Source organism: Chryseobacterium sp. T20, from assembly GCF_047345655.1.
Taxonomy (GTDB): domain Bacteria; phylum Bacteroidota; class Bacteroidia; order Flavobacteriales; family Weeksellaceae; genus Chryseobacterium.
This window is the reverse complement of the sequence record NZ_JBLFDU010000002.1, coordinates 115343-173013: the sequence shown is the minus strand read 5'-3', so window position 1 is coordinate 173013 and position 57671 is coordinate 115343. Positions and strand designations below refer to the sequence as shown.

Annotated in this window: 60 protein-coding genes (1 of these 60 cut by a window edge); 28 read left to right on the top strand and 32 right to left on the bottom strand. The window is 36.2% G+C overall.

The genetic code is table 11. The features are described 5' to 3' along the window. The first annotated feature begins 5 nt into the window (after window positions 1–5). The 9 genes from ACMA47_RS06140 (at window position 6) to ACMA47_RS06100 (ending at window position 5156) form a co-directional block, all read left to right on the top strand. Complete coding sequence (locus ACMA47_RS06140; protein ID WP_413929091.1) at window positions 6–419, top strand: hypothetical protein; 414 nt, start codon at window positions 6–8, stop codon at window positions 417–419. A 93-nt stretch (window positions 420–512) separates the two neighbouring features. Beyond that, complete coding sequence (locus ACMA47_RS06135) at window positions 513–932, top strand: DUF1801 domain-containing protein (RefSeq protein ID WP_413929090.1); 420 nt, start codon at window positions 513–515, stop codon at window positions 930–932. A gap of 51 nt (window positions 933–983) precedes the next feature. After that, window positions 984–1367 (top strand): tetratricopeptide repeat protein, encoded by a 384-nt coding sequence (locus ACMA47_RS06130; protein WP_413929089.1) that lies wholly within the window; start codon window positions 984–986, stop codon window positions 1365–1367. A gap of 27 nt (window positions 1368–1394) precedes the next feature. After that, complete coding sequence (locus tag ACMA47_RS06125) at window positions 1395–1595, top strand: YqaE/Pmp3 family membrane protein (RefSeq protein ID WP_202967943.1); 201 nt, start codon at window positions 1395–1397, stop codon at window positions 1593–1595. A 162-nt stretch (window positions 1596–1757) separates the two neighbouring features. Beyond that, window positions 1758–2078: an ArsR/SmtB family transcription factor gene (locus ACMA47_RS06120; RefSeq protein ID WP_047378845.1), complete on the top strand. Its 321-nt coding sequence runs from the start codon at window positions 1758–1760 to the stop codon at window positions 2076–2078. A 36-nt stretch (window positions 2079–2114) separates the two neighbouring features. Further along, the gene (locus ACMA47_RS06115; protein ID WP_413929088.1) at window positions 2115–2618 is read left to right on the top strand and encodes an SRPBCC family protein; all 504 of its coding nucleotides are present in this window, start codon (window positions 2115–2117) and stop codon (window positions 2616–2618) included. A gap of 3 nt (window positions 2619–2621) precedes the next feature. Further along, window positions 2622–3035 (top strand): SRPBCC family protein, encoded by a 414-nt coding sequence (locus ACMA47_RS06110; RefSeq protein ID WP_306595022.1) that lies wholly within the window; start codon window positions 2622–2624, stop codon window positions 3033–3035. Window positions 3036–3218: 183 nt separating this feature from the next. Further along, complete coding sequence (locus tag ACMA47_RS06105; protein WP_413929087.1) at window positions 3219–3950, top strand: class I SAM-dependent methyltransferase; 732 nt, start codon at window positions 3219–3221, stop codon at window positions 3948–3950. 108 nt (window positions 3951–4058) lie between these two features. Continuing rightward, entirely contained in the window at window positions 4059–5156 is a 1098-nt protein-coding gene (locus ACMA47_RS06100) for a serine hydrolase domain-containing protein (protein ID WP_413929086.1), read from the top strand. A gap of 20 nt (window positions 5157–5176) precedes the next feature. Here ACMA47_RS06100 and ACMA47_RS06095 read toward each other — a convergent pair whose 3' ends face one another. Continuing rightward, window positions 5177–6568, bottom strand: a complete 1392-nt coding sequence (locus ACMA47_RS06095; protein ID WP_413929085.1) for an MFS transporter — start codon at window positions 6566–6568, stop codon at window positions 5177–5179. 54 nt (window positions 6569–6622) lie between these two features. Further along, a complete protein-coding gene (locus ACMA47_RS06090) occupies window positions 6623–7186 on the bottom strand; it encodes a TetR/AcrR family transcriptional regulator (protein ID WP_413929084.1) in 564 nt (187 codons plus the stop codon). A 203-nt stretch (window positions 7187–7389) separates the two neighbouring features. Between ACMA47_RS06090 and ACMA47_RS06085 the strand changes: the two genes are divergently transcribed. Beyond that, entirely contained in the window at window positions 7390–7770 is a 381-nt protein-coding gene (locus ACMA47_RS06085) for a VOC family protein (RefSeq protein ID WP_413929083.1), read from the top strand. Between the two features lie 94 nt (window positions 7771–7864). Beyond that, entirely contained in the window at window positions 7865–8488 is a 624-nt protein-coding gene (locus tag ACMA47_RS06080) for a hypothetical protein (protein ID WP_413929082.1), read from the top strand. Window positions 8489–8653: 165 nt separating this feature from the next. Here ACMA47_RS06080 and ACMA47_RS06075 read toward each other — a convergent pair whose 3' ends face one another. Further along, window positions 8654–9010, bottom strand: coding sequence for a hypothetical protein (locus ACMA47_RS06075; RefSeq protein WP_413929081.1), 357 nt, complete (start codon window positions 9008–9010; stop codon window positions 8654–8656). Window positions 9011–9243: 233 nt separating this feature from the next. Here ACMA47_RS06075 and ACMA47_RS06070 point away from each other — a divergent pair, with 233 nt between their 5' ends. From ACMA47_RS06070 to ACMA47_RS06040, 7 genes are all read left to right on the top strand, one after another. Beyond that, complete coding sequence (locus ACMA47_RS06070; protein ID WP_413929080.1) at window positions 9244–9864, top strand: TetR/AcrR family transcriptional regulator; 621 nt, start codon at window positions 9244–9246, stop codon at window positions 9862–9864. Further along, window positions 9842–10336: a GNAT family N-acetyltransferase gene (locus ACMA47_RS06065; RefSeq protein ID WP_413929079.1), complete on the top strand. Its 495-nt coding sequence runs from the start codon at window positions 9842–9844 to the stop codon at window positions 10334–10336. The genes ACMA47_RS06070 and ACMA47_RS06065 overlap by 23 nt, the downstream gene beginning before the upstream one ends. 11 nt (window positions 10337–10347) lie before the next feature. Then, a complete protein-coding gene (locus ACMA47_RS06060; RefSeq protein WP_413929078.1) occupies window positions 10348–11166 on the top strand; it encodes a helix-turn-helix domain-containing protein in 819 nt (272 codons plus the stop codon). A 75-nt stretch (window positions 11167–11241) separates the two neighbouring features. After that, window positions 11242–11832, top strand: a complete 591-nt coding sequence (locus ACMA47_RS06055; RefSeq protein ID WP_413929077.1) for an NAD(P)H-dependent oxidoreductase — start codon at window positions 11242–11244, stop codon at window positions 11830–11832. A 480-nt stretch (window positions 11833–12312) separates the two neighbouring features. After that, window positions 12313–13512, top strand: coding sequence for a tyrosine--tRNA ligase (gene tyrS / locus ACMA47_RS06050; protein ID WP_413929076.1), 1200 nt, complete (start codon window positions 12313–12315; stop codon window positions 13510–13512). 388 nt (window positions 13513–13900) lie between these two features. Next, window positions 13901–14236, top strand: coding sequence for a hypothetical protein (locus tag ACMA47_RS06045; RefSeq protein WP_413929075.1), 336 nt, complete (start codon window positions 13901–13903; stop codon window positions 14234–14236). Window positions 14237–14254: 18 nt separating this feature from the next. Then, complete coding sequence (locus tag ACMA47_RS06040; RefSeq protein ID WP_413929074.1) at window positions 14255–14695, top strand: GNAT family N-acetyltransferase; 441 nt, start codon at window positions 14255–14257, stop codon at window positions 14693–14695. Between the two features lie 144 nt (window positions 14696–14839). Here the strand turns inward: ACMA47_RS06040 and ACMA47_RS06035 are convergent, their stop codons facing one another. The 8 genes from ACMA47_RS06035 to panD all read right to left on the bottom strand — a co-directional run bounded on the left by ACMA47_RS06035 (window position 14840) and on the right by panD (window position 22261). Continuing rightward, window positions 14840–16351 carry a helix-hairpin-helix domain-containing protein gene (locus ACMA47_RS06035; RefSeq protein WP_413929073.1) on the bottom strand — a complete coding sequence of 504 codons (1512 nt, stop codon included), beginning with the start codon at window positions 16349–16351 and terminating at the stop codon, window positions 14840–14842. 4 nt (window positions 16352–16355) lie between these two features. Further along, the gene (locus tag ACMA47_RS06030; RefSeq protein WP_413929072.1) at window positions 16356–17633 is read right to left on the bottom strand and encodes a PP2C family serine/threonine-protein phosphatase; all 1278 of its coding nucleotides are present in this window, start codon (window positions 17631–17633) and stop codon (window positions 16356–16358) included. Next, a complete protein-coding gene (locus ACMA47_RS06025; protein WP_413929071.1) occupies window positions 17633–18676 on the bottom strand; it encodes a TerY-C metal binding domain-containing protein in 1044 nt (347 codons plus the stop codon). Before ACMA47_RS06025 ends, ACMA47_RS06030 begins: the two co-directional genes overlap by 1 nt. Before the next feature lie 17 nt (window positions 18677–18693). After that, a complete protein-coding gene (locus tag ACMA47_RS06020; protein WP_306595040.1) occupies window positions 18694–19332 on the bottom strand; it encodes a vWA domain-containing protein in 639 nt (212 codons plus the stop codon). Between the two features lie 86 nt (window positions 19333–19418). After that, complete coding sequence (locus tag ACMA47_RS06015; RefSeq protein ID WP_034698935.1) at window positions 19419–20096, bottom strand: TerD family protein; 678 nt, start codon at window positions 20094–20096, stop codon at window positions 19419–19421. Window positions 20097–20123: 27 nt separating this feature from the next. Further along, complete coding sequence (locus tag ACMA47_RS06010; protein ID WP_034698933.1) at window positions 20124–20699, bottom strand: TerD family protein; 576 nt, start codon at window positions 20697–20699, stop codon at window positions 20124–20126. A gap of 179 nt (window positions 20700–20878) precedes the next feature. After that, window positions 20879–21907, bottom strand: a complete 1029-nt coding sequence (locus ACMA47_RS06005; RefSeq protein ID WP_413929069.1) for a lysylphosphatidylglycerol synthase transmembrane domain-containing protein — start codon at window positions 21905–21907, stop codon at window positions 20879–20881. Between the two features lie 3 nt (window positions 21908–21910). Then, the gene (gene panD / locus ACMA47_RS06000) at window positions 21911–22261 is read right to left on the bottom strand and encodes an aspartate 1-decarboxylase (protein ID WP_002976902.1); all 351 of its coding nucleotides are present in this window, start codon (window positions 22259–22261) and stop codon (window positions 21911–21913) included. A gap of 399 nt (window positions 22262–22660) precedes the next feature. Here panD and ACMA47_RS05995 point away from each other — a divergent pair, with 399 nt between their 5' ends. After that, window positions 22661–22951 (top strand): HU family DNA-binding protein, encoded by a 291-nt coding sequence (locus ACMA47_RS05995; RefSeq protein WP_002976900.1) that lies wholly within the window; start codon window positions 22661–22663, stop codon window positions 22949–22951. 249 nt (window positions 22952–23200) lie between these two features. On the opposite strand, the gene pdxH is transcribed toward ACMA47_RS05995, so the two are convergent. Next, window positions 23201–23842 carry a pyridoxamine 5'-phosphate oxidase gene (gene pdxH, locus ACMA47_RS05990; RefSeq protein ID WP_034696874.1) on the bottom strand — a complete coding sequence of 214 codons (642 nt, stop codon included), beginning with the start codon at window positions 23840–23842 and terminating at the stop codon, window positions 23201–23203. A gap of 24 nt (window positions 23843–23866) precedes the next feature. Here pdxH and ACMA47_RS05985 point away from each other — a divergent pair, with 24 nt between their 5' ends. Both ACMA47_RS05985 and ACMA47_RS05980 read left to right on the top strand, forming a co-directional pair. After that, window positions 23867–24415, top strand: a complete 549-nt coding sequence (locus ACMA47_RS05985) for a YqgE/AlgH family protein (RefSeq protein ID WP_034696873.1) — start codon at window positions 23867–23869, stop codon at window positions 24413–24415. A gap of 103 nt (window positions 24416–24518) precedes the next feature. Further along, entirely contained in the window at window positions 24519–25100 is a 582-nt protein-coding gene (locus ACMA47_RS05980) for an N-acetylmuramoyl-L-alanine amidase family protein (protein ID WP_413929068.1), read from the top strand. Between the two features lie 86 nt (window positions 25101–25186). On the opposite strand, the gene ACMA47_RS05975 is transcribed toward ACMA47_RS05980, so the two are convergent. The 9 genes from ACMA47_RS05975 to ACMA47_RS05935 form a co-directional block, all read right to left on the bottom strand. Continuing rightward, window positions 25187–26002, bottom strand: a complete 816-nt coding sequence (locus ACMA47_RS05975; RefSeq protein ID WP_413929067.1) for an aminotransferase class IV — start codon at window positions 26000–26002, stop codon at window positions 25187–25189. A gap of 78 nt (window positions 26003–26080) precedes the next feature. Beyond that, window positions 26081–26467, bottom strand: coding sequence for an START-like domain-containing protein (locus ACMA47_RS05970; protein WP_034696870.1), 387 nt, complete (start codon window positions 26465–26467; stop codon window positions 26081–26083). Window positions 26468–26655: 188 nt separating this feature from the next. Then, the gene (locus ACMA47_RS05965) at window positions 26656–27831 is read right to left on the bottom strand and encodes an aspartate aminotransferase family protein (protein WP_413929455.1); all 1176 of its coding nucleotides are present in this window, start codon (window positions 27829–27831) and stop codon (window positions 26656–26658) included. 98 nt (window positions 27832–27929) lie between these two features. Continuing rightward, complete coding sequence (locus ACMA47_RS05960; RefSeq protein WP_413929066.1) at window positions 27930–29669, bottom strand: OstA-like protein; 1740 nt, start codon at window positions 29667–29669, stop codon at window positions 27930–27932. A 3-nt stretch (window positions 29670–29672) separates the two neighbouring features. After that, window positions 29673–30146, bottom strand: a complete 474-nt coding sequence (locus tag ACMA47_RS05955) for a Fur family transcriptional regulator (RefSeq protein WP_002976876.1) — start codon at window positions 30144–30146, stop codon at window positions 29673–29675. 65 nt (window positions 30147–30211) lie between these two features. Continuing rightward, window positions 30212–32206, bottom strand: a complete 1995-nt coding sequence (locus ACMA47_RS05950) for a KUP/HAK/KT family potassium transporter (protein ID WP_413929065.1) — start codon at window positions 32204–32206, stop codon at window positions 30212–30214. Between the two features lie 125 nt (window positions 32207–32331). After that, window positions 32332–33312, bottom strand: a complete 981-nt coding sequence (locus ACMA47_RS05945) for a pyruvate dehydrogenase complex E1 component subunit beta (protein ID WP_034696867.1) — start codon at window positions 33310–33312, stop codon at window positions 32332–32334. A gap of 236 nt (window positions 33313–33548) precedes the next feature. Continuing rightward, entirely contained in the window at window positions 33549–33968 is a 420-nt protein-coding gene (locus ACMA47_RS05940) for a DUF2147 domain-containing protein (RefSeq protein ID WP_079242999.1), read from the bottom strand. A gap of 149 nt (window positions 33969–34117) precedes the next feature. Continuing rightward, complete coding sequence (locus ACMA47_RS05935; RefSeq protein WP_413929064.1) at window positions 34118–36046, bottom strand: LTA synthase family protein; 1929 nt, start codon at window positions 36044–36046, stop codon at window positions 34118–34120. Window positions 36047–36135: 89 nt separating this feature from the next. Between ACMA47_RS05935 and ACMA47_RS05930 the strand changes: the two genes are divergently transcribed. The 5 genes from ACMA47_RS05930 (at window position 36136) to ACMA47_RS05910 (ending at window position 39226) form a co-directional block, all read left to right on the top strand. Beyond that, a complete protein-coding gene (locus tag ACMA47_RS05930; protein WP_413929063.1) occupies window positions 36136–36849 on the top strand; it encodes a CDP-alcohol phosphatidyltransferase family protein in 714 nt (237 codons plus the stop codon). Window positions 36850–36890: 41 nt separating this feature from the next. Next, complete coding sequence (locus ACMA47_RS05925; RefSeq protein WP_413929062.1) at window positions 36891–37655, top strand: exonuclease domain-containing protein; 765 nt, start codon at window positions 36891–36893, stop codon at window positions 37653–37655. 2 nt (window positions 37656–37657) lie between these two features. Then, window positions 37658–38056: a DUF2007 domain-containing protein gene (locus tag ACMA47_RS05920; RefSeq protein WP_413929061.1), complete on the top strand. Its 399-nt coding sequence runs from the start codon at window positions 37658–37660 to the stop codon at window positions 38054–38056. 67 nt (window positions 38057–38123) lie between these two features. Beyond that, on the top strand, window positions 38124–38729 hold the full coding sequence (locus ACMA47_RS05915; RefSeq protein WP_413929060.1) for a fumarylacetoacetate hydrolase family protein: 606 nt from the start codon (window positions 38124–38126) through the stop codon (window positions 38727–38729). A gap of 59 nt (window positions 38730–38788) precedes the next feature. Beyond that, entirely contained in the window at window positions 38789–39226 is a 438-nt protein-coding gene (locus ACMA47_RS05910; protein ID WP_034696860.1) for a universal stress protein, read from the top strand. 83 nt (window positions 39227–39309) lie between these two features. Here ACMA47_RS05910 and ACMA47_RS05905 read toward each other — a convergent pair whose 3' ends face one another. Further along, window positions 39310–39543: a DUF6341 family protein gene (locus tag ACMA47_RS05905; protein WP_034696859.1), complete on the bottom strand. Its 234-nt coding sequence runs from the start codon at window positions 39541–39543 to the stop codon at window positions 39310–39312. A 42-nt stretch (window positions 39544–39585) separates the two neighbouring features. On the opposite strand from ACMA47_RS05905, the gene ACMA47_RS05900 reads away from it, so the two are divergent. Further along, entirely contained in the window at window positions 39586–40491 is a 906-nt protein-coding gene (locus ACMA47_RS05900; RefSeq protein ID WP_034696858.1) for a DUF6427 family protein, read from the top strand. Window positions 40492–40497: 6 nt separating this feature from the next. Beyond that, window positions 40498–41082 carry a DUF3109 family protein gene (locus ACMA47_RS05895; RefSeq protein WP_034696856.1) on the top strand — a complete coding sequence of 195 codons (585 nt, stop codon included), beginning with the start codon at window positions 40498–40500 and terminating at the stop codon, window positions 41080–41082. An 81-nt stretch (window positions 41083–41163) separates the two neighbouring features. Here ACMA47_RS05895 and ACMA47_RS05890 read toward each other — a convergent pair whose 3' ends face one another. From ACMA47_RS05890 to ACMA47_RS05845, 10 genes are all read right to left on the bottom strand, one after another. Further along, a complete protein-coding gene (locus ACMA47_RS05890; protein WP_413929059.1) occupies window positions 41164–44007 on the bottom strand; it encodes a M16 family metallopeptidase in 2844 nt (947 codons plus the stop codon). A gap of 302 nt (window positions 44008–44309) precedes the next feature. Beyond that, complete coding sequence (locus ACMA47_RS05885) at window positions 44310–47174, bottom strand: M16 family metallopeptidase (RefSeq protein ID WP_413929058.1); 2865 nt, start codon at window positions 47172–47174, stop codon at window positions 44310–44312. A gap of 153 nt (window positions 47175–47327) precedes the next feature. Continuing rightward, the gene (locus tag ACMA47_RS05880; RefSeq protein ID WP_413929057.1) at window positions 47328–48014 is read right to left on the bottom strand and encodes a hypothetical protein; all 687 of its coding nucleotides are present in this window, start codon (window positions 48012–48014) and stop codon (window positions 47328–47330) included. A gap of 204 nt (window positions 48015–48218) precedes the next feature. Next, on the bottom strand, window positions 48219–49553 hold the full coding sequence (locus tag ACMA47_RS05875) for a trigger factor (RefSeq protein ID WP_413929056.1): 1335 nt from the start codon (window positions 49551–49553) through the stop codon (window positions 48219–48221). Between the two features lie 138 nt (window positions 49554–49691). Further along, window positions 49692–50279, bottom strand: a complete 588-nt coding sequence (locus ACMA47_RS05870) for a hypothetical protein (RefSeq protein WP_413929055.1) — start codon at window positions 50277–50279, stop codon at window positions 49692–49694. 18 nt (window positions 50280–50297) lie between these two features. Further along, complete coding sequence (locus tag ACMA47_RS05865) at window positions 50298–52691, bottom strand: TonB-dependent receptor (protein WP_413929054.1); 2394 nt, start codon at window positions 52689–52691, stop codon at window positions 50298–50300. A gap of 263 nt (window positions 52692–52954) precedes the next feature. Next, window positions 52955–53311 (bottom strand): hypothetical protein, encoded by a 357-nt coding sequence (locus ACMA47_RS05860; protein ID WP_413929053.1) that lies wholly within the window; start codon window positions 53309–53311, stop codon window positions 52955–52957. A gap of 149 nt (window positions 53312–53460) precedes the next feature. Continuing rightward, window positions 53461–55389: an ABC-F family ATP-binding cassette domain-containing protein gene (locus ACMA47_RS05855; protein WP_413929052.1), complete on the bottom strand. Its 1929-nt coding sequence runs from the start codon at window positions 55387–55389 to the stop codon at window positions 53461–53463. 140 nt (window positions 55390–55529) lie between these two features. Continuing rightward, window positions 55530–56267: a hypothetical protein gene (locus tag ACMA47_RS05850; protein WP_413929051.1), complete on the bottom strand. Its 738-nt coding sequence runs from the start codon at window positions 56265–56267 to the stop codon at window positions 55530–55532. Window positions 56268–56520: 253 nt separating this feature from the next. Beyond that, window positions 56521–57671 carry the 3' portion of a T6SS phospholipase effector Tle1-like catalytic domain-containing protein gene (locus tag ACMA47_RS05845; protein ID WP_413929050.1) on the bottom strand. The gene runs 205 nt beyond the window's last position, so only the last 1151 of its 1356 coding nucleotides appear in the window; its start codon lies off the right edge, out of view — the gene reads right to left on this strand; its stop codon occupies window positions 56521–56523.

Genomic DNA, 57671 nt, shown 5'->3' with positions numbered 1-57671 from the left:
AGATAATGACAGAAAAAATTAACATGCTGGAAGCAGTTTTTAATCAATCTTTAAAAACTGCTCTTGACCATATTACTTCAGAAAAGATTGATGAAATTCTTGACAACAGAGATTCTGCAGAGTTTTCAGATGAATGGATGAAAGCATATCAGATGATTGAAGAAATGCCTTTTGATGAAGAAACAGAAGACAGAATAAGTGATATCCGAAAGGAGATTTTTGTTTCCACATTCAGAAGTACCGGTTCTTCAGATCTTCCGGCTTATATTTCGGATGATTTTGGTCTGATCTGCTCTTACTACATTCATCAGATTGAAAACAGCTGGGTCACCCATTTGCTTTTCACTTATCTTCATCATCAGATTCCACAAGGTGAACTGATGAAAACAGAGAAAACAATGAAAGAACTGATTCAATAAATCAGGAAAAATATAATAAAAAAGAACAGTAATCGCTGTTCTTTTTTGTTTTAAATTAGTTGCCCAATAATCTCAAAAATCAATTTCTGATCTATGACCACCCAAGAACAAATTCAGGACTACATCAACAGCCAGCCGGAACTGAAGCGTAATGATATGCAGGAACTTCACAACATTATTCTCGAACTCATGCCTGATTGCCAGCTGTGGTTTCTGGATGGTAAAAACAGTGAAAACAAAACCATTTCCAATCCCAATATCGGATATGGATCGTATGCCATGAAATATGCCGGCGGAAAAACAAGAGATTTTTATCAGATTGGAATGAGCGCTAATACCACCGGCATCTCCGTTTATATCATGAATATCGGTGATAAAACATATTTATCTAAAACCTATGGAGAAAAAATAGGGAAAGCTAGCGTCACTGGATATTGTATTAAATTCAAAACATTGAAAGATATCAACATTGAAATCCTGAAAGCTGCCATACTGGATGGACTTAAAGAGTAAAAAGCTAAATTTGCACCTTATAAGTAAACATCCATTCTGTAATTCTAAATAATGAGTACGATAACAACAAGATTAGAAAACGTAAAAAAACTTCAGGCTAAAAGATGGGAAAATGAAGACCATTGGGATACTTTAAATGATCTGTTGGTTAAAGAATTAGATGAAGTTTTATTGATTGAGCCTGAAAATACTTCAGCTTTAATCAATATTGGTGCTATTTACTCTGATATGGGAGAAAATGAGAAGGCATTGGAGTATTTAAAAACGGCATTAAATTTGGGTTCTAAAGACAAAAATCTTTTTGTAAACCTCGCCATTGTGCTTGTTTATATGGAGAAACATCAGGAAGAGTATTTGGAATATCTTGAAGAAGCGGAGGATAAAATGGAAGATCCTCTCACTTTTAAAGCGTATTTCGATCCTCAGTCGCGTTAAAATTAATTCAACTAAAAACGAAAAATCATGTTATTAGCCATCTTACTTCCTTTCTTATCTTTCATGGTCCGTGGAAAAGTCTTCACGGGAATTATCTGCCTTATTTTACAGATCACTCTGATTGGATGGCTTCCTGCGGCAATCTGGGCTGTACTCTCTTTAAATAATGAAAGAGCAGACAAAAGAAATGACCGTTTGATCAAAGCCATGCGGGAAAACAAAAGATAAAACTTACCCAAACCTACCACAAACAACTGATTTAAAATCAATTAATAAACATCATCTATTATTTTTCAGTTTCTGATTTATAAATTTCATCAAAAAAAATTGCGAAACCGAAAAGTTGCGTATATATTTGCAACCATATGGTTTCATTTAAAATCATCATCTATGAGAAGAGATATTTTTCAGGCTATAGCAGATCCTACACGAAGAGCAATTATTGCACTTATCGCAGTACAGGCGATGACACCCAATGCCATAGCAGAGCATTTTGATACCACCAGACAGGCCGTTTCAAAACATCTGAAAATTCTGACTGAGTGTGAACTGGTGACTCAAAATCATCAGGGAAGAGAAATTTATTACTTTTTAGAAATTGATAAAATGAAAGAAATAGATCATTGGCTGGAACAGTTCAGAAAGATATGGGAAAGCCGTTTCGAACAGCTTGATACGTTACTGGCAACCCTGAAAAGCCAGCAGAAATAAAGTTTAATACAACAACCAAACTATAAAAATATTAATATGAAACATCTTCTTCAGTTCGATTTCCTTGCGGATAAGGAAAAGAACACTTTAACGATCAGACGTGAATTTATGGCCAACCGACAATTGGTCTGGGATTGCTACACGAAAAGTGAACTTCTTGATCGTTGGTTCGCTCCAAAACCATTCACTACCAAAACACAATCCATGGAATTCAGTGAAGGCGGACACTGGCATTATGCAATGGTAGAACCTAGCGGTAAAGAATACTGGAGCTGGGTTGGGTATCACAAGATCAATCCTATTGATTCTTATATTTCCAGCGATGCATTCTGCAATGAAAAGGGAGAAATCAACACAGATCTTCCCCAGGCAGAATGGGTAGTATCTTTCACGGATAAAAATGAGAATACCCTTGTAGAAACTATTGTAACCTATGAATCCTTAGCGGATCTGGAAACCATTATCGAAATGGGAATGGAACAGGGAATGATGGCAACTCTTGAAAAACTTGACGAATTACTATTAACATTAAAACCATAAAAAATGAGCCACAAAATCACAGTTTCTGCTACCATCAATGCAGAGGCAAAAAAAGTATGGAATTATTACACCCATCCTGAACACATAACTCAATGGAACTTTGCTGATCCTTCATGGCAATGCCCATCTGCTTCCAATGATATGAAAGTAGGTGGAAAATATGCTGCAAGAATGGAAGCTAAAGACGGAAGTTTCGGTTTCGACTTTGAAGCTGTTTACAATGAAATAAAAGATGGGGAAAACTTTACGTATACCATGCCGGACGGAAGACAGGTACGCGTTGACTTTAAAGAAAATAATGGCTACACCAATGTAGATGTTGCTTTCGATCCGGAAAGTGAGAACCCTGAAGACATGCAGAGAGGTGGCTGGCAGGCTATCCTTGATAATTTCAAAAAGTATGCGGAAGCTAATTAAAAATATTTCAATAAAGAATTGATATAAGGCTGGATGTTTTACATTCAGCTTTTATTTTTCAGGGATCAAAAATCTCTGAACTCTGATATTATTGTAAATTTACATTTCATGAACTGAAAAATCTGATCTGAGTTTAAAACCTTGACAAGGATAGATCATTAAGAACCTTAATTTTTTGAAGCTATGAAAGAAAATAAATACGACCATCCTTCATTTTTTGACCAATATGAAAAAATGCTTCGTTCTCAGATTGGTTTGGAAGGAGCCGGAGAATGGCATACTTTGAAAAATATGCTGCCGGATTTTCATGGGAAAAACATTCTGGATCTTGGCTGTGGCTTTGGTTGGCATTGTCGCTTTGCTATAGAAAACGGAGCAGAATCAGTGATAGGAATTGATCTTTCCGAAAGAATGCTGGCAAAAGCTATGGAAATCAATAATCTGCCTGGAATTCAATATGAAAGAAAAGCTCTGGAAGAAGTGGATTATCCTGCTGAAAAATTTGATGTCATACTCAGTTCTCTCACATTACATTATGTAGAATCATTCGATAGCATTGCTCAAAATATTTATAAATGGCTTACGCCGGACGGATCTTTTGTATTTTCAGTAGAACATCCTGTATTCACTGCAGAAGGTGGTCAGGACTGGGTATATGATAAAAATGGTGAAAAAATCTGCTGGCCGGTAGACCGTTATTTTATAGAAGGAAAAAGGAATACGACTTTTCTGGGGGAAAATGTCATTAAATACCATCGCACTTTAACTTCTTATTTAAATACATTATTAAAACACGGCTTCACCCTCAAAGAAGTTATTGAACCTGAGCCAAGCCAGGAAATGCTGAAAGAAATCCCGGAGATGAAAGAAGAACTCCGCAGACCAATGATGTTACTCATCTCTGTATTGAAATAATTTTTAGAAAATCAATTTTATTGTGTTAAAAAATAAAATGCATCTTACTATATTGTATAACATAGTAATTAAAATAAATCATATCTTTGTATAACAAAATACATAGATATGATTATTAAAAAACTGATAACCCCACTTGTTCTGCTTTCATTTTTAAGCAATACAACCCATGCTCAGACACTATCAAAAGGATATGAAAAGAAGATTGACAGTATTATCCAGACTGAATTCGGGAATAAAAATGAGCCTGGCGGTGTTTTTCTCATTAGTCAGAACGGAAAAAATCTTTATCGGAAGGCATTTGGGAAAGCCAATCTTGAACTTAACGTTAATATGACACCGGATAATGTCTTTCAAATTGGTTCAATGACCAAACAGTTTACCGCCGTGGCTATTCTGCTGCTTGAGCAACAGGGAAAACTGAATGTCAATGATCCCGTTTCCCAATATATCAAAGATTATCCCAACGGAGATAAGATCACCATTCATCATCTTCTGACGCATACTTCAGGCATTAAAGATTTTACCAAAATGAAGTCTATCTCTTCCATTGCTCAAAAAGAAATGAAACCGGAAGAAATGGTGAATTTTTTCAAAAATGAACCTGTTGATTTCGCTCCCGGAGAAAAGTTTGATTATAACAATTCCGGCTATGTGGTATTGGGATATATCATTGAGCTTGTTTCCGGAACTTCTTATGAAGATTTTATTAAGAAAAATATCTTTGAGAAAGCAGGAATGAACCACTCTTATTATGCTTCTGACAGAAAAGTTATTCCTCAAAGAGCTTACGGATATCACAAAAAAGAACAGGGATTTGTGAATAAAACAGTCATCAGTTTCAGTGTTCCATTCTCTTCCGGATCACTGATGTCCACAGTAGATGATATGCTGAAATGGCAGCAGGCTTTGAATCAAAATTTAATATTGGATTTAAGAGAAACTCAAAAGGCTCTTCATAAATATAAACTGAATAATGGTGAAGAATTTACTTATGGCTACGGTTGGCATTTGAAAGACATCAATGGAATTCCTGACCGTGAGCATGGAGGAAGTGTCTTCGGATTTAAAAGTATGGGAGTTTACATTCCTGCAGAAGATGTTTATGTCATTGGGCTCAGCAACTGTGACTGCCACTCGCCTACTGAAGTGATCAAAAATATAGCAAAAGCAACTTTACATGAAATGAAAACCTCATCAAAATAACCTTAAAAACAAGATCTGTTCTATTTCTTAGTCTTCACCTCAGGAAGAACATGATCCGGAACTTTAAAAATACAGATCATTACAAAAATCAGACAGAAAATATTAATCAGCAAAGCAACAGAGAAGGCCTGGTGATAATGTTGTACATCAGGCTTTTCTCCAAGAAAATAGTAGAAAACACTTCCCACAGCAACAATTCCTACAATAGCAGCAATCTGCTGAAAGGTATTATAAACACCGGATGCATTTCCTATCAGCTTTTCAGACATGCCCGACATCGCTATATTAGCCAAGGAAGGAATGATAGAGCCAATTCCCAAGCCATGTAAAAACAACAGCAGACAAAAAGCAGGAAAACCTATCTGTGTCCTAAACAAAAAGAATTGGAGTATAAGGATAAGAATAATAAAGCCAAGTCCTGCCATCAGGGCTTTTTTTCCATATCTTAAAATCAGTTTTACTGAAAGAACGGAAGCCAGAATAAAACCCAATCCCTGAAAAACAATAATCTCACCTGCTTTTAATGGACTGATCTTTAAACCATCCTGAAAAAAAAGTGACAGAATATAAAAATAGGAATCCAGCATAATAAAAAAGAAGGAAACGGCAATGATTCCGAGATTGAAATTTTTATAACGGAATAACTCAAAATCAATCAGATACGCATTCTCCTTTTGGATTCTTTTCTTTTGATTTTTAATAAAAGTGAATAAAATTCCACCAGAAATAATCATTAATGAAACATTTTTGAAATCAAATCCTTCATGTTCAGAGAGGGTTAAAGCATAAGTAGCACAGAACAATCCTGCAGAAAGAATTAAAACTCCACTCCAATCAAAAGACTGTTTCACATCCATTTTGGATTCGTTTACTAATCTTAAACTAAGGAAAATGGCTGGTAAACATATGGGAATATTCATCAGAAAAATGAGCCTCCAGGATTCTTCTATAATCATCAGAGATGAAAAATAACCTCCGAGAAACTGCCCCAAAACAGTTCCTATTCCGATGGTAATTCCGTACCAGCCCATCGCTTGGGTACGTTCCTGATGATCAGGAAACAGAATCTGTATCATAGAAAGTACCTGAGGAGCCATTATAGCAGCACTTATTCCCTGCACAAATCTTGCCATAACCAACTGATATGCTCCTGCAGAAAATCCACATGCAACAGAACTTATCATAAAAGCTAATAACCCAATTACGTACATCTTTTTTCTTCCGTACAAATCACCCAATCGCCCTCCTGTAATGAGCAAAGAAGCAAAACCAATAAGATAAGCAGCAATCATAAACTGCATTTCCCCGTTAGATGCATGAAGATCACGCTGTATGGAAGGTATGGACACATTAATGATAAAAATATCCATAATCGTCAACAACTGACCCAACAATATCACTAATAATTTCAAATACTTACACTTCATTTTTATATAGATATATCTATTTTCTAAATACTAAAAAAATTAGGGTAATAAACCCTGTACCATTTTTTTTACCTGATCAAAAGAATCATTTTGTCTGTTGATAGTAGAGGTAACAACTGCTCCTTCTATTAAAAGGAAAATATTTTCTGGTATTAAATCGGGATCAGCTATTTGACCTTTTGCAGCACATTCATTGACAAGAGTCTTGATTAAATCTTTTTGCTTTTCTTTATGCTGTTTGGCAAAACCGGAAACAGAAGGATTGCCCTCTCCTATTTCGGAAACAATTTTAATGAAGTGACATCCTGCAAACTTTGAAGTCTGCTGCAGCTTTTTTCTGTAATCAATAAGCGCCAGAATCTTTTCTTTCGGGTTTGAAATTTTGGATGTACTGTTTTCAAATCCTTCGAACCAATCCAATTCTTCTTTGATAAGATAAGACTGAAGAAGATCATTTTTAGATGAAAAGTGATTGTACAAAGAACCAATCGCAATATCAGCCTCAGCAATAATCTGATTGATTCCCGTAGAATTATATCCTTGCTTATAAAACAAATCTGAAGCAACCCTGATAATTCTTTCGCGTACTTTTTCCTTTTTCATCGTGAAAATTTTTACAAATGTAAATAAAAAATAGAGAAGTCTATCTATTTTTAAATTAAGATAAAAAACTATATTTTAGATTCAGGAAATCATTCCCTCGTTTAAACTCTCAAATCATGAAACTGTTATCCTGTTTTTTGACCTTTTTATTGCTAATAGGTGTATCTTGCAGTCAGTCCCGGAAAATCAATCCTGTAAAAAATATGAAATCTACCAATCCTGTTGTCTACTTTGAAATTCCTGTGAATGATCTTGAACGTGCTGAAAAGTTTTATTCTGCAGTCTTCAACTTTAGTTTTGAAAAAGAAATTATAGACAGCTACGAAATGGCTTTATTTCCTTTTGAAGAAAAAAACATTGGTATTACGGGAGCTTTGGCTAAGGGTGATGTCTACAAACCTTCTAAAAATGGAGTCATTATCTATTTTAAAACAGAAAATATTGACAGAACATTGGAAAAAGCTGTTCAAAATGGAGGTTCGGTTCTTTATTCCAAAAGAATTGATGAAAAATACGGATTTGCCGTAGCAGAGTTGGAAGACTCGGAAGGAAACAGAATTGCCATTCATGAAACAGTAAAATAGCCATGCCATTCATTGCATATTATTTTTTTTTATAGATTTAGTGCATATTTTGTATATTTAAACAACCATTTGAAATCTAATTGGGTAAAGAACTATGGCGGAAGAACTTTATTTCATCAAGACCAATCCAACTGTTGCCAAAATTAATTTGTACAATAAGTTGAGCCGTGAAGAAGAAAATATTCTGAAATTTCTTCAGCCTGAAGCAAAAAATACCCTTGAAACGATTAAAGAAAAAATCAAGGATTCCGTTGAAGAACTTACACAGGAAGAACTTTTGCTTATTTTTCAATGGTTTCATAAAGTCTATTCTTCAGATCATGAGGAGACCAAAACACAGCTTTTCATCAACGGTATTGATCTTTTTTATGAAATCCCAACAAACGTTCATGCCGAAAATTTCCTTCAGATTCTTTCAGATTATGAAAAGCTTCTGAAACAGGATATGAATTATATTGTGGATTCCAAAAATTTCAATCAGTTTCTGATCTACGGAATATTTCTTACAGAGATGATCAACAGACAACAGCATCCGGATAATATCCTTTGTGAATATCTGAAACCGGATAACCAGTCTTTGTACCTCCTGGCAGAAGACCAATGTGGTTTGAAAGATTTTGATCCCAGCATCATTCCCGATCTTCAGCATTATTTTACCGATCTCTATGATCTGACCAGGTTTTACAAAGGTTCTATCATCAAGCTTGAGCAGGAATAAAAAAATTTACGTTCCATGTAACATCTTGCATTCAATAATTGTCTTTTATACATAACCGAAAGAAAACTGCTGCACAAAATGCAGCAGGAATAATTATTGAACCAGGATAAAAACTATAACACAGCCAGCAGTCACCTTTTACGATGTGGAACTGCTGGCTTTTTATTATTTTACCAGCGAACACCTGACAGCAAGAAAATAATACACCATTCCTCCTGCAAAATAAGCCAGCACATCAAAAAAATCTGCAGTAAAATGGTTAGAAAGTTTCGGACAGATCACGTCAAACAAAAAAGAGAGATACAGCACTGAGGTCAATACAAACTTCAAATCAGGTTTCCATTGATATCCCAGAATCCCATTCATGATATATTCTATCAGATAACAATACATGGGAATTGTAATACAATCTGTAAAATGGTCATTGATAATGGGAATAATAATTCCGTTTCTTCTCAGCAGAATAATAATTCCCCATATTGCCAGTCCCAGCATGAACCAAAAGGAAATTCTTTTTTTCATCACATATGCAAAACAGCCATTATTACTCCGAGAATGATCTGCAGTATTTTTGATATAACCTCCTGAGGATCTGTTTTATTTTCTTGATCAGTATTTTCAGCTGATTCATAATTGAATTTCTGTTTACCTTCCATTGTCATAAGATTTGATACTGCAAAGATATTAAATTAGAACAATTGTTCTAATTTTAAAAATATGATTTATATCCACTCTGATATTCTTATCTTTGGGTTATGAAGACCAAGGATAAAATTCTGTCTAAAGCACTGGAATTATTTAATGATAAAGGGTACAACAATATTACCACAAGGCATATTGCGGCTGAACTTCATATCAGTGCGGGAAACCTGCATTATCATTTCAAGCACTCTGAAGATATCATTACAATCCTTTTCTCAGAGCTTACCCTGGAAATGGATGAGCTGCTGAACCAGATGAAAAAAAAGGAAAATAAAAGCCTGGAAGATCTTTATCAATTTACCTATTCTACCTGTGAAATTTTTTATTCTTACCGTTTTATATTCATCAATTTTATAGATATTCTGAACCGGAATCCTGACATCAAAGCCAATTATGAAGGGATTAATTTCAGCAGAAAAGAGGAATTTCAAATGATCTTTTCAGATCTTCAGAAGAACGATATATTTCTGAAAGATGTACCTCATTTTATTATAGATGGTCTTGTTGAGCAAATTTTTATCATTGCCGACAACTGGCTTACCCATAACAGGCTTATTTTGAAACTCAATCCAAAAGAAGCCATTCAGCATTATACGCTGTTACAAATGAATCTTTTCTATCCGCTTCTCAATAAAGAACAGCAAAAACTTTATGAACAGCAATACATCAGATAATCATGCCATCATCCGAAAAGGAATTTACGATGATCTCCCGGAAATGCTGCAGCTGTTTACGGCAACAATAGATGAAGTGTGCAAAAAAGATTATGATCTTCAACAGCTCGAAGCCTGGAAATCCGGTGCCGAGAACGAAGAAAGGTGGAGGCAAGTGATCAGAGATCAATACGTTGTTGTAGCTGTCATAGAGAATAAAATAGCAGGTTTCTGTACGCTCGATCAGGGAAATTATATTGATCTGCTTTTTGTACACAAAGATTTTCAGCATAGAGGAATTGCAACCCTGCTTTACCATCAGATTGAAAAAGAAGCTTTGCTGAATCATGAGAAAAAACTTATGGCTGACGTCAGCAAAACAGCCAGACCTTTTTTTGAAAAAATGGGATTTCATGTGGTTCAGGAACAGACTGTTCTTGTAAAAGGAATTGTTATGACCAATTATAAAATGGTAAAAAACTTCATCATTTAATTTTCAGACCTATGGAATCACTCCCGGAATATTATGAATACAGAATTTCAGTTCCTAAGGAATTTGAAAACGTATTTACTCATTTTTACTTTGCTGAAAATACTTCTGAATCCTTGATTACCAAAACGCTTTTACCCACTTATCAGACGATTCTGTTATTTTGTTTTGGAGAAAATGCTACCATGTCTACCCGGGAAAAGACCATCATAAGTGTTGATAAATGTATGGTGTTCGGACCTGTAAGACAAGCCTTTGAATATACACTTCCTGCAGGATGTTCTATTCTCGTTGCTAATTTTAAAGATGATGCATTTTTCAGATTTTTTGGAAAAATATCCATTGAACAATTGGTAAGGCATCCGGATGAATTGCTGGAAGATAATTGTTTTACAGACCTTTGGCATCAGCTTACCCGATTAGATTCAGTCACAAAACAGGTAAATCATATTCTTGAATTCTGTAAACCTTATCTGCAGGATCGGGATATCACCAGCCAGCTTTTGAGCAATTTTGAGAACGATCTTTTAAATCCGGTGAAAGTCATTGCAGAGCAAATCCACCAGACGGAAAGAAACATCCAGCGAAAGCAGAAAGAACAGTTTGGCTATTCTTTAAAAGAACTCAACCGCTACAACCGTTTTTTAAAAGCAATACAACTCATCGAAAAAGAAACTGAAAAACAAAATCAGGTCAAATGGTTTACGGTGATCGATGAATGTGGTTACTATGATCAGAGCCAGCTCATCCATGATTTCAAGCATTTTATCAACATCTCACCGGCTCAGTATTTAAAATTCCAGCAGGAAATCTGCAATCCAAAATCGAAATAGTCCGTTTCGTTTTCTTACAATTTTTGAAAAGCAGGTCACACTACATTTGTCTCATTAATCTTAACAATCAAAACAATGAGACATTTAATCATTTACGCGCATCCTAATGAAAACAGCTTAAATCATCATCTTTTAAATACTGTTGTTGAAACCCTTCAATCCCGTAACGAAGAAATTATTGTGAGAGATCTTTATAAAATCGGTTTCGATCCTATTCTTTCTTTGAATGATATGCAGGGACAGCGTATGGGAACAATATCAGATGATGTAAAAACCGAACAGGATCATATTTCGTGGGCAGAGCAGATTACTTTTATCTACCCTATCTGGTGGACAGGACTTCCTGCTATGATGAAGGGATATATAGACCGTGTTTTCAGTTATGGCTTTGCTTACCGATATGACCAGGGCATACAGAAAGGGCTTCTGAAAGGTAAAAAGACCATTATTATCAATACCCATGGAAAATCTCATGAAGAATATGAAAAAATGGGAATGGATAAAGCACTTACACTGACTTCTGACAATGGTATTTTCATCTACTCCGGGCTTGAAATTATCAGGCATTTATTTTTTGATAAAGCAGATAAAGCTTCTCCTGAAGATCTGGAAATCTGGAAAGATCAGATTAAAAATTTATACACTGAACATGTATTCAATTATTAATTTTATTCCATGAAAACATATACTGAAAAACAGAGAATCATCCCTATTTTACAGACTTCTTATCGAGTGACAAAGAAAATAATAAAATACAGTTTTTACATCTTTATCCTGTATTTTATTTTTAAGGGATTTATGGCATGAAATTAGCTTCAAACACCGCAAGTAAAATTGTTTTGAACCATTATTTTAAGCCATTAAGATTGATGGATGGTTAAGTTTTTCTTTTAAAACAAATCTTGTTATAACCCTACAATGCGTCTTAATGGTTTAAATATTGGATCTTCAGGAAATTCCTGTATATTTACCCTACAATGAAACATCTGAACAGTATATTACGTCTTCCATTCTTCAGTGAATATTATACACCGGGCTATCGTTCGGGAAGACTTTCTATATCTGTAATCCAATAAAATAATCTAACGTATATATAGAGCCCGGACAGTACCTGTCCGGGCTTTTTTCATTTTAAAACTATTCAACATGATTCATCCATTACAAGAAAATGTGGCTATCATCCTGCCTGAAAACGGTTTGGAAGAAAAACTGGCCCAAGCCGAAAAGGAAAACAGAAAACTTTCCATCAAACTTGGGTTTGATCCCACCGCTCCGGATCTTCATCTGGGACATGCAGTGGTCTTAAAAAAACTAAAACAGTTTCAGAATCTGGGCCATCAGATCATTATTGTTGTAGGAAGCTTTACAGCAAGGATTGGCGATCCCACCGGAAAAAATAAAGCCAGAAAACCATTGAGTGCTGAGGATGTTCAGCATAATGCCCAAACTTATATCAACCAGCTTTCCAAAGTAATTGATGTAGAGAAGACGAAGATTGTTTTCAATTCTGACTGGCTGGATTCCCTTGATTTTTCTGAGGTCATCCAGCTGCTTTCAAAGGTGACCGTGGCTCAATTGATGCACCGAAATGATTTCAATAAAAGATTCACAGAAAATACGCCTATTGCCATGCATGAATTGGTATATCCGATTCTTCAGGGTTTTGATTCTGTAAAAATAGCATGTGATATTGAAATGGGTGGTACAGACCAACTCTTCAACTGTACCATGGGAAGACAGCTTCAGGAAGTACATCAAATGCCGGCTCAGATTGTGATGTGCATGCCATTGCTGAGAGGGCTTGACGGAAAGGAAAAAATGAGCAAATCTCTAAACAATATTATCGGATTGACGGACGAACCCAATGAAATGTTTGGGAAAACCATGTCTATTCCAGATGCTTTGATTGAAGAATTTATTAACCTGACTACAGATTTTTCTATGGAAGAAAAAACAGCTCTTTTTTCCAGAATACAACAAGGGGAAAATCCAATGGATATTAAGAAGCTGATTGCCAAGAATATTATCAGTCAATACCACGATCCTGCTTCAGCGGAAAATGCGGAACAGTTTTTTATCAACCAGTTTCAGAATAAAAATTTTGAAGAGAAAGCGTATGAGCCTGTGGCTATCGGTTCATTGAAAAGTATGGAGAACAGAATTTCCCTCGTTGAACTGTGTCATCAGCTTAAAAATGATCTCAGCAAATCGGCCATCCGGAGATTAATTGAGAATGGAGGCGTTCAGATCAATACCCTCAAAATAACGGACTCAAATGAAGAAATGGAACTAATCCCTCAAACGAAAATAAAAATTGGGAGAAGGGGCTTTTTTGAGTTAGTATAAAGATGGAGGATGGGAGCTGGAGGATGGAAGTTTTGTCAGACGATGAACTTATTAAGTTTTTTGATTGAGATATTTTTGAAAAGAGCTTTTAAATTAAAAGACAAAAGAGCTCTTTACAAACAAAAATAACTTCCAGCTTCCCTCCTCCATCTTCCATCTCTCAGCTTATTTCAATATCTTCGTTCCGCTAAAAACTATTTCCAATGAGCTACATTATGGTTGACATAGAGTCGGACGGCCCGATTCCCGGTGATTTTTCAATGATCTGCTTCGGAGCAGTACTCGTGAATGAGGAACTGGATACTACTTTTTATGGAAATTAAAGCCTGTTTCTGAGAAGTTCAATCCTGATGCTTTAGCAGTTTCCGGTTTCAGCAGGGAAGAAACAATGAATTTTGATGATCCTGAAGCTGTAATGCTTGCTTTTGAAGAATGGATTACAACCCATTCCAAAGGCAGACCTATATTCATCAGTGATAATAATGGTTTCGACTGGATGTTTATCTGCTGGTATTTTCATCATTTTATCGGAAGGAATCCTTTTGGCTTTTCTTCCCGAAGACTTTCTGATCTGTACTGCGGACTGGAAAAAGATACTTTTGCCCAATGGAAGCATCTCCGCAAGACGGAACACACGCACAATCCGGTAGATGATGCCAGAGGAAATGCAGAAGTTTTGCTGTACATGAAAGAAGAAATGGGACTGAAAATTGCATTAAAGTAAAAACTCTAATTTTTGAATATGAATCCTGACCTGCATTATAAACAAGCTGATGAAAATGATATCGATTTTCTTCTCAATCTCAGAATGAAAACCATGAATCCCCATTATGAAACTTCGGGACTTTCTACTGACAGAGAAACAACCCTGCAAAGAGTTCTGTATCAGTTTGAAAAAGCCCATATTATTTTTTTAAACAATCAACCCATCGGGCTGTTAAAAGTAAACAGAACGTTTACGAATATTGAGGTGCTACAACTTCAGATTGATCCAAGTCAACAGGGCAAAGGGCTTGGAAAAAAGATTTTGTCTGATATTTTAGAAGAAGCTTCATTAGCTGGAAAAACGGTTTCATTAACTGTTTTAAAAACGAATAAAGCACAACATCTTTATCAAAGTCTTGGATTCAGAATTGTAGATGAGGATCAGTATTCTTATTTTATGGAAACGGAAAGGCAATAGATGCTTTTTTTAAGTTTTGGCTAAAGCCGTTGAATGTTTCCTTTGATTTAAACACAAATCTCACAAATAAATGAGCACAAATGATCACAATTATTTGCGAGATCTGAGAATATGAGATTGCTTCACTACGTTCGCAATGACGCGTTACTGATTCGCCATGGTAACGTAGATTAATCTTCCGCCTTCTTCTGAGGAAAGCAGTATTTTTTTACCATCGGTGAGCTCTACCATAGAACCTGGTGGAATTTCTTTTTGTTCTGTGACATCCTTCATACCGGATAATCCTTGGTTCACCAATACCCATTTTCCCTGATGGAATGTAAAATATCCCACTGGCATTTTATCCTGCATCGTCAGATTTTCATTTCTTATCACTTTTCGTGAAACGTGCCATTTGAACAGATACTGATTATGATACACCATTAATCTATGGTTTTCCGGCTTCCATACCTCATCATCAAATCTGAAATACAGATCTAATACCGGAAGTGTTCCCTGATGAGGTGTTCCGCAAAACGGGCATTTTGGATTGCTGGTATTATCAAAAACATACCATTTTTCAGTACAATTGGAATTCTGGCAAGGTTGTATCAGATCTACGGTTTTCAACAAGGCAGTTTCCCATTCGTTAGCGGTGGGACGTCTGATAGGATCATGTAATCCGTCAATGAATGTCTTTCTGAACAATTCTGAAATATACGGCCCTGTAACGGTATACGGAATCTTTTGAGGGTCTCCCCAGAATGCATCCCATTTTCTGAGATGATCGGACTTCACATGATTGGAATTATTTTCCGGATGTTCTACAAACATGGCTTTTTCTCCCATGGATAAAATTTCGTCCTGTTCGGAATCCAGATCCCAGATTTTTCCTCCACGCAGCGGATGCCTTCTCAACAGATACATATAAATCAGAACGGCAAGAGCATGCAGATCTGTTTTTTGATTGGGTAAATGCCTATTCGGATCCTGAAGTTTCAAATGTTGTGTTTTCAACACTTCGGGCGCAATGAAGTCAGCAGTTCCTATCACTTCCGGTGGAAAGAGTTTGGGAACCACAAGACCGTCAATATCGATGATACAGGCAGATTTTGTAACAGGGTCTACCAGAATATTGTTATAAGACAAATCGGAATGTGCCAAGCCCATCTGATGCAGCTTTTTAACGCCTCTGCTGATATTGACAGCAATCTGGAAATAGCTCAGCCAATCTCCCAATTCTGACTGATCCAGTCTTAAAGGATACTGCTGATTCCTGAACATGGGAGCGGTAAACCATTTTCCCACTTTATCCTGTCCCTGGATGTTATCTGAACCAATATAGCCTTTGGCAAAATAAAATTTATGGTGATAAACAGGAACTACAATTCCTGTGAGTTTATTTCTTTCAACAATATCATAAGGCCATCTGAATATTTCGTTCAGAAAATATTCAGAAGTATTGCCATTCTGTATACTTTGCAGATAGGTAGAAACAATTCTCATGATTCTTTCTTTCTGTCCTTCATCCAGTGGATTTCGGTAGAAAGCGACTACATAGTCTTTATCGGGTGAAAAATAAACATCTTTCACTCCACCCCTGATAGGGTTTTCATCTACATATTCATAGGATTTGGCTGCATCCAGAACAGAAACAACTTTAATGGTCTTTTTCATGGTATTAATAGATTATGGCCAATGTACGATCATCATGATTTCCTCTGCTCCAGAAATCGCTCCAGATTAAAAGTTCTTCATCAATTTTTTCATCATTGATAAAATCGGCTTTCGTCCGGTCATCATTATTTCCGGCAAGGTCTTCAAAAAGTGCTTTCCAGCTTTCTGTATCTTCCAGTTTATTTTCTGTGGTAAACTTAGGATCATAAATACCATCTGTCATTAGCACGAGATAGGAAAAATCTTCTACACAGGTGATCTGAAAACGGGAAGCCATTGTATCGTTAAAAATTTCTTTCATCGTGATAAATCGTGTACCACCGCCAAACTCTCCCACATCCATCCGGTTTAACAATTTTACTTCAGAAAAATCAGTGTTAATCAAATTGATCGGGCAGTCTCCCACTCCAAAGCTCAGAATAATATATCCGAAACTGAACTTTTTAAGCAAAGTAAAAATAAGTGTGGCGTGCAGATCATTGATAGAAAGGGCATTTTCTGCCGCTGTTTTTTCTAATGTGTGATAAACATGTGAAACACTTTCCGATAAGATATTGATGATACTCTGTTTCGCTTCAAGCTGCTCCTGATCAGAAGGCTGAATGGTGTACAGAGTGTTGATCTTATTTTCAATGTGTTTTAAAATTTCCTGTGAGTTGAAAAACTGATTAACCTCTGTGGTTGCCAGTCTTGAGCCTTCTCTGGCAGCTGAGGCCGAACCCGCTCCATCCGAAACAGAAATAATATTCCAGCCATCGGGAAGCGTATTTACTGCGAAATCGTCTTCACGAAATTTACCTTCATGGGCGTGAGAACGTCCTCTTTTGGAAGCGACAACAATTTTTTTGTCTGAAAAAGAACCTTTGAATGAATCTTCTTCCGATTTATAAAAAGCAGCGTTTGTATCGCTTGGAATATTCTTCCATAAGTCTTTGGGATCTGCATTGACAAAGAGCTGTATTTTCTTTGTCTCCATCTGATTCTGATCGTGAATGTGATAAAACTGAACATCCAGATGATACATATTATTCATTACCGGAATTCCTGAAATTGTATCATTTTCAAAACTAAGTCCTGTTTCTTCCAGGTTTCCGATTTTCTGAATCCTGATGTTGGGAAACTCTTCCATCTCGAGACTGAACTCATAGAACTGTTTGGCACTGGCATTTTTCAACACCCAATGAACGTCTTTGAATTCTTCCTTTTCTTTAAAAACAAGAGCCTGTTCCATACTTTTTGGTTTGGATTCATCCGCTGACTTTCTGAAAAATTTCCCCATCATTAGCCCAGCGTTCTGTTAATATCAAATCCTCCCCCGGAAAATCCATAATAATCGGAAGTTCCACACCAAGGACATTTGCTGTATCCTTCTCCTCTCAGGCAGTGAATTCCTCCGCACGAACAGGTAGCTAATGCAATCGGGTTAGCACAGTGAGGACATGAAGTTCCTCCATCCAGTTCTTCTATATTAATTTTAAGGTGCGTTTTCTGATTGGAGGAAAGTCTGTAATAGGCCTTTTCGTCAATTTTATAAGCTCCGTCCAATCTGTAATATCTTGTAGCCATTCCCGGTATGCTTGATTCGGCAAATGCTTTTTTAAATTTCATCAGATAAAGCTTTTCCGTTTCCTGACATTTCCCGTTTAACACAACAAAGTTATTATCCGGAAATCTCTGTTCCATTTCTGGATCTACTTTCTCCAGAATAAGGGAATCAATTTTGGATAGATTAATGCCTTCTTTTTTTGCTTCTGTGACGCTCTGGCTGGTTGTTTTAATAGAATCCGTTACCCATTTGAAAAACTCTTTATAAGAATTCTCGTCAGAATTATTGAACAGTAAAACATGGTCTGCCAGAGATCCGAGAAGTTTATAATTGGTATTTTCTCCAATAGAAACAGCAATCGTATTGGATTTTCCGTTGTATTTGGTATTCCATCTTTCAATGGCTTTGGTGGCATCATCAGTGGGAACTCCGTCTGTAAAAAGGAAGACAATAGGTTTCCAGTCGCCTTTTCTTTCATACGTTGTTTTCACAATATCCTTGTCGATACAGTCCATTACTTTGATTAATCCCTGGGAAAGTGATGTTCCGCTTCCGATTGGGATTTTTGGCGGATAAAAACTGATAATATCCTGCATCGGAGTAATCACTTCTGCTTCTCCTGCAAAACCTATCACAGAAATGTAAACCGTTTCCAGTGAATACGGGTCTTTTTTTAAATCCCTGATGATATTGGCGATACCTTCCTGTACCTGCTCAATAGGCTCTCCTACCATAGATTCGGAGATATCTACTAAAAAATAAATAGGCAGTCTTCTCATGGTGTAAAGACAATTTTTTAAATAATAATATTAAGCTCCGATGGTGGCGGAGGTAATGTGATATTTTCTCCCGTATTCTGTGATTGTCCTCCCTGAGTAATGGAAGAACTCACCCATTTGAAAAAGGAAGAAAGCGTAATTGCATCTGTAGTATCCAGCTTTACCACATGATCGGTCAGTTCTTTCAAAAACTGCTCATCTGCTTTCGGTCCTGCTGCACATCCTACGATAGCCCCAAATTCAAGTCCTCTGATCACAGGAATCATCTGCCTGTATTTCTGAATATCCGACGGTTTTCCATCTGTAAATATAAACAGTAACGGCTGCCAGTCTCCTTTTGCATCGGCCGATTCTTTTACAATCTCCCTCTGAACCAGTTCAGAAACCATTTCCAAAGCAGCTCCTGTATGCGTAGGCCCACTATCCGGACAAGTAATCTCCATTGGATAAAAGCTTGCCAGATCTGTTAAGGGTATAATATTCTTAACCTCTCTATCAAAGGTAATGACACTTAAATGCAGGCTGTCCATCGCCTGCGGATCTGCCCGAAGCATACTGATAAGGCCATTGAAACCATTGTTCAGAGCCTGAATAGGTTCTCCGTTCATAGACCCCGAAGTATCTAATAAAAAATAAGCTAATAATCTCCTGCTCATTATAGACAAGTATTAATTCTGAAGCCGGCGGAGGGAGTCGGAGACTTCCTAGCCGGCTTTTATGTGAGTTGAAAAAAATTGAAAATCTAGTTGGAATAAGCGTATTGCTGTCTCAGAATATCGATAAAGTTATCTGTATTGTGCGGCTCTCCTACAGCGCGGAATTTCCAGTCGCCATTGTGGCGGTATGCTTCTGCAAAAACCATTGCACACTTACCATTCATACTTGAATCACCGGAAAGGCTGTATTTTGTAATTTCTTTTCCTGAAGCATCTACCGCACGGATAAATGCATTTTCGATCATTCCGAAGTGCTGATTATTGGTTCTTCCCTGATAAATCGTAACAATGAACACAATCTTCTGATAGCTCTGATCCAGCTGATCCAATCTTACAATGATCTGCTCATCATCACCATCACCTGCTCCCGTTCTGTTGTCTCCCGTAAGCCATACATTTCCACTTGGATGCTGCATAGAATTGAAGAAAACCACATCTCCCTGGTAAAGCCCCATCTGTCTTCCGTCATTGGTCTGTACCGTTCTTCCAAGATTAGCTACTTTTCCGTTGCCATCTAAAAGAAATGCGACAGCATCAAGGTCATATTCTGCTTCCTTGCTGAACAGTTTACCGAAGAACCCACTGCTTTGTTTTCTTACATCCCATCCTAAACCGATGGTTACTTTTGAAAGATCATAAACGCTTTCTCCGCGGTCATTCTTTCTTAAATCTATTGTTTGTCCTTTCTGTAAATTAATTGCCATAGTTATAGTTTTTGTGTATTTGAGGATTTATTTGATGATTTGTCCTTTGTAGTATTTTTCAAGGAAGAAGCCTAAATCCGCTCTGTATCCTATTCCTGAAGCTTCAAATTTCCAGCTTCCGTTTCTTTTGTACAGTCTTCCGAATTCTACTCCTGTTTCGATGGAGAAATCTTCATCCAGTTCATATTTTGCAATTTCCTGGTTGGAATGATTATCTACTACCCGGATATAAGAGTTTCTTACCTGTCCGAAATTCTGTCTTCTTCTTTCAAAGTCTTCAATGGTTACCACAAAAAGAATCTCTTCCACTCTTGAATCTACTTTATCAAGATCTATAATAATAGCTTCATCATCGTCACCATCACTGTTTTTACCACTCGGATCATCTCCTGTATGGGTAAGCGCTCCATCCGGAGAATTCAGGTTATTGTAAAAAACGAAGTATTCTTCGCTTACTAATTTTCTGTCAGAATCAATCATGATTGCAGAAGCATCCAGGTCAAAGTCGTAGCCGGTTCCTTCATTCGGATCCCAGCCTAATCCAATCGTCATTTTAGTCAATCCTATCTCGATCTTTTGCCCTTTCTGTAGATTAATTGCCATAGTGTTTTATATTATGATTATTTTTTGCATTAAGATAGAAGTGATTTGCGAATTGACCAAATTTATTGATGAAAAAATGTTCCATACTGCTTAATTTTAAACTCTTTAAGTCACAAAATAGCCATAAAAAAAGGTCCAATTAAAAAATTGAACCTTGTATAGTATAAATGTATATTGAATTAATTCTCAAATTCTTTATCTGAAACAGCATTGTTTCTTGCTTTTGCGAGCATAGGAATAGAAATTAACCCCATCACCAGCATAATCACAATCTGCAGCGGTAAAGAAATAAAGGAATAGGTAAGCCCCATTTCACCTCCGAAATCGGCACTTTTTCCTACTGAAATGAATAGCGCCATAAAACCATACTTCATCGCAAGGTTATACGCTCCGATTCCTCCACTGGCAGGGATGATCATTCCCAGTGTTCCTACTACAATAATGAAAAATCCGTCTGCAAAGGTAAATGCTGAGGTTTCAGGAAGTGCAAAACATACCAGGTAAGCGGCTAAATAATAGCAAATCCAGATTCCTAATGTATACAGGATGAATTTTCCTTTTTCTTTTAATTTAAAAATGGAAGTGATCCCTTGAAAAATACCATCAATAAAGTTGACTACTTTTCCTAAAAACGGAACCTCTGCCAGTTTCTTTCTAAATACAAAAAATAAGACTGTCCCTACAACCAGAATGGAAAGGATTAATATTATTTTAGCAGGGTTGATATTGACTCCAGAATTTTTATAGAATGACAGAATTGCATCATATTTGAACAATAATGTCAGTCCTAAAAATCCCATCATACAAATAAGATCCACCACTCTTTCCAAAATAATAGTCCCAAAAGATTTATCTACAGGTACTTTCTCAACTCCATATAAAGCAGTAGCTCTTGCCACTTCACCACTTCTCGGAATGGTAAGATTCATCAGATATCCGAATGATATCGACCAAAGGGCATTGGAATTTGAAATTCTGTGTCCCATCGGTTCCAGCATAAGATTCCAGCGGATCGCCCTGAACCAGTAAGCCAGAAGACCAAATACGGAAGCAAACAATACCCAGATATAATTAGCTTTTGCCAGTGACTTCTGAATGACTTTAAAATCCAGTCCCCTTAAGGCGAGCCATAAAAAAAAGCCTGCAAAAGCAAGCGATATTACTATTGTTAGTATGGATTTTACCGGACTTTTTGATGTTTTCTCCATGTACTACGTAAGAAGGTTTGTTTTTTCATCCGGGAAAACGATCTTCGGCTGGAAGTCTTTTGCTTCCTCCGGAGTCATCTGAGCATACGCAATGATAATGATGATATCATCTTTCTGTACTTTTCTTGCTGCAGGACCATTCAGACATACTTCCCCTGATTTTCTTTTCCCTTTGATCACGTAGGTATCAAAACGTTCTCCGTTGTTCACATTGACGATATAGACCCTTTCTCCCACTACCAGACCGGCAGCTTCTATAAGATCTTCATCGATCGTTATACTCCCTATATAATTAAGGTCAGAGGCAGTTACTCTCACCCTATGAATCTTAGACTTGAAAACTTCTATTAACATGCTGCAAATTTATTAATAAAAATTAATAAAACAGGTCTTTATTATCATTTTAAAACTCCCACAAACACAGGGGTTTAATTTCACAAAACATAAGAAATTTAAAAATTACTTAGAGATTTAACAATCATATGGTCAAAAAAATTAATTGTTTATATACAATTTAGGATTTAATAAATACGAAAAATAATATTAACTTTTTGCTAAAGTCAATACACATAAGCATTTGGCATGATTTTAGTAACCTGTAACGTAGATTTTCTGTGAAAAGTGGAATTATCATATTTTAACTGATTTCAGTGAAAAGCAAAAAAATTTTACAAGTTTTAATAAAAAAATTGCACAATTAGAAAATAGTACTATATTTGCTATAATTACGAACTAACTTTAATATTAAAAATTATGAACAAGTCTGAATTAATCGACGCAATCGCAAAAGATGCAGGTATCACTAAAGTTGCAGCAAAAGCTGCTTTAGAATCTTTCATTGGTAACGTTACAACTACTTTAAAGAAAAAAGACGGAAAAGTTTCTTTAGTAGGTTTCGGTACTTTCTCAGTAGCTGAGAGAGCGGCTAGACAAGGTATTAACCCTGCAACTAAAAAACCAATCAAAATTGCTGCTAAAAAAGTTGCTAAATTCAAAGCTGGAGCTGATTTATCAAATGCAGTTTCAGGTGCTAAGAAAAAATAATCATTCAGATTACAAAAATTCAGGGCTGTTTCTAAGAAACAGCCTTTTTTTATTTCCAATGGTGATAGAAAATTAAACCATTAAGAGATTTTAAGGGTGAAGAATTATTAAGTTTTGGCTAAAGCCTATATATCATTATGCATCATAAAATAAGCGGGCTAAAGCCCGCTTCTATTGAATTAAAGAGTTTATATTTTCAAATGGTTTGTCTCATATTAAAACCACCACTTCTAACTTCTAACTTTCCCATTAAGGAGCCAGTCTTGAAATTTTCCAGTCAAGGTCTTCAAGCTGATAAATAATCCTGTCATGAAGACGGTTGGGTCTTCCCTGCCAGAACTCAATTTCATAAGGTCTCGCCAGATATCCGCCCCAATTGGCAGGTCTTGGTACTTCCGTATTTTCATACTCTTTTTCCAGCTCTTTTAATTTTTCTTCCAAAAACTCTTTGTTGGGGATCACCTGGCTTTGCGGAGAAACTACAGCTCCCAGCTGACTTCCTTTGGGTCTTGAATGAAAATAGCCATCACTAAGGTTCTCTGCTACCTTTTCAAGATCTGCTTTGATAATGATCTGCCTTTCAAGATTAGGCCAGAAAAAATGCAGACAAGCTTTATGATTGCTTTCTATTGCTTTTCCTTTTCTGCTGTTATAATTGGTATAAAAAATAAATCCTTCATGGGTATATGCTTTAAGAAGCACCATTCTTGTCCTTGGACACCCATCTTCTTCTACGGTAGAAACCGCCATAGCATTAGCTTCTGAGATCATCGGACTCTCATTTGCTTCCAAAAACCAGTCTCTAAACTGCTCAATTGGATTTTGTTTTATCTCACTTTCAATAAGTTGGGATTTCTCGTACACTTTTCTTTTGTCGTGCAGGTTTTCCATAAATATTTTTTATTAAATTTGAGTATGAATCACTCATACAAAGGTAAAATATTAATCTCGACACCTGACATTTCCGGCGATATTTTTTCAAGATCGGTAGTATTGGTTATTGAACATAATGAAAGTGGTGCATTTGGTTTGATATTGAATAAAAAGAACAGCCAGATGAGTAGCAAGTTCAAAGATTTTTTTGACTTTAAAATTGAGGTATATGATGGAGGGCCTGTAGAAAACGATAAGGTATTCTTCATTGTAAAAGGCAAAAGAGTTACAGAGATCTATACAGACATCACTGATGAATACTACCTTACAGAAGACATTGAGCGCATCATTAATGGGGTTTTAAGCAGTGAACTGGATATTAACCATATCAAAATCTTTTCAGGATATTCCGGATGGTCTCCTAACCAGCTGGATACCGAAGTTCAAAGGAAAATGTGGACGGTAGTGGATGTTTATAATCTTGATTATACGCTTCCAAACGATCAGACACTCTGGAAGTCTATCATGCAGAATCTTGGAGGAGAATTTCTTCTCTGGGCTAACTCTCCTGAAGATATTTCACTAAACTAAAAGTATATTTTTCGTATCACTCTGATAATTAACAAACTTTAAGATTCTTTTAACCAATTTTAAAGAAAGTTTTTCCGTTCTTTGGAAAACTAAAATCACTGATATGAAAGGTATTACATTACTTGCTTTATCAATATTTTCTACAGCTTTTTTATCATTTACTCCTATCAATAAAAAATACATTGTCATCGATGCCGGACATGGCGGAAATGATTTTGGGGCAACTTATGGTGAAATTCTGGAAAAAAATATTGCATTAAGCGTTGCTAAGGAAATCCGGAAAATCAATGAAAGCCAGGATCAATATGAAGTTATTTTAACAAGGGATTCAGACAGCTATCCTACTCTTGCCGAAAGAACAGATCTGATCAACAAACTGAACCCTGAAATGGTTATTTCCCTTCACGTGAACAGTTCTCCTGAAAAAGAAAGATCCGACAACGGATTTGAAGTTTACGTTCAGAATTCTGATGTTTCAAAGGAATTAGCCGGAAAAATCTATAAGAAATTCAATGCCCGTAAAATATCGGAGAGCAATCTTCATATGCTAAGAGAAACCAAAGCACCTGCTGTATTGGTAGAACTTGGCTTCATTAATAATTCTGGCAACAGGAATTATATTACCAGTGAAAAAGGGCAAAAAGAAATCGCACAAAAATTTGTTGAGATTATCAACGAATACTAAATAAAAAAAAACAATTTCTGATTTACTCAGAATAAAACCCGGTAAAGGACTTCTGGAACTTTGTTGTTTACCGGGTTTGTCAACTTTTATGCATTAAAACTTTTCTTCCAGCTTTCTACCAATTCGGAGAAACGGGAAGTTTCAAAAGTCTTGTTTCTTATCTTACCTACAGAAAACATACCTTTCTCGTCAGAAATCATTAAAATTTCTTCAGCTTTCTGGGATTCAAATGCGATAATCTCGTGTTCCTGGATATCAGCAAGATTATTTTTATGTAAAAAAGTAACAAAGTTTTCCATCAAAGGAGAAATGTAAGCTCCTTCTGTCTGTTTGGGTACTTTGATCACGTCGCCTTCTAAAAAGAGAAGATTTCCGGCAGTGGTACGCGCTATTCTTTTGTTTGGATTCAGAAGAATCACGTCATCAAGGTCATTTTCCTGGGCATAGATCACTCCATAAATATTTTCCGGACAGTGAACCCTGATATTGCTCAAAAGGTTGTTATTAACGTTAATTTCTTTAATCAAATCCAATTCCAAAGGTCTTTGATGAACTGCAAGCACATCCGCCATTTCCGTTACTTCATAAAAATAGGAAACGGAAGATTTTGCCAATGTCACGCCATCATTATTTCTGAACACCTGGAAATTGATAATTCCGTTCTTTACTCCTTTACCTTCAATGATTTCTTTTTGAAAAAGGGTCTGGAAAAACTCCAGGGTGTAAGTCAAAGGAATATTCAGTCTCATCTTTCTCATGGAAGCCATCAGGAAAAAATAGCATTCTTCGTCCATGATCAATCCACCATTTCTTACAAAGAAAGATACTTTTACTGAGTCTCCCCAAAGAAAAGCTCTGTTCTTTACATTTAACTCGTCTGATGTAAAATATTGATTTTCCAATTTTTGATGTGATTTATTTACAAAAAAATAATGAACGATAAATCGTTCATCAGTTTTATCATTTCATATAGCCCGGTATTATGCCGCACCTAGTTTTATTCTCAGGTTTTCGATAAGATTTTCCCAATACATTGCATTTTCCTCTTCATCACCTTCTTCACAGAAATCTGTAATATTTAAAGCAAGATCTTCTGTAATATCATCAATTGTGATCGTCATTTCAAAGAAATTTTTTGTTCCTTCATCTTCTTCCCATCTGAAACGCACGAAACCTTCAGGCTTATATCTGATCAAAGTGGCCTTCTCAGCAGGTCCTCCACCCCAGCTAAAAAAGAAATCATCGCCTTTCTCTGTTACCTCATCCGCAAACCATTCAGACAATCCCTCTGCAGTCGCCAGATATTCATATAAAATCTCTGATAAACAGTGCATTGGAAATTCGTAATGGACTTTATGTTTCGCCATATAATCTTTGTTTTATCGTCCCGCAATATATAAATTAATTTTTTTATTACGCAAAAAAACAATTACTTTTTTATAGAATCTGTATGATATTTATCACTGGATTTAAATCTCTGTGGTGTCAGGTTTTAAAGCTAAAAATTACCATGCAAAACATAAAAAAATCTCTCATTTACAGAGAGATTTTATCTTTAATTTTCATTTAATATATCAAGAATAATCTGACATCCTTCCCTGATTTCGTCCAGAGATAATGTAAGCGGCGGAGAGATTCTCAGGTATTCATTTCTGTACAATTGCCAGAAAACAATCAGCCCTCTTTCCATACATTTTTTAGCTACTTCCAGCGTGTATTCAGGAGTTCCTAAGTTCACGGCAAGCATCAAACCTTTACCATTGATATTTTTGATTTTAGGATGAACCAAAAGTTCTCTGAATAACTTCTCTTTTTCCTCAACTTCATTCATCAAGCCGCTTTCCAGCACTTCTTTTAATGTGGCATAACTTGCTGCTGCAATTAATGGATTTCCTCCAAAAGTAGTAATATGTCCAAGTTTTGGTGAGTGAGAAAGAGTTTCCATAATTTCTCTGGAACTCATAAAAGCTCCTACAGGTACTCCACCACCCATTCCTTTACCCATCACAAGAATATCAGGAACAATTCCAAAGTGTTCAAAAGAGAACAATTTTCCTGTTCTTCCAAATCCCGGCTGTATTTCGTCCAAAATCAAAAGCGCTCCTACTTCTTCACATCTTCTTTTTAATTTGATCAGATAATCGTTATTTGGAACCAGAAAGCCTGCTGCTCCCTGAATGGTTTCAAGGATAACACAAGCCGTCTTCTCTGTGATTTTACCGAAGTCTTCTTCATTGTTAAATTCAATAAAAGAAACCATCGGTAATAAAGGACGGAATTCTCTCTTGTGAGTTTCATTTCCGGAAACACTCAAAGCCCCATGAGTATTTCCATGGTAAGAATTTTTAAAGGAAACTATTTCTTCTCTTCCTGTATATCTTTTAGCCAGCTTTAAGCTTCCATCAATAGCTTCGGCACCGCTATTCACAAGGTAAGTTACTTCCAGTGGATCCGGAGTTGCTTCTGCAAGCAGTCTGCATAATGCGATAGGTTTTTCCTGTGCATATTCTCCGTAAACCATTACGTGAAGATATTTATCGGTCTGCTCTTTAATGGCATCCACTATTTTAGGATGTGAGTGCCCCAAAGTGTTGGCAGAAACTCCTGCTACAAAGTCAAGATATCTTTTCCCGTCTGTTCCATAAATGTAGCTCCCTACTGCTTTTTCAACTTCAAAGCCAGCAGCAAATTTGGTGGTTTGAGCCTGATATATAAAAAAATCTTTATGCATTTCCATTGTCTCCAAAAATTTCAGCAAAGCTATAAAAGATTCATTAAACGTTAAAATTAATCCACAAAAAAAGACCAGTAAGAACTGGTCTTTTTATCTTATTTTCTGGTACGTTTAGGTTTTTTAGCTTCCTCTTTGGCCTTTTCGTCATCAATCGCTTTCTGCGCTTTATCGAAGAGTTCGCTATCAGCCGTATATTGTATTTCTTCGTTGTTTGGGGTATCTACAAGGATATCCTGCCATTTTCGGATCCTGTCTTTGGTATTCCAGTTGAAATCCGGGAATTTCCTTTTCGAAGGTTCTATCATGCTCATCGGATAAGTATCTGAAGCTGCACCGATACTGCATGAAATAATCTGTAAAGCTCTTTCTTCAAACAATGCTCCGATAATTCCACAGGTAGAAAGCGTAATTCCTATTCTTTCCGGTTTTTTGGTTTCCTGATCGGTATCATCAACATAAACGATAGACTGAGCGTTTCCAACCACTCTTGCTTCTTTAATAGCATTTTTCTCATAGTAAACCGTCATGAATTTTCCTTTCACCTGGTTGAACTCATCTTTCAGCGTAAGTGAGTCTACTTTACTAATGGCAAAGGCATTTCCGATTACTTTTAAAGAGTCAATATCTTCTGTCTTGGTATTAAAGTAAGCTTCTACTTTATCTCCGGTCACCTGCTTTTCACCACTCCAAAGAATCGGGTTGGTATACATATGCATAATTCCGTCTGTTTCATTGAAGGCAATGGAATCTGCTCTACCCTGTGCATTGGATTTAAAAATACGGGCTTTTTTGAAGGCTCTCAGATAGCTTTTCTTAACTTTGATATCTAATGTATCCGGTCTTTGATAAGAGATAATTTTTTCTGCAGCAAAATAAATGGAGTCTTTTTCCATTACTTTTACCGCATAAGGATTTTTAGTCATCATTGCGGAGTCTTTTTTCTCAAAAATTTCTCCATAACCTCCTTTTATATATCTTTTTTCTATAGGATCATCAAGGGTAACGTTTCCTGTTGCTTTACCAAATCCTGTGATCTGATTGTAGTACATATCATCACCGGTAAGGATTTTCTCATTGTAAAAGATTCTGGAGTTTTTGGTTAGAAAAGCCTCTTTGGAATCCATTCTATAAGTTCCTTTTTCCGTATAGATTCTGTTTCTTGGATTGGTTTTACTGGTAATGGTTGTAGGACCTAAAAAATCAGCAATTTTTGTATTCTGATTCTGCTTGATATTGGGTCCTTCTATAATATACTGAGGGGTTTCGATTTTTACATTTCCTGTAAGATCCACCACTCTTGTATTGAGAAAATAGGTTCCTACTTTGGCGTAGGTTACATTCTGACCGTCAGAGATTGTCCCACCTGTATTAAAATAAGCCTGATTAGCCAGCCTGTCATAATACAGAATATCTGTTTTTATGGTTTGCTTTGGATCGGTTAAAACCACATTTTTTCTGGCAACACCTTTCTGGGTATTGGCGTCATATTCCATTTCTCCTGCGGTGATTACAGAACCATCGGTATTTTGAAGTCTTGTATTTCCGATCGCTTTTACAAAGTTCTCTTCATTATACAAAACAACTTCATCTGCTGTAAGAATGGAGCCTTGATGTTCTATCTGAACATTTCCGGTAAAGTATTGATTCCCGTCGTATTTTTCAGGGCTTTTCTTGATCTCGTCCGCATGGATGATCTTTACTTTATCTTCAGGTCTCACCTGTTTGGGCTGAGCCGGTGAAGGAGCCTGCAAATAAGGATCTCTCTTCACAGGAGTTTTATCCTGCGCAAAGTTGAGCGTAGAAATAAAGAGTAACAGAAAAAGGGCTATTCTCATTAATTAGTCATTCTTAGTGCCATAGAAATATAGCGAATGAGAATCAATTTTTACGCCAAATGCTTCTTCAATGGCTTCTTTGATTCCTTGGATTCTTGGGTCACAGAATTCAATAATTTCTTCAATCTCTTTATCAGAGTCTTTTTTGTAGATCACCAGGTGGTCATGCTGTTTGTCAAAATAAGACTTTTCATAAGATGAAGAGGTCAATGTCTTTTCTCCGAACTGATGCTTACGGATCAAGCCTGCATCAAGGAAAATTTCGATAGTATTGTAAATGGTTGCTTTGGAAACATGATATTTTTTCTGCATCATCAGAAGATACAGATCATCAACATTAAAGTGATGATCCATATTATAAATCTCTTCCAATATCGTATATCTTTCAGGTGTGTTTCTGAACCCTTTTTCTAATAAGTAGTTTCTCAAAACATCCTTGATCAAAGCTATATTTTTTTCTTTTTGTATTGTATCCATTAAAAAAATTATCTACAAATTTATTGAATTTTATTTAAATAGATAGTATGGTTAAATACGAGTGGCTACGAGTTGTGACGGAAATACCCGGACTGCTCGATCTTATTATCATAAACTGTTAATTCTGTGATCGGTGCAGATTCTACCTCTACGTTATGTGAAGATACTCCCCAAGCCTTAAAGTCGTCACTTCCGATATACTTCACAAAATTGTAAATGTTAAGAGTAATCTTCTGTTTAACAGTTAAAAGAATATCGTTGATATAGGTGTTATCTATGATCACATATTTAAGATCCGGTGGTATATCATGAGCTCTTAAAGATGGGTGACTGCTTCTTGAAGGAATGGTTCCGTCTGCCATTAAATCTTTAAGGACCATATTGAAATAATCATTGATTCTTCGGTCTACTTTAAATCCTAACAGGAAGTTGATTTTATATACGGTCCCCGGAAGAATCTCGTCTACGGTATATCTGAAAGTATATGGATCTTCCTGGTTTACGATGCTCAGGATGAAATAATGATCTGCTCTTTTCGGCTGTTTTTTGATGATAGAATAAATAATTTTGGATTCCACTTCATCATTTCTTTTGGCTCTGCTCAGATAAGCCAAATTGGTAGCATATTTCGGAATGGTTTCGTCCAGTTTCATGTCTTTAAGGATAGACACATATTTTTCTATTTTCACAAACTGGATAAATCTTGTTTTGATCAGTCTTCCGTTATACCATGCATACATAGAAACTCCGATAGAACCTGCTAATACAACAGTGATCCATCCACCTTCCATGAATTTGATGATGTTGGCACTAAAGAAACCTAATTCGATAGCCATATAAACCATTGCGAACAACAGAATCAAGACCTTGCTTACTCTGTGTTTCAGTAGCCAGAATACCAATAGAACTGTGGTCATCAACATCGTTACAGTAATGGAAAGTCCGTAAGCGGCTTCCATTTTTCCTGATTCTCTGAAGTGAAGAACAACAATGATACAAAGGATAAGAAGTCCCCAGTTGATTCTTGGGATATACATCTGTCCTTTAACTCCGGAAGGATAATCAATTTTCTGATTCGGCCACAGGTTAAGAGACATTGCTTCTGAAAATATGGTGAAGGAACCGGTAATTAACGCCTGGCTGGCAATAATTGCTGCTGCTGTTGCTAAAATTACTCCCGGGATGATCATCCATTCTTCCATGATTCCAAAGAAAGGATTCACTACAGAAAACCCAGGTTTGTTATAATTGGTTAAAAGCCATGCTCCTTGTCCAAGATAGTTCAGAATAAGCATAATCTTAACGAATGCCCAGCTTACTCTGATATTTTTAGCACCACAGTGTCCTAAATCAGAATATAATGCTTCTGCTCCGGTTGTACAAAGGAAAACAGCTCCTAAGATCACAATAGCACTCGGAGAGTTCACAATAAGCTTGTAAGCATAGTAAGGGTTGAAAGATCTTAAAATCTCAAAGTTTTCACTTAAATGCATTACTCCCAGTCCTCCTAATACCAGAAACCAAACTACCATTACAGGACCAAAAAATTTCCCGATAAAGCTGGTTCCGAACTGCTGCACCACAAAAATGGCAATCAGAATTCCAATGGTGATAGGTACCACAGGAGTGTGCGGGTTATAAATTTCAAGACCTTCAATAGCTGACATAACCGTCAGTGATGGGGTAATAACTCCGTCCGCAATAAGAGCTGCTGCTCCTACAATCGCGATGAGATACAACCATCCTTTCTTAAGGTTTCTTACCAATGAAAACAAAGCAAGGATACCGCCTTCCCCTTTGTTATCTGCTCTCAAAGCAATGATCACATATTTTATCGTGGTCTGCAGGGTAAGGGTCCAAATGATACAGGAAAGTGCTCCTTCTATGTATTCATTGAAAGGCATATTGCTCCCTTGGGATCTTGCATTCACAATTGCTTTCATTACGTAAAGCGGAGAGGTACCAATATCTCCAAAAACAATTCCTAGAGACACTAAAACTCCTATGAAGGAAAGTTTCTTTATGTCGAAGTGGTAGCCATCTTCTGTAACTTCTGCCATATCAGCTTAATTTATTTTAAAGGCGCAAATTTATACTAATTTTATGACGTCAAGAATTTTTCTTCATGAATATAATAAATGAAAAAACTTCCTTTCGGAAGTTTTTTTCTATAACTATTCTATAATTATTTTACGTACATCGCTTTTTTGATTTCCTCTTTTACTTTTTCAAGTTTAGGGAACCATTCTGCAAATAATGCAGCAGAGTAAGGTGCAGGTGCATCAGGAGTAGTAATTCTCTTGATAGGAGCATCTAAGTAATCAAATGCTTTTTGCTGTACCATATAAGTAATTTCAGAAGAAATAGAAGCAAATGGCCAAGCTTCTTCTAAAATAACCAATCTGTTTGTTTTCTTAACGGAAGCTAAAACAGTATCAAAATCCAGAGGACGAACTGTTCTAAGATCGATAACTTCTACAGAGATTCCTTCTTTCGCCATATCTTCTGCAGCCTGTAAAGCTAACTTCATGATTTTACCGAAAGAAACTAAAGTAACATCTGTACCTTCTCTCTTGATATCTGCTTTTCCTAATGGTAAGTAGTATTCTTCTTCAGGAATTTCCATTTTATCTCCATACATCTGCTCAGATTCCATGAAAATAACCGGATCATTATCCTGAATTGCAGTTTTCAACAACCCTTTCGCATCGTAAGGATTTGAAGGAACTACTACTTTAAGACCAGGAATGTTTGCAAACCAGTTTTCAAAAGCCTGAGAGTGGGTAGCACCTAATTGACCTGCAGAAGCTGTAGGACCACGGAAAACGATTGGACAATTCCATTGTCCACCACTCATCTGACGGATTTTTGCAGCATTATTGATAATCTGATCAATTCCTACCAATGAGAAATTGAATGTCATATACTCTACGATGGGTCTGTTACCATTCATCGCAGCACCCACAGCAATCCCTGTAAAACCAAGTTCAGCAATTGGGGTATCGATTACTCTTTTAGGACCAAACTCATCCAACATTCCTTTTGAAGCTTTATATGCACCATTGTATTCTGCAACTTCCTCCCCCATTAAAAAGATGGATTCGTCTTTACGCATTTCCTCGCTCATTGCCTGTGCAATTACCTCACGAAAAGTATATTCTGCCATATTTATTCGAAAAATTTAGACTACAAAAATAGTGTTTTTTTATTATACACATCATAAAAACGGTCTTCATTTCCATGAGAAGTCATAATATTAACTGTATTTAAAATTAATTTTCCTTCTTAAATGCTTCCTTCTTGTAGCTTTTTTATGTTCCGAAGAATTTTCACAGTATTTTTATCCACAAAAAATGACATCTCATTTCTGAGATGTCATCTAAAATTCTATTTAAACTTATATTAATTAGCTTTCTCCCAAACCTGGGTTCTTCCTAATAAAGATAATCCTAAGTACCCTCTTACGTTCAGTTTATCACCACTTCTTGTGATGGTACATTTGTATGTTTTTCCTGTTTTAGGGTCTGTAATAGTTCCTCCGGTGAACTCATCACCGTCTTTTTTCAGTCCTCTGATGATTTCCAATCCTAAAATTGGTTTTCCTTTTCTGTCGTCTTTACAAGCTGTACAGTTTGGATCAGCTGGTTTTATCAACAACTGAGAAACTTTTCCATAGTATTTCCCATCTGACTTTTTGAATACTTCAACAATAGATTTTGCTTGTTTTGTCTCATCATCTATCGTTTTCCACTTACCTTCTATCTGTGCAAATGTAAGTACACCACATAAAGAAAGTGCGAACGTTAACAATATTTTTTTCATATTTCTTATAGTTTTAATTTTATATAATATTCTTATCTACGTATTGATAAAAATATAAATTAATTTTCAACGAACAAAAACTTTTATTATACAAAGCATAAAGAGACAAAGAAAAGCAAAAAAATCAATCCAAAGTCACTTCTTTCTTCTTAATAAAGCTTTCTGTTAATCACCCTATCCATATAATCCTGATACCAGGCCTTTGCGGTTTTCTTTCCTTGTTCTATTTCTGGGTTTTTAACTTCATTCATGATATTTTTTTCAAGGCTCAGATCAGATTTATCATAGACTCCGATGATTTCTTTTCCGTCAAAGCGGTAAATATAATTTCCGATCATAAACTGATCTGTACTTCCATCTGAGTTTACGACGATGAAAGGATATTTTTTGTCACTCACCAAACTTCTTCCCCAGCTTCGGATAGGTTTGTTATACCCGATAAGATCTGCCAGTGTAGGATAGATATCCGCCTGCTGTGCAATTTCCTGGCTAACACCTTTTAGTTGATATTCAGGATTTGGAGAATAGAAAACCAATGGAACGGCATAACGGTTCATCGCTCTTTCATATTCCGGATAATAGACCTGATTGGTATGATCTCCCGTGAAAACAAAGATGGTATTGTTGTACCAAGGTTGCTTTTTAGCCGTTTCAAAATATTTTTTGATCGCATAATCCGTATACTGCATCGGCTCATGGATTTCTATTTTTCCTTTTTTAAATTTCCCGTTATATTTTTCAGGGATTTTAAAAGGGTGATGGGATGATGCCGTAAATACAGTCGTCATAAAAGGTTGTTTCTTTCCTACATTCTTAGCGAAGTACTGAAGGAAAGGTTCGTCCCAGATCGCCCACATTCCGTCAAAATCTTCATCATGATTGTATTCTGTTTTTCCGAAATAATGTTTAAATCCTAAAATATTTCCGAAACCAAGGAATCCCATAGAACCATTTGGAGCACCATGATAAAAAGAAGTATCATAGCCAAGATCATTACACACGGAAACAATAGACTGAATTTTCTGATTGGAATAAGGAGATCCTGTGAATGCATCGGTAAGGCTCGGAATTCCGGCCAAAACACTGCTCATCCCGTGAATAGACTGTCTTCCGTTTGCAAAAGTATTCGGAAAAATAAGACTTTGCCCAGCCAGACTATCCATAAACGGAGTGTAAGAAACGTAATCCTTGATATTTTTATCTTTATTGAATGCTCCCGAATATTCTCTCCCGAAAGACTCTACAATGAAAATAACAATATTGGGACGGTTCTCCACTTTTCTGTCGTATACTTTATAAGGCTGTACATAATCTTCAATATATTTTTTATCTACAAAATGAACTTCCTTAAAATTATTGGTATTTAAAGTCCTGAAAAAGGAGAATGTACTATTGAGTACGATGTTTCCCTGAAGCGGATTTGTTACAAAACGGGTAGCATCCACCATATTAATAGGTCTCGTGCTATGCTTAAAATCGCCTCTGATTCCTCCCACAACCAGCACAGCTGTCAAACACAGTGTAAGAACGGAAGTGACAAAGTAAGGAAGCAGTTTCACAGGTTTCACATCTTCTACTTTTACCCTTTTGTAAAGGAAAACCCATAGAATCATTAAAACCACATACCAGATCAGGACAAAAGGATGTTCCCCCACAGAGATCATCAGTGTTTTAGAAACATTGGATTCATGTTCTGCCACCTGAAATACGGCTGAAGTAAGTCTTGCCTGCGAAAATTTATAGTAAATAAAATCTCCGAAATTCATGGCATAAGCAATCCCGTTGGTGATGAAATATAGCCAGAATAGAATTTTCTGAAAGATTTTCTTGGTATTAATAACCAGAGGCAATAAACTCAGGAGTATAAATAATGCGTTGACATATAAAATAGCGGTAGTATCGAAAGCTGTACCATGGAAAGCCAGCTTTATGTAATCAGAAACCGAGTCAACTTTAATCAGATCTTTATTAAAATACCAGAATAAAAGTCTGGCAATCTGATAAAAAACATAGGCTAAAAAAATCCTGTACACCAATGCCAGAACTTCCTGTTTTCTAAATCCTTTTAAAAATTTCATGGAGCAAATTTACATCAAAATCACTTTAATGCATTTTTTAGTTCATATTATTTTGAGTTAGAATTTTTAAAAACTGTAATTTTGTGCTTATGGATTTTATAAAGAATAATCTGGCCAATGCCTTAACCCTGGCTAACTTATTTGCAGGTTGTGTAGGTGCAATACATTTAATTTTAGGAGATTATCAGACAACAGCCATCTGTCTTATCCTCTCTTCTATCTTCGATTTTTTTGATGGCTTTGTAGCCAGAGCTGTAAAATCAAACTCTAATCTTGGGCTTCAGCTGGACTCGCTTGCGGATATGGTAAGCTTTGGAGTAATTCCGGGACTTACAATGTATAAAGCCCTTGAACCTTTCGGTGCAGAATTGCTTGGAATGCATTTTCCATTTGAGATCAAGTATCTGGGATTAATTGTTACCGTATTTTCCTGTCTGAGACTTGCGATCTTTAACCTTGATGAAGAACAGCGTTATTACTTTAAAGGATTGAATACGCCTACCAACACCGTTTTACTGTTCGGTCTTTATTATGCCTTTAAAGAAACCGGAACTTTTGGCTTTCTGTTTAATAACGAATTGTTACTGATTCTGCTCACTCTTCTTACGTCATGGCTTCTGATCAGCCCGATTAAGATGATGGCGATGAAATTCAAATCAAAACAATTAAAAGATAACTACCCTAAAGTTGTATTACTGGTGGGAGGAATTGCTATTCTTGCGATATTCCAGGTTGTTGGAATTCCAATGCTGGTTATTTATTATATATTGGTGTCTCTTATTTTTCAGGGACAGTTAAAATAACTCATTTAAATAAAACCCATTTCAAATTATTAATCATCAACATGAATTTAAAACTCCATAAACCACTTTGTATTTTTGACCTGGAAACCACAGGGACTAATATTGGAAAAGACAGAATTGTTGAAATCTGTATCTTAAAAGTAAATCCGGATGCTTCCAGAGAAAGCAAAACATGGCGTGTAAACCCGGAAATGCTTATTCCTAAAGAAAGCAGTGAGATCCACGGGATTTATGATGAAGATGTAAAAGATGCTCCTACCTTCAGAGACATTGCTTCTAAAGTAATGGAAATGATTACCGGAAGTGATTTGGGAGGATTTAACTCCAACCGATTTGATGTTCCGCTTTTGGCTGAAGAACTTTTAAGAGTAGGAATGGATTTTGATCTGAGTAAATTCAGACTGGTAGATGCACAGACTATTTTCCATAAAAAAGAACCTAGAAACTTAGGTGCTGCTTACCAGTTCTACTGTGGAAAAACATTGGAAAATGCACACTCTGCAGAAGCTGATGTAATGGCAACGTTTGAAGTTCTGGATGCTCAGGTTGGAAAATATGATGATATTCCGAATGAAATAGCGCCGTTAAGTGAATTCACATTCCATAATAAGAATGCAGACCTTGCCGGATTTATCGGATACAATGAAAAGATGGAAGAGGTTTTCAACTTTGGAAAATATAAAGGCCAGGGTGTGAAAGCGGTATTCCAAAAAGATTTAGGATATTTCGGATGGCTTCAGAATGCTGACTTTCCATTATATACCAAGAAGGTTTTTACAAAGATTCAACTATCAAGTAGATTTTAAATATGTCTGACCTGGTTCGTTTTAAATTTTATGAAACTGCCCTTGAAGCTAACAGGGACAAGCAGATACTGAGCGAAAACGGTATCAACAGTTTTATTGCGAATGAACAGCTTATCCAATCGGATTGGCTTCTGTCACAGGCTGTAGGAGGCATACAGCTTCAGGTGTTCGAAGAAGATGTGGAAAAAGCTAAGCAAATCCTGCAGGACTATAAAGACAATGAGCAGTATTCGCTGGAGGTAGAACATACCATTGAAGAACCTGAATTTGATTTTGTCTGCCCGAAATGTGGCTCCAATCATATTTACAGGGATGACAGTGCTACCAGCTTCTTTGGGATTTCATTTCTGACGAGTCACAAATTCAAATGTTACTATTGCGGGAATGAGTTTACTCACTAGTCTTTAAAAGATCTAAGATTGCTTCGTCCCTCGCAATGACGAAGTTAAAAAATATAAAAAAAGAGTTATGAAAATAATCTGCATAGGAAGAAACTACAGTGAACACGCGAAAGAATTGGGAAATGAAATTCCTGAGAATCCCGTTATCTTTATGAAACCGGATACCGCTGTTTTAAAAGGAAATGATTTTTATATTCCTGAATTTTCCAATGATATTCACTACGAACTTGAAGTGGTAATAAAAATTTCAAAAGGAGGAAAATATATTCAGAAAGAAACAGCCCACAAGCATTATGAAGAAATTGGTCTGGGAATCGATTTTACAGCCAGAGATCTTCAGAGCGAACTGAAATCAAAAGGGCTTCCATGGGAGCTTGCCAAAGGTTTCGATGGTTCGGCTGTGGTAAGCAGTTTCTTCAAAAAAGAGAACTTCAGCCTTGAGAACCTTCAGTTTTCATTATTAAAAAATAAAGATAAGGTACAGGATGGCAATACGAAAGATATGATGTTCAACTTTGATGATATTATAGCTTTTGCTTCTCAGTATTTTACGTTAAGAGTAGGTGACCTTATTTTCACAGGAACACCAAAAGGGGTTGGAAAGGTAGAAGAAAATGATATTCTGGAAGCTTACCTTGAAGAGGAAAAAATTCTTGATATCCGAATATTATAAGTATTTAACATCAAAGTCTGACAAATTTTTCCTATCTTTAGGTAACAAAATTAGAGGTTATGATAAATATTGTATTACCCGTAGATTTTGGGGACAAGACAGACCAATTGGTAGACGGTGCCATAAAATTTGCAAAACAGCTTAACGGCAGAATTTACCTGATCCACGTAGCGCCATCAGATATCGGCTTTGCTATTGGTGATATGGGATTTCAATATTTTCCTGAAGTGGAAGCCAATGAAATCAGAGAAGAGCTGGTGCAGCTTAATAAAATTGAGCAAAGAATCATCGGCCATGATATCGATTGTGAGCACCTTTTAAAACAGGGCCTTGCCAAAGATATTATTCTGGAACATGCAAAGGCAAAAAATGCAGATTATATTGTGATGGGATCACATGGCAGAAGCGGAATCTATGATGTATTCGTGGGAAGCTTAACAAAAGGAATTACGAAAAGTTCAAGTATTCCTGTGCTGGTACTTCCGATTCACGACTAAGCAAAAGAAATTTTAATCGTTAGTAATAAAAAAACCGATCAAAGCATAATGTTTGATCGGTTTTTTACTATATAACCAATTAATTAACCTTCTTTTTTGTAAATATTCGGATCGTAGTAAGGATTCTTACCTTCCGTTGGAGAATAATAGTCTTTGTCTTTATCACCACCTAGTGTAACCACCAGTACGTAGCACCAATAAGTAAATAGTACACAGCAAACTATAAATAGAATCCAGTTTAAAACATTTCCAAACGCATCAAAGAAACCGAAAGTCCATTTGAAAACTTTGCTTAAGAATAGAAAGAAAGACGTCATTATTTTCCTTTTTTAAATTAACTTTGTACAAATTTATAAAAAATGTTTAAATTACTTTCAAAAGAAAGCAATATTTTTTCAATTCCTGTTTATATTGGTTTTCTTCTTTTAGTAGTCGTAATATTTAACATACTGAATTTCAACACTTACGAAGCTATAGTTGCCGGAATAACTTTTCTGGGAATTGCTTTGGGATATTTTTGTTTTCACAGTATTGCTCTTAATTATCAGACCCATCTGCCGTTATTCTTATACACCTTTTTCATTTTCGGGCTGTATCCCGGAAATCTGGATATAGGAATTGCTGTTTCGCTGCTTACCAACTCCTTTCTTATCCTTCTTCTGACGAGTGCGGATGAAGATATCAGAAAGAAGTCGTATGTATTGGTGGGATCTATTGTAGCGCTGAACTTTATTTTTCTTCCTACAACATGGCCGATGGCTGTTTTTGTCATCATCCACGTGATTGCAACTTCTGCTAAAATTACCCTGAACCTCTTCAGGTTTCTATTGGGAATTGTTTTGATTACATTCAGTTATTTTTCTGTCATGTATTTCGTTCAGTTCACGTCATGGAATATTGATTATTTTCCGTTTGGAAGGATGAAACCGGTAACAGATTACACGGAACTTCTGCCGTTGATCCCTGTAGTTCTGATGCTTATTTATGCTGTATATGACCATTTTAAAAATTATAATAAGAAAAGTCCGATAAGTAGGTATAAATACACTTTCCTACTGGTTTTTTCTGTGGCACAGCTTGTTTCCATCATTTTATACATGAATAAAAGCTATGAATATCTGCTTCTTCTGGCATTTCCTTCTAGTATTATTCTGAGCAGAATGATGAGATTTTTACCTAAATACTGGATGCGTGAAGCCAGTGTATGGGTTATTATTATTAGTTTACTGACCTTTAAAGCAGGTACAGTTTTTGATTTATTTTAGAAAATTATGATTCAGATAGACGATAAATTGATTTCAGAGGAAATTTTTTCCGAAGAATTTGTTTGCAACCTTACAAAATGTAAAGGTGCATGTTGTGTGGAAGGAGATGTGGGAGCTCCGTTGGATAAAAACGAGCTTGAGATATTGGACAGTATTTTTGATAAAATAAAGCCTTACCTTACTCAGGAAGGAATTAAAGCCCTTGAAGAACAGGGAACATGGACTACTGATCCGCACGACGGAATGTATGTTACTCCTATGGTGGAGAACCGCGAATGTGCTTATGTAACGTTCGATGAAAAAGGAATTACAAAATGTGGAATTGAAAAAGCATATGAAGATGGTGCCGTGGACTGGCAGAAACCTATCTCTTGCCACCTTTACCCTATCCGTGTTACGGAATATTCGGCATTTACCGCATTGAATTATCACGAGTGGAATGTATGCAGTGATGCCTGTACCCTTGGAAAAGAGCTTCAGGTGCCTGTTTATAAGTTTTTAAAAACTCCACTGACGAGAAAGTATGGTGAAGAATTTTACACTGTTCTGAGCGAAGCTGCTGAAGAATGGAAAAAAGAATATGGTTCTTAACCGATACGTATTTGAATAAAATAATAAAAACCGCAGAGAGATCTGCGGTTTTCTTATTTACTAAAGCTTATAAAAAGTAGGTTAATTGGATGTTCCTGCTTTTTTAGCTTCCTCTTTTTTTACCTTTTCCCATCCGTCTTCCGGCATTAACGTTGCTATATTTTTCTCTTTTGTAAGGTATTTTTTAGCAACATCCTGAAGGTCTTTTACGGTAAGCGCTTTTACTTTATCCTGATAATTTAAGATATCATATTTGTCACTTCCATCTAACTGATTTTGGGCAATACCCTGCAACCAGAATCCATTGTCTTTAAGACTTGTTTTATATTCGTTGTATTCTCCTTCTTTGTATTTATCAAGATCCTTTTGCTCTGGTCCTTTATCTATCAGTTTTTGTAATTCTACAATAGCACTTTTGGTAAGCTTATCTGCATTTTCAGGACCACAAGGGAAATTAACAGTAAAATCATACGCACTGTATGGGATTTTACTGAAGCTTCCGCTTGCACCACCTCCATAAATGCCGCTTTCATCTTCTCTTAGCTTTTCAAGAACTTTAATGGTAGCGACTTCTCCAAGAGCAGATAATGCCATAGCTTCCTTCTCATTATAAGGAGCTTCTCCACTGTAAGAAATTGTTACAAGGCTCTTCGGTTCTTTTCCTTTTTTATAAACCTTAGTGTATCCTCCTTTCACGGGTCTGTAGCCTGTATCTTTAAATGTAGATGATTTTCCTGTTGCAGGAAGTGAAGCGATATACTGCAGGACTTCATTTTTAAGTTGTCCTTCATCTATATTCCCTACAAAATAGAAATGAAAATTACCTGCATTAGCAAATTTTTGTTTGTAGATATCATAAGCGGTCTTATAATCTGTATTTGCCCAATCTTGTTCAGTAGGTTCAAGGCCGGTGAATCTTGGGTTTTTCTGATTGATAAATTTGGAATATTCATTAGAAAAATAATATCCCGGATCCGAATCTACATTCGCCAGCATTGCAGACTTCTTTGTTTTATAGGCGTTGAATGCTTCGGGGTTATAGTTTAAATCTGTAAAACAAGCATAGATCAACTCCATCGCGGTCTTCAGATCTTTTTTCGAGCTTGTTCCGGAAACACCTTCTGTAAGGCCACCCACATAAGCACTTGCACTCACCTGTTTTCCCGCAAGATAATGTGCAAGATCTGTCTGGGAAAGCCCGGCTAGCCCAGCTTCCAGCAAAGCATCGAATGCGTATTTTGTTTTATTGTAATCGGTATCGGGAATGACAGACACTCCTCCCAGGCTTATTCCTGCAAAAACAATTTCATCATCTTTAAAATCTGTTTTTTTGAAAGTAACCTTAGCACCGTTGTTCAAAGTCCATGTAGTAGTTCCTAACTTAGCATCTGCTTCTGTTTTAGTAATTTTCCCTTCAGATTTAAAAGGCTTTATTAAACTTTCGGTTTTCTTTTTTTCTTCATAAGGTTTAAGATCAGCCATTTTTACGACATCGAATGTCTTCAAAACCATCGCTTCTGTTGGCATCGTAATATGATCCTTTTTTGGACCAGTAATAACAATGACCCTGCTGTCATCCTTTACCAGCTTTTTGATAATTCCATTAGTTTGTTCCAGGGCTATAGCTGGAAGGATTTCTTTAATATGTTCATATCCCCAGGTAATTCCAGGTATTGGTTCCTGTCTCAGGAAATTATTCACATAACCATCGATGAGCTCACCGCTTTGGTTTTTATCTTTGTTGTTGTAAGCCCATTCATAAGAAGAAAGCATCTGATCTTTTGCTCTGTCCAATTCAGATTGGGTAAATCCGAATCTTTTGGCTCTTTCCACTTCTTCCAAAAGAACTTTTAGCCCATTCAGCTGATCACCGTCTTTTGTAGCTGCTGATCCCTGAAATGCTTCTTTACTTCTTGCAAAAGTTCCTCCGTGATAAACTGAACCATAAGTAAAAGGTGGATTGGTAGAGTTAACCAGTTCTGCCAATCTGCTGTTCAGCATCATATTCACAAGACCTTCTGCAACACTTTGATCATATTGCTGAACCGTTACATCCGGTTGGTACGCTTCAGAATCTTTGATGATGAATTGTACTCCAGAACCTGTTGCGTCAGGATCTGTCTCAATGGCTACCAGTGCTTCTTTATGGTTCGGAAGATCAAAAGATTTTCTTTCTCTGGGTTTTGAAGGATTTTTATATTTACTGAAATTATTCTTGATCTTTTTCTCTATTTCATCTACATTGATATCTCCTACTACCACAATTGCCATCAGATCCGGTCTGTACCAGTCCTGGTGGAATTTTCGGATAAGATCTGGTTTGAAGTTTTCCAGTACTTCTTTTTTACCGATTGGTAGCCTTTCTGCATATTGAGATTGGTATAAAAGTTTCGGAAGGTATTTATCCATCATTCTCTTATCAGGTCCAAGACCTAACCTTAGTTCTTCCAGAACCACACCTCTTTCTTTATTGATTTGTCCGTCAGAAAGTGTTGCATTAAATGCCCAGTCTTCCATTACTTTCAGTCCGGCATCCAGATTTCCGGGTTTATCTAATGGGACAGGAAGCATATAAACCGTTTCGTCAAAACCGGTATAAGCATTCAGGTGCTGTCCGAATTTTACTCCGATAGATTGCAAAAAGTCTACTAATTTATTATCCGGAAAGTTTTTGGTTCCGTTGAAGTTCATGTGCTCCATAAAGTGAGCCAGCCCTCTTTGATTTTCGTCTTCAAGAATAGATCCGGCATTGATCGCCAGACGGAATTCTACTTTTTTCTCAGGTAAAACATTTTTTTTGATGTAATACTTCATTCCGTTAGAAAGAGTACCGATTCTTAGGGACGGATCCACAGGGATGTTTTGTCCATAGACATTTAGAGACATCAGGAAGATGGCTGAAAACGAAGATAATATTTTTTTCATCTACATTATTTTTTGACCCCTCAAAAATATCGATTCTCTATGCAATTAGCCCTTTACCACAGGGTTAAATTGAAGTTAAAAAAATTAAATATTACAAAATGAAAACAAATTGTTTCTTTTATATCACTTAAAATGATTTTTAATTAAAAACATCCATGAATTAATTAAAATAGACTAATTAAAAATAAGACCATTTTATTCATTTACTTATAAATCATGGTTAATCTGCTATTATATTATCCTGCTCAAACAAAAAAAACCGTTGTATTGTACAACGGTTCTCATATTTTAATTAAAAAAAATTAATTAGCAGCGCCTGCTTTTACAGTTACAGTTTCTGCTTTTTTAGGTTCTTCTTTTTTAGCTTTTTCCCAGCCATCTTCAGGCATTAGGGTTGCTACAATCCTTCCTTTTGTAAGATATTTTTTCGCAACATTCTGAAGATCCTTTACCGTAAGTGCTTTTACTTTATCCTGATAATTTAAGATATCATACTTGTCACTTCCATCTAACTGGTTCTTAGCAATGGCATTCATCCAGAACATATTGTCTTTAAGTTCTGTCTTGTTGTCATTGTATTCTCCTTCTTTATATTTATCCAGGTCTTTTTGTTCAGGACCATTATCGATAAGCTTCTGAAGCTCTGCAATAGCACTTTTAGTCAGCTTCTCTGCATTTTCCGGACCACAAGGGAAATTAATACCGAAACTATACGTTCCGTAAGGTATTTTATTCATTCCTCCTCTGGCACCACCTCCATAGATACCACTTTCATCTTCTCTCAGCTTTTCGATAACTTTAATGGTAGCCACTTCTCCAAGCGCTGATAATGCTAAAGCTTCTTTTTCATTGTAAGGAGCCTCTCCGCTGTAAGAGATAGATACCATACTCTTAGGATCTTTTCCTTTTTTATACACTTTGCTGTAATCTCCGGTCATCGTTCTGTACCCTGTATCTTTATACATTGCTGTTTTTCCTGATGATGGCAGACTTGCAATATATTGCAGCACTTCGTCTTTAAATTTGGCTTCGTCTATGTTTCCTACAAAATAGAACTGGAAGTTTCCTGCATTGGCAAATTTATCTTTATAAATATCGTAAGCTTTTTTATAATCTGTATTTGCCCAGTCTTTCTCCATTGGGAATACCCCGATAAATCTAGGATTCTTCTGGTTCATGAATTTTGCATGCTCATTAGAGAAGTAAGCCTGAGGATTAGACAACAGGTTGTTCAACATTGCAGATTGCTTTTCTTTATAAGCATTAAAGGAAGCAGGATTATAATTTAAGCTTGTAAAATAAGCATACATAAGCTCCATAGCAGTTCCTAAATCCTTTTGTGTAGTTCTTCCGGAAACGCCCTCAAAAAGAGAGGTTACCATAGGATTTACGTTCACTTGTTTGCCAGCAAGATAATTGGTAAGATCTGCTTTAGAGAATCCTCCAACTCCAGCTTCTGTTAATGCTGAGAAAGCAAACTGAGTTTTATTATAATCAGCATCAGGGATAAGAGAACTTCCTCCTAAGCTTCTTGCGGTAAATACGATTTCGTCGTCTTTAAAATCTGTTTTTTTGAAAGTAACTTTCGCTCCGTTACTTAAAGTCCACGTCGTTGTTCCCAACTTGGCATCTGTTTCAGTTTTAGCAATTTTTCCTTCAGATTTGAAAGGTTTCACCAGATTTTTGATGGTTGCTTTTTCTTCATAAGGCTTAAGATCCGCCATTTTCACAGCATCAAATGTATTCAGTACCATTGCTTCTGTAGGCATGGTTACATTATCTTTTTTAGGCCCTGTAACGACAATTACCCTGCTATCATCTTTCACCATTTTCTTGATGATTTCATTGGTTTGTGCAAGCGTAACAGATGGTAAGAAAGCTTTGGTATCTTCATATTCCCAAGCAATTCCAGGAATTGGTTCCTGTTCAAGGAAGTTTCTTACATACTCGTCTATCAGAATCTCACTTTCTGTTTTGTCTTTGTTGTTATAAGATCTTTCAAGATTGGAAAGCACCTGAGATTTTGCTCTGTCTAGTTCAGATTGTGTAAATCCAAATCTTTTTGCTCTTTCAACCTCTTCCAATAAAACTTTCAATGCATTCAGCTGATTTCCCTCTTTCACCATAGCAAATCCCTGGAAAGCCTCTTTACTTCTTGCATAAGTTCCTCCGTGGTATACTGATCCAAAAGTGAAAGGTGGGTTTGTAGAATTGATCAGTTCTCTCAACCTGTTATTTAACATAGTAGTTGAAAGATTTTCTACCAGACTTTGATTGTATTGTTCTACGGTTACATCAGGTTTATAGGCATCAGCATCTTTCATGATAAACTGTACCATAGAATTGGTAGCATCTGGATCTGTTTCAATAGCTACCAAAGTTTCTTTATGATTCGGAAGATCAAAAGATTTTCTTTCTCTAGGTTTTGAAGGGTTTTTATATTTGCTGAAGTTATCCTTGATCTTCTTCTCAATTTCGTCTACATTGATGTCTCCTACTACGATGATTGCCATCAGATCCGGTCTGTACCAGTCCTGGTGGAATTTTCGGATAACATCTGGTTTGAAGTTTTCCAATACTTCTTTTTTACCGATTGGCAGTCTGTCTGCATATTGAGATTTGTATAAAAGCTTTGGAAGATATTTATCCATCATTCTCTTATCCGGTCCAAGACCTAATCTCAGTTCTTCCAGTACCACTCCTCTTTCTTTATTGATCTGATTGTCTGAAAGGGTTGCATTAAATGCCCAGTCTTCCATTACTTTCAGTCCGGCATCCAGATTTCCCGGTTTATCTAATGGAACAGGAAGCATGTAAACCGTTTCGTCAAAGCTTGTATACGCATTAAGATGCTGCCCGAATTTCACTCCGATAGACTGTAGAAAGTCTACTAATTTATTATCCGGAAAATTTTTGGTTCCGTTGAAGTTCATGTGCTCCATAAAGTGAGCCAGTCCTCTTTGATTTTCATCTTCAAGAATAGATCCTGCATTGATTGCCAGACGGAAGTCTACTTTTTTCTCCGGTAACGTGTTTTTTTTGATATAGTACTTCATTCCGTTGGAAAGAGTACCAATTCGTACAGATGGATCCACTGGAATATTCTGTCCAAAGGCATTTGCAGACATCAGGAAAATGACGGCAAATGAAGATAATACTTTTTTCATGGTTATTTGATTTTATTTACGGTTTAAAACTAACATTTATTCACAAGGTGAAGAAATCATAAAATCTTTTTTATAGTTAAATTTGAGTTAAAATTATTTATATACTAAAAAAACCGGGAAATTCCCGGTTTTTATCTCTTAAAAAGTATCTTATTATTTAAAATCAGCATCTGTAACTCCAGAGTTGATTACCACTTTTGTCGTTTTAATTGTCATTTTCTGACCTCCACCTTCAGCATCTACTTCAGCCGGGAACTGTATTCCGTCTACTGCCATATAGCTTTTAATGGTTGCTTTACCTTCTCCTGCATCCGTCTTATATAAAAGTCCTGTTCCTGCATCGAAATAGAATTTTCCTTTGTCTGAAGACAAAACATTATAATCTTTTCCGTCAAGTTTTTCTGTAGATACAGCCTGGAAATTAGAAGCATCAAATGCTAAAGCATCCATTGGCTTTCCTTTTTTAAGCTCAGCAATTTTGTCAGCAGGAATATCTGTTTTAGTTCCCATCTGATCAAAATATCCTTTCTCACCGTCAAAAAGCTGTACCATTTCTTTCCCCATAAAAGATTGTACAGATTTGAATTTATTCCCTAATTTCTTAGTGGTCATTTGGATTTCCATTCCCTGTACAGCCACTGTATTATCAGTAATGGTAGATTTTATAGCGTCCAGTTTATCTTTTCCACCTAGCGCTTTGAAATAATTATCAACAACCTCTTTAGGTGTAAGTTTTGATTTTACGGCTTCTGTTTTAGCAGATGCAGCCCCTTTTTTCTGAGCTGCTGCAGGCACTGAGAAAAGTACAGCGCAGAAAAACGGAATGATGATCTTTTTCATATTTATAATAAAGTTTAAAAAGTAAATATAGGAATATTGGCGGACATACAAATAAATAATGAGTAATGAGCAATTAGTAATGAATGATCATTGATTGATGATGAATGACAAATATGATGATTGATTAATTTTTTAGGTGTAGATGGGTAATAAAAAAAACCGCCAAAAAATTGACGGTTTTCAAATATTTATATCTGAGTATAATTATTTCTTAAGTTCTTCTAAAAATTCGTCGTGAGAAATTTTAGTTTCTTTTTTGCTAGCTTTTTCAAGAATTACATCTTTCAATTTAGCCATTGCTACTTCAGAAGAAATTTGTCTTACCTGCTCCTGGTCTTTCAACATTTCAACAGCATATTTTTGGATTTCTTCATCCCCTAAGTGGTGGATTCCGTAGATCGCCAATTGGTTTTTCACCAACTGCTCAGCCTGAGCTAATACATCAGCATAGTCTAGGTTGATTTCGTTCTCAGTCATCAATTTACCTTCGATGATCTGATACTTCAATTGGTTTTTCTCAGCTTCAAGAATTTCTTTAGCCTGATCTTCAGACTGGATATTCTGGTTAGAGAATAATAACCACTTCACAAGGAAAGATTCAGGAAGTTTTACTTCTTCTTTCTCTGTTACTTGCTCTAATACTTTATTCACGAAGTGAACATCAGCATTCTGTTGGAAATACTCGTCTAATTCAGTTTTCACTTTATCTTTAAGCTCATCTTCAGACTTAATGTTTCCTTCTCCGTATACTTTGTCGAATAGCTCCTGGTTAAGTTCAGCTAGATCTAATGAATAGAAATCTTTTACTTTAACTTCTAATTCATTGTGGTGTAGGTGTTCAACTTCTTCTTTGCTGAATCCTAATTCTTTAGCTAATTCTTCGTCACCTGCAAGAGTTTCTTTCGTTACTTTTACAGAACCTTCCATTTTCAAACCTTTTACCAATTTGAAAGCTTCTTTGTTTTCAGCAGTAATCGTAAGGTTTTTTGGGTGGTGGTGGTGCTCTCCTTCAGCATCTTCTTCCACAACCTGAGAAACTTCTAAAGCAATGTAAGAATCTTTAGTGATTTTATCTTGAGGAACCTGCTCAGCGAAACGCTTCTGCATGTTTTCAATGCTCTTACCGATTTCTTTATCAGAAGCTTCTACTTTGTAATGAGGAGCTTCATATTTAGCTAAATCTATAGTGAATTCAGGCTCAAATCCTACTTCGAAAGCAACTTCTAATTGATCAGCATTGTAATCGAATTCGTTTACTGGCTGAGGAACAGGCTGACCAACTAATCTTAATTTGTTGTCATTAACATAGTTGTTTAAAGCATCAGAAACTTGTCTGTTGATTTCTTCAAATGCAATACCTGCTTCATATTGTTTTTTAACCATACTCAAAGGCACTTTCCCTTTTCTGAATCCAGGAACTTGCGCATTTTTAGCATAATTAATCAACTGCTTCTCTACTTTTTCTTTGTAGTCAGATTTTTCCAATGTTACTGTAAGCAATGCACTTACATCATCATGGTTTTGTGCGGTAACCTTCATTATTGATTAAAATTTTAGGTTGCAAAAATAGGAATTTTTTATGAAAAATACCCATTTAAAATCAACTTATAAAGCCAAATATTGTTAAATAAAAAACCACCGGAGAATTCCGGTGGTCCAAACAAGATTAAAGGTATATTAATTAATAATATTATAGTTAGCCTGTGCATCAGTTTCTCCTCCTGTATGAGTTCCGTAAATCACTCCGTTTCCACTGGCAGCAGAAGCTTCAGAAACTGTTACCGGCTCATGGAATAATGTAAGAACCAGCTGACTAGGTGCGGAAGCATTTTTCACAGCAGTATTTACTACCCATTTTGTTTTCAACCCAACACGGTTTCCATCTCCTCTTGTAGAGCCGGCATCATCGGTACGGGTTAAAGTGATATCAGAGTTGGGAAAGTTATAGACTAAGAAATGTTCATTTTTAGCCTCTATAATTTCCTGAGTAGCATCTTCGTCTCCATTCTTGAAAATAACTTCTACATTATATGTATGTCCATTGATCAATTTAACATTAGGATTCGTTGTGCTGTTTACCTGATAATCATATACAACCGGCGCTCCTCCAGCAGCATCTGTTACTCTTAAAAGAACATCTGACAATTCTTCCTGAGGAAGGTCATCTGCTTCATCATCGCTTCTGTTACACGATGTTAAGCTTAAAGAAATAGCTAAGAATAAAAGTCCTAAGATAAGAGTTGTATTTTTAAAAATATTTTTCATGTTTTTGATTTTAAGTAATTAAAATTGATATTTAAGAGTTAAAATAAAGTTTCTTCCCATTTCGTTGGAAAAGAAACGGAGTCTGTTCAGATAATCTCTGTAAGACGTATTGAATACATTTCGAACTGAGAAATCAATTCCGAAATTTTTAGACAGATTCACCCCTGTCTGAAGGTTCCAAAGGGAATATCCGTTTGGAGGTGTAGAGATATCGACTTCTTCATTGTAAGGATTTCCATCCGAATCGAATAATCTGATTGGGACGTTATAAACAGGAAATCTTGTCTGTTTCAGATACGTATTGTTACTGACGGTGAAATAGAAGTTTTTCCATTCTTTTTTATTGAATTCCAATGAATTGTTAAAATTCGGAGGCATCATAAGAATAAGCGGTACATCATGGGTTGTATCCTGCCCATAAACGTAAGATCCGCTTCCTTTGTAGGTCAGATTATCTGTGATCTTAAGCTGAGCATCAATATCCAATCCATACATTTTTGCATTGATCTGTTGATAGTTGTATACCACAAAAGCTCCGCCCCACTGAGTATTCTGGTATCCTGTAGGAATCTGGTTGATAAAATTCTGAGTATAAAAGAAATATGGGTTAACAGAAATATTCAGTCCTTTTAAGACATTTGCTTTTACATCTGCCACTAAGTTAAACTGGTTTCCTGTCTCGCTTTTCATTCTCATATCTCCTCTTTCAATAATAGCGGCAGAATGGTGAAGTCCGTCAGCAAAAAGCTCTGCAATATTCGGAGACCTTGAAACTCTGGCATAATTAAATTTCAGATTAAAATATTCAGAAGGATGATAAACAATACCTCCGTTTACTGAAATATTATTATACGTTAATGATGGGTTGGTAAGAATTCTGTTTTGGTTGATTCTCACTACAAAATCTGAATAATCTGCTGCATAAAGTTTGTTCCAGTCGCTCAGATCATACCATTTTGTTACATCATAATGATCATAATCATATCTGCCTCCCAATTCAAGATCCAGTTCGGGCGCAATTTTATATTTCAATACAGAATAAATTCCTGCATAATATCTGTCATAGTTCGGAACAAGACGTCTTGCTTCGGTCTGTGTATTGGAATAGTTGTTCTGATACCCTGCATTAATTCCTGTTTCAAGATTCCAGTTTCCTCTTTCTATCAGGTGGTTCACATTCAGATCATTCGTTATCAACTCAAGATCCAAAGCAGGTTTTTTACTTAATGCTTCTGTACGCCTGATATCATATTCTTTTCTATGATTGTACTGAAAGCTGTAAGTAGCAGTTATTTTTCCAAAATTTTCAAACCTTTTGTAAGCCGAAACTTTAGCGATATGATGTTCGATTTCCTGTTTAGGATTATCAATATCATAGCTAAAATCTCTCTGATAAATTGGTTCTGGTGATGTAAGAGCATTACGTAGATCTTCAGAGTTCCCTACGTGAGAACTTCTAAGAATCCCGACTGTGCTTTTCGTCAGATAATAATCAAATGAAAATCCTTTTTCAAATGTCATTTTCTGCACCCCAAAATTAAATCCTGAGCTCTCAAGACCAGTATTCATCAAGCCATACTCCGGAGCTTCAAGATCACCCAGTTTTTTATAGCTTCCATTGGTTTTTATAGCCCAGCCATTCTCCCAGGTTTTTGCCAATTTTACATTAAGATCAGCTCCTCTTCCGTTTGAAATTCCGGAAAGAGAAACATTTCCCATAATGGTATCTTTCTTAGGTAAAACCTGAGGCTGCAAAACAACAACTCCACCTACGGCTCCGGCTCCATATTTCAAAGCAGATGCTCCTTTGATCACATCAATATGCTCAAAGTTATTGACATCTACATTGGGTGCATGCTCTACTCCCCATTCCTGCTCGGCTAGTTTAACCCCATCATTAAGAATGGAGACCCTACTTCCATAAAGCCCATGGATAATAGGTTTAGCAATATTATTTCCTGTTTTAAGAACGTTAACACCGGAAATATTAGTTAATAAATTCCCTAAGTTTTCGGTGACATTTCTTGAAAGCGTTGATTTATCAAGTGTTTTCACCACCATACTTCCATTGTTCTTATGACTACCATGAATAGTCACAGTTTCAATATCTTTAACATGGTGTTCCAGCGTAATAACCAGCTGAACATCCTGATCAACTCCTATATTTTCAGTATAATCATCACAATCAGGATGTTGTGCAATGAGTGTATACTTCCCTGCAGGAATTTTATCTAAAGAAAATTTACCTTTCTTATTTGTTTTGGCTGTAAAGTTTCCGATTTTAATCACTGCATTTTCCAGCAATGTCTTATCATGGAAATCCTGAACGGTTCCCTCTACAGTATAAGTTTTTTGTGCACTTGTAAATACTGATCCACAAAAGATCAGCAGCAGGCAATATATCAATTTCATTGTAAATAGATTGATTGCGTACCCTTTTCATCAGGGTACATTTTTCGTTAAAATTTGTGGGAAGGGTTAGTTTTGATGGTACAATGTATTCCTGGTAAGAAGTTAGGAGCCGGAAAATAGTAATTGAACATTATTAAACATCAATTACAGATTATCAGGTGTTTTTCCCGACAACTTTAAACCTTAAACTTCAAACATTGAATTTGAAGCAGTAAACATTGAACTTTAAAGTACAAAACTTTAAACCCTATAGAATCTATGAATTATGCAAGTGCGGGCGGTCCCCGAAGCTGAAAAGTGAATTTGGTCTGTGACCAGATTTTCTCCTGGATGGCGATGATTTGTTTCACTTCATGGCTGTAATGCTCAAAAGTAAAATTGAATTCTTCAGGAGCTAATGTATGTCCGGTAACCAAAAAGTGGCAGGCCAGACAGTCGCCAGCTTTCTCTTTAGTAACGGCTTTCGTCATCGTATTCTCAACTTTTTTAAGATGAAAAGCCTTAAAATTGTCTACAGAATCGTGATGGTGAAAGCTTTGAGAAAGCAGCGCGAGGAAATACACTCCAAACAATAGCTTGGAGATAAAACTCTTTAGGTTTCTGCTTTCTTTAAAAATCATGGTTCAAAATTATGAAAATAATTTAATTGTTTCCTTAAACTTTTATTAAATTACTTAATGATTGTTGACAATAGGTAGAAATGAGTACCATTTTGTTACAAAAAAAATGCTTCATCTTATTGAGGTGATGAAGCATTTATATTTTAAGTTTAATCCAGTTGTGTTCCAAGGAATTCCCACTCCTGTAAAGCTGTATCCAGTTCTTCCTTAGCTTTATTGTATTGTTCTAAGGTTTCTTCTGAAGGATTTTCTTTGGCAAAAGAAGCTTCCATTTGCTCTACTTTTGTTTCAAGCTCGGAAATTTTCTCTTCTACTTTTTTAATTTTATTCTGAATATTTTTTTGCTCTTTACTTACAATATTGGAAGATTGACTGCTCGTTACTACAGGTTTTTCTTCTACTTTCTTAGGTTCTACCTTTACTTCGCTGTGAAGTTTCGCTTTTTCTGCAGAAATTTCTCTGATGGTTTCCTTTTGTCTGTACTCAAGGTATTCGTTGATATCTCCAAGGAATTCTTTCATTTTTCCATCACGGAATTCGTAGATCTTATCACAAAGTCCCTGAAGGAATTCCCTGTCGTGCGAGATTACAATTAAAGTTCCTTCAAAATTCTGCAGTGCCAACTTGATAATTTCCTTGGACTGGATATCCAAGTGGTTGGTAGGTTCGTCCATGATCAGCGTGTTGAAAGGACGAAGTAGCAGTTTACAAAGTGCCAGACGGTTTCTTTCTCCTCCGGAAAGTACTTTTGTCTTTTTAGTAACAGCATCTCCCTGGAAAAGGAAAGATCCTAATAAATCTCTTACTCTTGGTCTTGTTTCTTCTGTTGCAGCATCTTCAGCTTCTTCCAGAACGGTTTTATTAGGTGTTAAAACCTCTTCCTGATTCTGAGCAAAATATCCGATGTTAACATTATGTCCAAGATTCCAGGCACCGGAATAATCTTTAATATCTCCGGCTAAAATTTTAGCCAACGTTGTTTTTCCCTGTCCGTTCTGTCCTAGAAGGGCAATTCTGTCTCCTCTCTGAACAATAAAGTCTACATCATCAAAAATCTGCTTCTGCCCGTAAGCTTTCCCAAGATTGATGGCTTCGAAGATCACTTTCCCCGGAACCATAGACTGTACGAAACGGATATTGAATTTTGAAACGTCTTCGTTATCAACTTCGATACGTTCGATTTTATCTAATTTTTTAATAAGAGACTGTGCGAAAGATGCTTTGGTAGCACTTGCACGGAACTTATTAATATTATCCTCCATCTGCTTGATCTCCGCATCCTGATTCTTTTTAGCCTGAATCAGTTTTTCACGGCGATCTTCTCTCATTACCAGATATTTTGAATAGTTGGCTTTATAGTCGTCAACTTTTCTATTGTTGATATCGAAAGTACGGTTACACACCGCTGTCATAAACTGTTTATCGTGACTTACCAGAACAATAGCTCCGGGATAGTCTTTCAGGAAGTTCTCCAGCCAGATGATGGATTCCATATCCAGGTGATTGGTAGGCTCATCGAGAAGCATAATGTCGTTCTTCTGAAGAAGTAATTTTGCCAATTCGATTCTCATTCTCCATCCTCCGGAAAATTCATCAGTGATTTTTTGGAAATCATCTGCTTTAAATCCTAAACCAAACAACACTTTTTCCATGTCACCTTCAAGATTGTAGGCATCATGGTTCATCAAAAGGTCATTCAGTTCGGTCATTTTATTAATCAGATCCGTATAAGAATCACTTTCGTAGTCTGTTCTCACAGTCATTTGGTGATTCACCTCTTCAAGCTCATTTTTCCAGGCATTGATCTGTTCGAAAGCCTGCATGGTTTCTGCCCATACCGTTCTTCCTTTTACGAAATCAAGATCCTGTTTAAGGAAACCAATGGTAACACTTCCTTCAGTCACCACCTCACCTTCGTAGAAATTAATTTCTCCGGAAAGCATTTTCAATAAAGTGGATTTTCCCGCTCCATTTTTACCAACGAGACCTACTTTATCATCCTTTTTAATGGTGAAATTGACATTTTGAAATAAATAATTTCCTGAATGGTGTAACCCTAAACTTTGAACCGAAAGCATCTTAATTAATAATTAGTAATGAATAATGAATTTTCGGGTGCAAAAATACGGAAAAAGAAATGAATAGCCCAGAAATAAAAAAACTGCCCAAACGGACAGCTTTTTCTTTTGCGAAAGTCTGCTTCGAAAACAAGATTTATTTAATAGATATTGATAAGCTGTGATATTGGTGAACCTGAAGATATGGGATCTACAGCAGTTGTTCCAGGGGCATTTGTAATACCATAAGTTCCGGGAATCATCTCCAAATCATATTTTACATTCTTATCACTGAACAGGAGTTTACATCCCGGTGCTGTTGTAAAAGTGGTAACACATCCTGAATTCATATTGGTCTGAGTGGCAAATAAAACTATTTTTTCATTAGGCACCATAGTCACATGTTCCTGTGGAATGCCACTAAATGCACAGAATGGCTGAAATTCTCCATTCACTTTTGCTGCAAGCCCAATGGTTATAATAGGTGTCCCCAAGTGTTTGTCATTTTTTACCACAATCACCCCTGCAGGAGCGGGTCCGGTAATTGAAAATGAACCATCCGGATGGAAAGTTACAGCTGTACCCAAGGGAATTTCCTCTGATAAAAACTGCATCTGAATGCTTGAATTCGGTTCATTAATTGTTGTATTATTAACATATACTTTATATTGGGGTTCACAATCAATTTCTATTGTACCAAAAACATCCATAAAGTTGATGGCAAACCAAGCAGGCACTCCTGTCATAAGCTGAATAGTACCTGAGGCTCCTTTGTATCCCATAAGCTGGTAACCATTTTCCTGAAGATACTGTAAAATGACTTTTTGTTCTTGTGATGTAAAATCAAAGTTAATTGTGTATAATGCAGTTCCTGATTTTTGCATGAGTGTCTTTTCCATTGTTTTAATCTTTGGTGTTCTTACTCTTTTTGGTATTAGGCTTTTCAGAATACGCCTTTGTTCATATTTTTATTTTGAAGCTTCATGGAATGAACAATTCAAAGTAACGAGAATTACCGTTCAAAATCTACAGTATAATCTACTAAATGTACAACTCCGTAATTATACCCAACTGATCGTTAATAATTTATAAAAAAAAGGAGACACCCTCAGATGTCCCCTAACCTAAATTTAAAACTGAGAAGTATTTTCATTAATTCTTCCATTCATTTAATATGGTAGTTGCTGGTATTTTTACAATAGAACGAACCCATATGTCATTATTGGGGACGTTTGTTCCATACAGGAAATCTGCAACAAAGCTGTCTTCCGGCAAATGAAGCTCTACAGAAAGCCTTTTTGTGTGGCTTGTTTCATCCACAGAGGTACGGCTTGAGACGTTTAATCCGTTATTGATCAGCTCAATATTAATTTCACGCTGGGTTCTGTACTGAAAACTATCATTGTACAATCCGAAGTTTGATGAAATATGAGTATAATCTGCAAATCTTCCGAAATCATATATGGGTTTTTTATTTGCAGAAAGATCCTTTACATATTCTTTCATTTTGATATAAAACCGATGAAGAAAAGCATGTTTATTATAATCTGTTCCAAAATACGCTTCATTCTCGGTACTAAATACTGATAATATGGTATTGGTCTCATCCATCATCAGTTTTCCATATACTTTTGACAGGTCATTGTATACTTTATCCCTGCAAACATAAGCCTGTGAAAGGCCATCCACCGTTTCCACTTTATATTCTGAGAGTAAAGCATCCCATATTTTATTTCCATCCGCATTGGTTTTTGCATTTCTGATATCTGAAACATAGTCATGCAGATCATCAACATTCATGAAATCTGTAGAAATATAAACAGATTGCGGACCTTCCAGATATCCTCCTCCAATATCAGCATGATCTCCAGGAACAAATACTTCTTTCCAAACTGATGACTGATTTTCTGATTTCTGATCCTGCATTGTTTTCGAATTCTCAAACAAACCTGTCAATGGAAAGAAAAACCTGCCCTCATTAACCGCACAGAAGTGCAGAGCATTCTCTACCTGTGCAGATATCTTCATATTATAAGTATTAAAAGGTTTGGACTCTACCGTATCAAAAAGCCCCAAAAATTTTATTCTGCAATTTCCTACCGCATAAAAAGTCAGAAGCTGATTACAGAAAGTTCTTGCTAACATACCTCCTCTCCCGAATCCGTAGATATAGAAATGGTATTCCTTGGTCTCATCATGGACTATTTTCTGTACAAAATCTCCGGCTTTCTGAAGTTTATCATCGGATGAATATCCGCTTCCATAGGGTGGATTTGCACAGGTTGCCATGGCAAAATTATTAT

Bases quoted from the DNA above. Each gene is read 5' to 3' on its own strand.
- ACMA47_RS06140 (WP_413929091.1), top strand. From the start codon at position 6: ATGACAGAAAAAATTAACATGCTGGAAGCAGTTTTTAATCAATCTTTA.
- ACMA47_RS06135 (WP_413929090.1), top strand. From the start codon at position 513: ATGACCACCCAAGAACAAATTCAGGACTACATCAACAGCCAGCCGGAA.
- ACMA47_RS06130 (WP_413929089.1), top strand. From the start codon at position 984: ATGAGTACGATAACAACAAGATTAGAAAACGTAAAAAAACTTCAGGCT.
- ACMA47_RS06125 (WP_202967943.1), top strand. From the start codon at position 1,395: ATGTTATTAGCCATCTTACTTCCTTTCTTATCTTTCATGGTCCGTGGA.
- ACMA47_RS06120 (WP_047378845.1), top strand. From the start codon at position 1,758: ATGAGAAGAGATATTTTTCAGGCTATAGCAGATCCTACACGAAGAGCA.
- ACMA47_RS06115 (WP_413929088.1), top strand. From the start codon at position 2,115: ATGAAACATCTTCTTCAGTTCGATTTCCTTGCGGATAAGGAAAAGAAC.
- ACMA47_RS06110 (WP_306595022.1), top strand. From the start codon at position 2,622: ATGAGCCACAAAATCACAGTTTCTGCTACCATCAATGCAGAGGCAAAA.
- ACMA47_RS06105 (WP_413929087.1), top strand. From the start codon at position 3,219: ATGAAAGAAAATAAATACGACCATCCTTCATTTTTTGACCAATATGAA.
- ACMA47_RS06100 (WP_413929086.1), top strand. From the start codon at position 4,059: ATGATTATTAAAAAACTGATAACCCCACTTGTTCTGCTTTCATTTTTA.
- ACMA47_RS06090 (WP_413929084.1), bottom strand. From the start codon at position 7,186: ATGAAAAAGGAAAAAGTACGCGAAAGAATTATCAGGGTTGCTTCAGAT.
- ACMA47_RS06085 (WP_413929083.1), top strand. From the start codon at position 7,390: ATGAAATCTACCAATCCTGTTGTCTACTTTGAAATTCCTGTGAATGAT.
- ACMA47_RS06080 (WP_413929082.1), top strand. From the start codon at position 7,865: ATGGCGGAAGAACTTTATTTCATCAAGACCAATCCAACTGTTGCCAAA.
- ACMA47_RS06075 (WP_413929081.1), bottom strand. From the start codon at position 9,010: ATGAAAAAAAGAATTTCCTTTTGGTTCATGCTGGGACTGGCAATATGG.
- ACMA47_RS06070 (WP_413929080.1), top strand. From the start codon at position 9,244: ATGAAGACCAAGGATAAAATTCTGTCTAAAGCACTGGAATTATTTAAT.
- ACMA47_RS06065 (WP_413929079.1), top strand. From the start codon at position 9,842: ATGAACAGCAATACATCAGATAATCATGCCATCATCCGAAAAGGAATT.
- ACMA47_RS06060 (WP_413929078.1), top strand. From the start codon at position 10,348: ATGGAATCACTCCCGGAATATTATGAATACAGAATTTCAGTTCCTAAG.
- ACMA47_RS06055 (WP_413929077.1), top strand. From the start codon at position 11,242: ATGAGACATTTAATCATTTACGCGCATCCTAATGAAAACAGCTTAAAT.
- tyrS (WP_413929076.1), top strand. From the start codon at position 12,313: ATGATTCATCCATTACAAGAAAATGTGGCTATCATCCTGCCTGAAAAC.
- ACMA47_RS06045 (WP_413929075.1), top strand. From the start codon at position 13,901: ATGAATTTTGATGATCCTGAAGCTGTAATGCTTGCTTTTGAAGAATGG.
- ACMA47_RS06040 (WP_413929074.1), top strand. From the start codon at position 14,255: ATGAATCCTGACCTGCATTATAAACAAGCTGATGAAAATGATATCGAT.
- ACMA47_RS06035 (WP_413929073.1), bottom strand. From the start codon at position 16,351: ATGAAAAAGACCATTAAAGTTGTTTCTGTTCTGGATGCAGCCAAATCC.
- ACMA47_RS06030 (WP_413929072.1), bottom strand. From the start codon at position 17,633: ATGATGGGGAAATTTTTCAGAAAGTCAGCGGATGAATCCAAACCAAAA.
- ACMA47_RS06025 (WP_413929071.1), bottom strand. From the start codon at position 18,676: ATGAGAAGACTGCCTATTTATTTTTTAGTAGATATCTCCGAATCTATG.
- ACMA47_RS06020 (WP_306595040.1), bottom strand. From the start codon at position 19,332: ATGAGCAGGAGATTATTAGCTTATTTTTTATTAGATACTTCGGGGTCT.
- ACMA47_RS06015 (WP_034698935.1), bottom strand. From the start codon at position 20,096: ATGGCAATTAATTTACAGAAAGGACAAACAATAGATTTAAGAAAGAAT.
- ACMA47_RS06010 (WP_034698933.1), bottom strand. From the start codon at position 20,699: ATGGCAATTAATCTACAGAAAGGGCAAAAGATCGAGATAGGATTGACT.
- ACMA47_RS06005 (WP_413929069.1), bottom strand. From the start codon at position 21,907: ATGGAGAAAACATCAAAAAGTCCGGTAAAATCCATACTAACAATAGTA.
- panD (WP_002976902.1), bottom strand. From the start codon at position 22,261: ATGTTAATAGAAGTTTTCAAGTCTAAGATTCATAGGGTGAGAGTAACT.
- ACMA47_RS05995 (WP_002976900.1), top strand. From the start codon at position 22,661: ATGAACAAGTCTGAATTAATCGACGCAATCGCAAAAGATGCAGGTATC.
- pdxH (WP_034696874.1), bottom strand. From the start codon at position 23,842: ATGGAAAACCTGCACGACAAAAGAAAAGTGTACGAGAAATCCCAACTT.
- ACMA47_RS05985 (WP_034696873.1), top strand. From the start codon at position 23,867: ATGAATCACTCATACAAAGGTAAAATATTAATCTCGACACCTGACATT.
- ACMA47_RS05980 (WP_413929068.1), top strand. From the start codon at position 24,519: ATGAAAGGTATTACATTACTTGCTTTATCAATATTTTCTACAGCTTTT.
- ACMA47_RS05970 (WP_034696870.1), bottom strand. From the start codon at position 26,467: ATGGCGAAACATAAAGTCCATTACGAATTTCCAATGCACTGTTTATCA.
- ACMA47_RS05965 (WP_413929455.1), bottom strand. From the start codon at position 27,831: ATGCATAAAGATTTTTTTATATATCAGGCTCAAACCACCAAATTTGCT.
- ACMA47_RS05960 (WP_413929066.1), bottom strand. From the start codon at position 29,669: ATGAGAATAGCCCTTTTTCTGTTACTCTTTATTTCTACGCTCAACTTT.
- ACMA47_RS05955 (WP_002976876.1), bottom strand. From the start codon at position 30,146: ATGGATACAATACAAAAAGAAAAAAATATAGCTTTGATCAAGGATGTT.
- ACMA47_RS05950 (WP_413929065.1), bottom strand. From the start codon at position 32,206: ATGGCAGAAGTTACAGAAGATGGCTACCACTTCGACATAAAGAAACTT.
- ACMA47_RS05945 (WP_034696867.1), bottom strand. From the start codon at position 33,312: ATGGCAGAATATACTTTTCGTGAGGTAATTGCACAGGCAATGAGCGAG.
- ACMA47_RS05940 (WP_079242999.1), bottom strand. From the start codon at position 33,968: ATGAAAAAAATATTGTTAACGTTCGCACTTTCTTTATGTGGTGTACTT.
- ACMA47_RS05935 (WP_413929064.1), bottom strand. From the start codon at position 36,046: ATGAAATTTTTAAAAGGATTTAGAAAACAGGAAGTTCTGGCATTGGTG.
- ACMA47_RS05930 (WP_413929063.1), top strand. From the start codon at position 36,136: ATGGATTTTATAAAGAATAATCTGGCCAATGCCTTAACCCTGGCTAAC.
- ACMA47_RS05925 (WP_413929062.1), top strand. From the start codon at position 36,891: ATGAATTTAAAACTCCATAAACCACTTTGTATTTTTGACCTGGAAACC.
- ACMA47_RS05920 (WP_413929061.1), top strand. From the start codon at position 37,658: ATGTCTGACCTGGTTCGTTTTAAATTTTATGAAACTGCCCTTGAAGCT.
- ACMA47_RS05915 (WP_413929060.1), top strand. From the start codon at position 38,124: ATGAAAATAATCTGCATAGGAAGAAACTACAGTGAACACGCGAAAGAA.
- ACMA47_RS05910 (WP_034696860.1), top strand. From the start codon at position 38,789: ATGATAAATATTGTATTACCCGTAGATTTTGGGGACAAGACAGACCAA.
- ACMA47_RS05905 (WP_034696859.1), bottom strand. From the start codon at position 39,543: ATGACGTCTTTCTTTCTATTCTTAAGCAAAGTTTTCAAATGGACTTTC.
- ACMA47_RS05900 (WP_034696858.1), top strand. From the start codon at position 39,586: ATGTTTAAATTACTTTCAAAAGAAAGCAATATTTTTTCAATTCCTGTT.
- ACMA47_RS05895 (WP_034696856.1), top strand. From the start codon at position 40,498: ATGATTCAGATAGACGATAAATTGATTTCAGAGGAAATTTTTTCCGAA.
- ACMA47_RS05890 (WP_413929059.1), bottom strand. From the start codon at position 44,007: ATGAAAAAAATATTATCTTCGTTTTCAGCCATCTTCCTGATGTCTCTA.
- ACMA47_RS05885 (WP_413929058.1), bottom strand. From the start codon at position 47,174: ATGAAAAAAGTATTATCTTCATTTGCCGTCATTTTCCTGATGTCTGCA.
- ACMA47_RS05880 (WP_413929057.1), bottom strand. From the start codon at position 48,014: ATGAAAAAGATCATCATTCCGTTTTTCTGCGCTGTACTTTTCTCAGTG.
- ACMA47_RS05875 (WP_413929056.1), bottom strand. From the start codon at position 49,553: ATGAAGGTTACCGCACAAAACCATGATGATGTAAGTGCATTGCTTACA.
- ACMA47_RS05870 (WP_413929055.1), bottom strand. From the start codon at position 50,279: ATGAAAAATATTTTTAAAAATACAACTCTTATCTTAGGACTTTTATTC.
- ACMA47_RS05865 (WP_413929054.1), bottom strand. From the start codon at position 52,691: ATGAAATTGATATATTGCCTGCTGCTGATCTTTTGTGGATCAGTATTT.
- ACMA47_RS05860 (WP_413929053.1), bottom strand. From the start codon at position 53,311: ATGATTTTTAAAGAAAGCAGAAACCTAAAGAGTTTTATCTCCAAGCTA.
- ACMA47_RS05855 (WP_413929052.1), bottom strand. From the start codon at position 55,389: ATGCTTTCGGTTCAAAGTTTAGGGTTACACCATTCAGGAAATTATTTA.
- ACMA47_RS05850 (WP_413929051.1), bottom strand. From the start codon at position 56,267: ATGGAAAAGACACTCATGCAAAAATCAGGAACTGCATTATACACAATT.